The organism is Rodentibacter mrazii (genome assembly GCF_001998825.1).
In the GTDB taxonomy this organism is placed as follows: Bacteria; Pseudomonadota; Gammaproteobacteria; order Enterobacterales; family Pasteurellaceae; genus Rodentibacter; species Rodentibacter mrazii.
The window spans coordinates 1-41,772 of record NZ_MLHG01000050.1 but is presented as its reverse complement, the minus strand read 5'-3'; the positions used below and the strand labels follow the sequence as shown (position 1 = coordinate 41,772).

Below are 41,772 nucleotides of genomic sequence, written 5' to 3'. Positions count from 1 at the left end.
ATTTAATTGAATAAAATCTTCTCAAAATTCATTTCTTTTTAATATATTATTGATAAACATCGTTTTTTTCTTATTTTTTTCTACAATCACCCTTTCTTTTCATCCGGAGGATTTTATGGAACTGATTAACTATTTAGAGCAACTGTTAGTATGGATTGTTGCTCACCTTGACGGACCGATCTGGAATTTGACCATTGTGATTTTACTTGGTGTCGGTTTATTTTTCACTATTACAACGGGTTTCGTGCAGTTACGATTATTCCCGGTGAGTATTCAGGAAATGTGGTTTGGGCGGGCGGCAGAAGGCAGCTCTTTAACCCCTTTCCAAGCCTTTGCAACAGGGCTTGCCAGCCGGGTTGGGGTAGGGAATATTGGCGGCGTTGCCACAGCGATAGCGCTTGGTGGAGAAGGTGCAGTATTTTGGATGTGGATCACTGCCTTTATTGGTATGTCGAGCGCATTTGCAGAGTCCACTTTGGCACAGTTATTTAAAATTCAAGATAAAGACGGAACATATCGTGGCGGTCCGGCTTACTACATGGTGCAGGGATTGAAGTCACGTAGTATGGCGGTGGCGTTTGCGGTTGCACTGATTTTTACTTTTGGTTTTGCTTTCAATTCCGTGCAGTCAAATTCCATTGTAGAAGCCACACGTAATGCTTGGGATTGGCAAGGTGAGTATGTCGGTATTGTGTTGGTGATTTTAACCGCCGCTATTATTTTTGGTGGAATTAAACGCATTGCCGTGATTTCCAGCAGTCTTGTGCCGATGATGGCATTGTTCTATCTCATTATGGCAGTGATTATTTTGGGTATGAACATTGAATTGGTGCCAACGGTGATCAGTAACATCATCAAAAGTGCCTTTACCTTTGATGCGGCGGCAGGCGGTTTCTTCGGCGCGATGGTGTCTAAAGCTATGATGATGGGGATTAAACGTGGTTTATTTTCCAACGAAGCCGGTATGGGGTCAGCCCCTAATGCCGCAGCGGCTGCCCATGTGAAACACCCGGTTAGCCAAGGTTTAGTGCAAATGCTTGGCGTATTTGTGGATACCATGATGGTGTGTACTTGTACGGCTATCGTGATTTTGCTTTCAAATAATTATGGCGGTGAAGAGCTCAAAAGTATTTCTCTCACACAAAACGCTTTGCAATATCATGTGGGTGAATTTGGCTTGCATTTCCTTGCCTTTATTTTATTGCTTTTTGCCTACTCTTCTATTATTGGTAACTATGCTTACGCAGAAAGTAATGTCCGCTTTATTAAAAATAAACCGTGGTTTGTGTTGTTATTCCGTTTGACTGTTCTGTTTTTCGTTTACTTTGGTGCAGTACGTTCCGGCAATGTAGTGTGGAATTTCGCCGATACGGTGATGGCAGTAATGGCAATTCTTAATTTGGTGGCAATCGTGTTGCTTTCACCGATTGTGTGGAAATTATTGAAGGATTATCAACTTCAACTGAAAGCCGGGAAAATACCGGAGTTTAAAATTGAAAATTATCCTGAATTAAAAAAACGGGTGTTTGAACAAGACACTTGGAAATAGAAAAGTCAAAGTGCGGTCAAAATTGATCGCATTTTTTTACCTTTTCAAATTTCGATAAGTCAGAAAATAATAGGCTAATACCGCAATCACGACACAAGCTCCCATGGTGAATAGCATCGGAGCAGCGGTATCCATTTTCATGGTGGCAACTAAGCTTCCCATAATCGCACCGGTGGCAAAACGCACGCTGCCTACCAAGGAATTGGCAGTACCGGATATTGTGGGGAATTTTTCTAAAATGGATGCCATTGCATTAGAAGAAATCAGCGGATTTTGCCCGACAAAAAACGCTACGCCTATCGCCATTGACCAAAAGCCGAAATCAAAAAGTGCGGTCAGTATAAGCCAGACTCCCGATAAAAATTGAATCGCAATACCAATGCGTAACATGGTTTCCGCCCCGACTTTTATTACAAATCGCCCGTTTAGGAAAGAGGCGAAAGTCATAATGGCAATATTCAGCATAAAGAAGTAGCCGAATTTATCGACAGGAATACCGTAAATTCCGATGTACACAATAGAACCGGCAGTAATGAAAGCAAACAAACCGCCAAACCCGAAAGAGGCGGCAAACATATAGCCTAACACTTGTTTTTGTTTCCATAGGCTCATAAAGTTTCGGGCAATAATGTTTAAACGAAGTGGAATACGGTTTTCTTTTTTATGGGTTTCGGGAATGATAAAAAATACTAACAATGTTGATAATATGCCCATTAATGCAATGACATAAAAAATAGCGTGCCAGTGGAAATATTTTACGATGTAACCGCCGATAATTGGGGCAACCAAAGGAGCAATCATAAACACGAGCGTGATAGTGGATATCACTTTTGATAATTCATTTTTACTGAATAAATCGCGTAATAATGCACCGGAAAGCACCACAGGTGCAGCACCGAAGAATCCCTGGATAAAACGAAGTGCGGTGAAATTTCCGATAGAATTAATTCCGGTCAAAATCAATGCGGCAATAGCGCTGATAATCACGCCAAGCAAAATGATCGGTTTGCGTCCGAAACTGTCGCCGAACGGTCCCCAAAATAACTGCCCGAATGCCATGCCGTATGCAAAGGCAGTGAGTGTGTGCTGTACTTGTTCCGGACTGATATTGAAATCTTTGGCAATTTCTAAAAAAGACGGCAAATACATATCGACACCAAAAGGCGGCAACATGGATAAAATGCCAAGGGTCATAATAAAAATGAATGTAGGTTTTATTGTTTTTCTCATATTATTTTACCAAACTGTCTATTTCTAATTGTGTGAGTGGGCGGTATTCGCCTTCTTCTAGGTTTTCGTCTAATTTTACTGTACCGATTTTCCAACGGTGTAATCCGACAACTTTATTGCCGAGTGCGGCGAACATTCGTTTAACTTGGTGATAGCGCCCTTCCGAGATTGTCAGATTGACATTGTAATCATCTAAAATTTCAAGTTTTGCGGGTTTTGTGAGTGTTTTTTCCCCACGTAATAAAATTCCTTCTTCAAAGGTTTGTGTATAATGGGGTTCAACCGGATCTGCAAGGGTCACGAGATAGGTTTTATCACAATGGTGTTTCGGGGAAGTAATACGGTGCGACCATTGCCCATCATCGGTGAGTAACACAAGCCCCGTTGTGTCCACATCTAAACGTCCGGCACTATGTAATTTTCCGGCGAGCGGGTAATCAAAAAATTGATAAATAGTGGGGTAGTCGCCATCATCATTTGAACATATGTAACCTTGTGGCTTGTTCAACATAAAATATTGCCCACTTTCCAGCCAAGTGAGTAAAGTATCTTCAAAATAAATTTTATCTTCTTTTGAAATTTTACAGGCGCTATTTTTTTCAATTTCACCGTTAATTTTGACCGCACTTTGGCGAATAGCTTTAGCTGCTTGAGAGCGTGTTAAGCCGGTATTTTCGGCTACGAATTTATCTAATCGCATAAGATTCCTTTCTTAAATTTTGAGGTTGTTTTTTGAAAAAAAGGGGTAAAGAGGAAAGAGAATATCTTGGATCTATTATAGCAATCTTTATTATATGAAACGAATTTGCTCGCTCATTTGTCGCATTATACCCGATGTTTCACTAAAAAAATACCGATAAGACGGACAAAGATAATTATGGGGATAACCTTTAGGCTGGGTAACAATACGATGTTTAGGGCAACCTCCGTGACAGAGTAAGCGAAATTTACATTGTAGGCAATAGTTTGATAGGGTAGAGAGCTTATTCTGACCGAATTGCTGTTGTTCTGGTGATAGTGCAATCTTTGCCAGATTTTGTTGATTTAGATTTCCCACTTTGTATTTGGGGTAAACAAAATGATCGCAACTATATACATCGCCATTAGCTTCTACAATCATGGAGCTGCCGCAGGTTGGGCGGAAAACACAATTATTAGCGGGATAGCCTAACCACTGACCCAATAGATTATCAAACTCAATGACAAAAATAGTCCCACGATCAGGAAGCCATTCATAAAAAACATCAGTCAAAAATTTTCCGTAACCTTCGGGAGGTGTTGAAAATGATTGTATTTGACCTTGATGTTGTTCCACAATAGGAATAAATTGCATAAATCGACTTCCCAAAGATTTTAGGGCTTGATAAGTTTCTTTTCCTTTATTCCAATTTTGATTATTAACAACGGTGAGTGTATTAAATTCAACATTGGCATTGAGTAATAATTCAATGCTTTGTTTGACTTTTTCGTAAGTGGGTTTTCCATTGGTTGAGATTCTATACTGATCGTGAATATCGCTTAGCCCATCAATGGAAATCCCAATTAAAAATTGATGTTGTTTGAAAAAATCTGCCCATTGTCGATTGAGGGCGATACCATTAGTTTGTAGCGCATTGGTAATATGTTTACCTTGACTAAATTGTTGCTGATATTGTACGGCCTTTTTATAAAAATCAAGCCCCATTAAAGTGGGCTCTCCCCCTTGCCAGACAAATTCAACACGTTGTTGCTGAGTGGATTGAATGTAATGTTTTATATAATTTTTTAAGGTATGGTCATCCATAAATTGATGAGAAGAAAGCTGATTTTCCTTAGATAAGTAAAAGCAATATTCGCATTTGATATTGCAATGAAAGCTAGAAGGTTTTGCCATCAAATGAAAATTTGCTTTTTGCATAAAATAGGTTATCTCCTCAATGTAATTAGACGAACCTTATGCTCGCCTAATTACTTTCTCAATATGTTAGATTTCGTCAATGATCCGATAAAGCCAATTTTCTAACGGATCATTTAACCGTTTCATTTCCTGATGCATTTCCTGCAACATTTCTTTTTTGATTGCTTGATATTGGGAATCATAAAATAAATTGTGCATTTCTCCCGGATCTTGTTCTATATTGTAAAGCTCTCCGTAATCAGTTGCATTAAAAACTAATTTATAGTCTTTACGTCGCCACATTCGTTGTTCAAAATAAACAAAATGACCGGCAAGCTGGCATAGCAACCCCTTACGTTGATTATTTTGCTGCCGGCGTGTTATCGGTAGGATACTCTCACCTTGGAAAGTTTGAGGGATCGCTTGATTCGCCACATCATACACCGTGGAAGTTAAATCATGGAGATAAACCAGATTGTCATCTACTTCGTTGATTCGAGAAGATTTAGGATCTTTAACAATCAACGGAATATTGTAGGTGGTGTCGAACATAAACTCCCCTTTTTCAATCATTTTGTGTGCTCCCATCGCATCACCATGATCGGCCGTTGCAACTAAAAAGGTGTTGTCGTACAGCTGATGCTGCTCTAAAAACTGAAATAGTTCACCGATAGCATCATCAATCAGGGTAATATAACCCCAAAATTTAGTGATCACTTCTTTCCAACGTTCTTCGCTTGCTTCCCACATTCCCCACATTTGGGATATTGTGCGGTAGTGATTTGGTTTCCCTTCCAAAGGGGTAAAGAAACTCGGATCAAGTATGACATCTTCTGGGCTGTACATTGAATAATAAGGCTCTGGGATCACACAAGGTGTATGTGGTCCCCAGAAGTTAATCCAAGCGAAAAATGGTTTATTTTCATTAATAGATTGCAGGATATATTTTTTTGCTTCATCAATGATAAACCATTCAATGGTTTGTTCTCTTGTACCGGAGAGTAACCCACACAATTCTTGTACCCGCAAATGTGGATTATCGCCAAAATAGGCATGACTGACCTCTGGAATATCGTAGTCTTTTTCCATTAACCATTCTTTATAGCGATTAGAATGAGTAGGAGGTTGGTTAAACACCATATTTTTATAGACTTGGCTACCGGGGTAGCCATAGCCGTCAAAATTGTGGCCGGCAATACCATAATCTTCCGGGACTGATTTCGTACCGACATGCCACTTACCAATAACAAAGGAATTGTATCCTTGAACATTGGCAATATTTGGATTTTGTAGAGGGATTTCTCCTGAACCGCCTTTTTCTCCGTTTTTGATAATACCATGGCTAGAAGGCATTAATCCTGTGAATAATGAGGTTCGTGCAGGACCGCATACGGATGCCGGAGTAAAGGCATTATTAAAGCGGATACCATCACGGGCTAAACGATCAAGGTTAGGTGTTTTTACAATACTATGCCCATAAGTTCCGAGCATATCTTTACGAACTTGATCAAGTAAAATATAAATAATATTGTTCATTACATTCCTCTTTATGCTTGTTTATTCTTTTTTAATGCAAAGAAAATTAAGATGATAATTTGTAGTAAAGCATAAATACCAACTACTAATTTGGGATTGCCGTTTTCGGAAGCTAATCCAATTGGTGAAAGCAATGCATATAAGATGAATAAACCAAGGATTAATGAGCATACTGTGAGCGATGCATATTTCCAGTTGGTTAAATTTATGTCTGCATGATTGATTTTATTTTCTTCATAAGGCGTTCGTTTTAAGAAAATCCCTAAAATTAACATTAATACGACATCAAACACAAATAATGCCGCCATCACATAGACAAAGTTAATTTTGACATCAAATACCCAAACGATGCAGAAATAAAGCACAATGTGAGTGAATAAGGCAATGCGAGCGGCTAAACCGGATACTGTTTTATTAAATAAACCGATTGCAAATAAGGCTACAATTGGGATATTGACAAATCCGGCAAAGCGTTTGGTTAGTAAGAAAATGCCATCGGTTCCGAACATTAATAATGGCGCAAAAATCATCGTTACTATTGCCATGACCGTAGAAACTTTTTTGGCGTAGAGAATGAGTTCTTCATCACTAAATTTTCTTTTACTAATCGAAGGGAGCAAATCTTTACAATAAATTGTTGCAGCAGAATTTAGGAAAGAGTTAAAAGTGCTTAAAATAGCCCCAAATAGCGCAGCAATAAAGAAACCTTGTAAAACGGTAGGGAAGGTTCGATTAACTAATTCCGGATAAGACGCATCAATAGGTTTTAAACCTTCGCCTAAAATATGGAAACTCAATAATCCCGGTAAGTTTAAGATTAATGGCATTAATAAAAGGAATAGCGCGGCGACTAAAATTCCTTTTTGACCTGAAGCTAAGTCTTTTGCGCCTAATGCACGTTGTACAATAGCTTGGTTCGTTGTCCAATAAAAGAAATGAACAAGCATAATGCCGGTGAAGATGGTTGGTCAAGGGACAGCATCTGTTTCACTTCCAATTGCATTGAATTTTTCTACATGAGTTGTTGTAATAATATGTAGCCCTTCACTAAAACTCCCATTACCTAAGTGAATTAAACCAAAAATTGGTACAAGTAATGCACCGATAACTAAGATAACAGCATTCCAAGTATCAGAAACAGCGACAGCTTTTAACCCACCAAAAATAGCGTAAATTGCACCAACGATGGCAATAGCGATGACGGTATAGGTGATCGCGGCACCATAACTTAGCCCAAAAGCACTTTCTAAATTAAAAATTTTGTTAAAAGCGATTGCGCCGGTATAAAGTGCGGTCGGAATGACAATAAAAAGATAAAACACCAAAAATAAACCGGACATAATCAAACGGGTTTGGCGGTCAAAACGACTTTCAAAAAACTCGGGAATGGTTGTATAACCGTTACGAATATATTTAGGTAGTAGATATAAAGCCAAGAAGCATAGAGGGATGACTGTTGGTATGGTCCAAGCAATAATAGAAAAGTTGCCGGCGTAGCTATTCGCATTTACACCAATAAGCTGTTCAGTCGATAATGAGCTTAATACCATTGAACAACCAATAACAATTGCACTCAATCCGCGCCCTGCTAAAAAATATCCTTTTGAACTGGAGAAATCATCATTTTTGGTTTGATACCAAGAAATTAGACCAACGAATCCAGTTACAACGAGAAAACTAATTATAGTGATAGTCATATATGTTGCTCCTAGTTAACGATGGATAAAAATTAACTCTCTGAAAGAGACAGGAGTAGCATAAAACCTATTTGAACAACGCATATATGATTTCTGTCATAAATTAAATGTGATCTTAATCTAGGAATTGAAAATTGATCACTTCATTTTTATTTTTTTTAGTTCTCTCCCAATTCGAATGGCGGTTTCTGTTTCACACCCAGAGAATTCGGCGATTTCGCGATTTGTCCAATGGTAATTAGGATAATGGGAATTGAGATAATCTATACTGTGTAAGATTCTATCTTGTACTTTTTGATAGGCTGCCATTGATAAACGGCATTCTGCATCTTGTAATTCGGTAGAAAGCTGTTTGAGTAAATACAACATAAAAGAGGCATTCTGTTGCCAAAATTTATCAAAATCCAGCGGTGTAATTTTAATGATTTCAGCGGATTTCAATACCTTAGCGGAACAATGGTAATCATTTTGTGCAAAAAAAGTGCGAAAACCAAAGTAACTTTGTGCTTGGTAAATTCTTACCAGTGTTTCTTTCCCATTGTCTAATATGTGATAAAGTCCAATTAAACCGGATTTTAAATAATAAAACTCCTTGGTTTTTCGTCCTTGTAGATAAATTAATGTACCTTTTTCTTTTACGGAGAATTGAGTGATTTGGCAATTTGTTAATTGCGTATAAATAGGTACTTTGCACATAAGCTATCCTTAATTGTCGTAATATGACAATTATCATAAATGAAAGGGAGTCTCGTATTGTAGAATGCTCCTGTTTTAAATGGGAGGGAATATGTCAACTATTTCAATCTTTTTTATTTTGTTCATTTGTGGTGTTGTAGTCAATATTATGTCTGCTTTATTTGGCGTTGGTGGTGGTGTTTTATTGGTGCCGATTTTACGCACGCTTTTCCCACAGCTACCGATGCAGGTTATTGCTGCTTGTTCTCTCACCATTGTGATGTGTATTTCTATTATTAATTTAGCTTTATTTCGTCAGCAGTCAATTAAAATTAATAAGAAAAATCTTATCTTTTGGTCAATAGGCATCATTATAGGTGTACAAATTGGCTTTGAATTGAGTTTTTTCTTTTCTGATAAGTTGATCTCGGCAATTTTTGTAATTACTTTAATCTTACTCGGTTTGCGCACTCTTTTATACAGAAAAGATATTCAAGAAACGGCACAACGAAATCAATCGGAAATTTTATCAGGAATGTTGTACTGTGGATTCGGTGGATTTATTGCCGGCATTACAGGAATTGGTGGCGGTTCAATTATGGCCCCCTTAGTGGCACAATTAAAATCCGTCAGTCCAAAACAAATTGCGGTATATACCAACTATATGATGGTATTTGGTGGAGTGGGTAACCTTTATGGTTATTTATCTCGTCAGTCAAATTTAGCCACCCCTTATTTATCCGATTGGCAATTCGGTTATGTAAACTTTGCGATTGTCGGAGCTGTTGTGCTTGGCGCGTTGGCAAGCGCTTATTTTTCCATGAAATTACGCAATTTAATCAGTGATCGAGTGATCACTAAATTACTGGGATTGATTTTATTTACTATTGCCTGTTATATGGGAATTTGGCAGTATTTTTTTGCAATTTAGTAAAACACCGGTTCGCTACTATTAAATAATCTATGAATCTTGATTAAACCAAGCTACATAATCAAATTGATCATAATGTTTCTTGCCATTCCAACCGGAAAAAGCAAATAAATCACCCACTTGATTTTGTTGTTCAAAACCTTGAATGTAAAACGCAGAGCGTAAGTCTGGGTAAGGTTTATGGGTAAACACCACTTTATTTTTAAAGGGAAGCCGATCGAATTCTTCCAGCTCTTCATAAGCGATACCCTGTGCCCCGTCTTTATCTGTCATGATGATAAACAAATTATCTGGATTGATCCGAGAAGAGCGGGTTTGCCATTTTTCTCTTGCCTCTTGCTCACTATGATAATGCATGAAATGAATTTCAATATCTGCCAATTTTCCGATTGGGTAGTTTTTTTCAGAAGCAATAAACTCAAGGGATTGTTGTTGATAAAAAACAATATTCTGCAAATAACGAATAAAGTTTTTAGGGCTTAAGTAAAGATTAACAAAAGGTGAGTTAAAAGGTTCACCGAGATCGTGCAAAATAAACGCACCCACACAGTTAGCAGAGATAACCGTCATACCATGGTTTTTTAAACGCGATCTGAGCTGATGATTAATGAATTTTCTTTGCAGTTGATTTACTGCGGTTTTAATTTGTGATAGCAATAGTACCTCTCCTGAATAATTGTATGCTACCCCCTTTAATCTGTGAATTCAACCTATAATTTTTGTAAAAGATTTGTGAAAATTTGCGGTTCATCACAAATTTAGGCAAAAAAAGGGAGTATAATCAAGCCGTTTTTTCAATTTGGTTATGTGTTAACCAAGTTCCGTATCACAACAATGGAGTACTTATATGAGCGAACAACTACGCCAAGCAGCATTGGATTTTCACGAGTTTCCTATTCCCGGCAAAATTGAAGTTACCCCCACCAAATCATTGGCAACCCAGCGCGATTTAGCCCTCGCTTATTCTCCCGGCGTGGCGGAACCTTGTTTAGAAATTGAAAAAGATCCGTTGGCTTCTTATAAATATACCGCACGTGGTAATTTAGTCGCAGTTATTTCAAACGGTACGGCAGTTCTTGGATTAGGGAATATTGGCGCGCTTGCCGGTAAGCCCGTGATGGAAGGAAAGGGTGTCCTATTTAAAAAATTTGCCGGTATTAATGTATTTGATATTGAAGTGAATGAACATGATCCGGACAAATTAGTGGATATTATCGCTTCTCTTGAACCTACCTTTGGTGGCGTAAATCTTGAAGATATTAAAGCGCCGGAATGTTTTTATATTGAACAAAAATTACGTGAACGTATGAATATTCCCGTGTTCCACGATGATCAACACGGCACAGCAATTATTAGTGCGGCGGCAATTATTAATTCACTTCGCATCATAGGTAAAAAAATTGAGGAGGTGCGTCTTGTTGCATCAGGCGCTGGTGCGGCTTCAATTGCTTGTTTGAATTTATTGCTTTCCCTTGGGATGAAACGTGAAAACATCACCATTTGTGATTCAAAAGGCGTGGTCTATAAAAATCGTGGTGATCGTATGGATCAAACGAAAGAAGATTATGCGATTGAAGATAATGGTTGGCGTACATTAGCTGATGCCATTCCGAATACGGATATTTTCCTCGGTTGTTCAGCAGCCGGTGCATTGACACAAAATATGGTAAAAACCATGGCGGCACACCCGATTATTCTTGCTTTGGCAAATCCAAATCCGGAAATTACCCCACCGGAAGCGAAAGCAGTGCGCCCCGATGTGATAGTCTGTACCGGTCGTTCAGACTATCCAAACCAAGTCAATAATGTGCTTTGTTTCCCGTTCATCTTCCGTGGTGCGCTAGATGTTGGGGCAACTACGATTAATGAAGAAATGAAACGTGCGGCGGTTTATGCTATTGCCGATCTTGCCCTTGAGGAACAAAATGATGTAGTAACCTCTGCTTATGGCGGTGAAGGTGCAACATTTGGTCCTGAGTATGTGATTCCACGCCCATTCGACCCTCGTTTAATTGTACGTATCGCACCGGCAGTGGCAAAAGCAGCAATGGAATCCGGCGTAGCGACACGTCCAATTGAGAATTGGAGTGAATATACCGAAAAACTTACGCAGTTTGTTTATAAAACCAGCTTATTTATGCGTCCGATTTTTAGCCAAGCCAAATCCGCAAAACAACGTATTATTCTTGCTGAAGGTGAAGAGACAAAAGCCCTACATGCTGTACAAGAAGTCGTTTCCATGGAGCTCGCCTCGCCAATTTTAATTGGTCGTAAAGAAGTGATTGAGGAAAAAATCAAAAAGTTGGGTTTACGCTTAGAAGTGGGGGTAAACGTAGAAGTGGTGGATAATGAAAATAATCCACGCTATGAAGAATGTTGGAAATATTATTACAACCTCACAAAACGTAAAGGTATCACGCCGGCAATCGCTAAACGTGTTGTGCGTTCAAATACAACAGTGCTTGCCTCCGTCTTGGTAAATTTAGGCTATGCGGACGGATTAGTATGTGGTTTGTTTGGTTCTTATGGTAAACATTTAGACTCCATTAAAGATATTATTGGCTTGAAAAATGGTGTAAAAACCGCCGCGGCTTTAAATAGTCTTGTATTGCCAAGTGGTAATGTTTTCTTAACGGATACGCATGTCAATGATGACCCAAGTGCGGAAGAATTGGCGGAAATTACCTTAATGGCAGCGGATGAAGTACATCGTTTTGGTATTGAACCTGCAGTCGCTTTGCTTTCTCATTCCAATTTTGGTTCATCGAACACGCTAGGCGCACCGAAAGTACGTGATGCCTTGAAGATTGTACAAGAACATAACCCACAATTAATGATTGATGGCGAAATGCGGGGGGATATTGCGCTTTGTGCGGCACAACGTGCTGAAGTCATGCCGGATAGCCCATTAAAAGGCTCGGCAAATCTGCTTGTGTTCCCTAATTTAAGTGCTGCACGTATTAGTTATAGCCTATTGCGTGGTACTACCACCGCAGTCACCGTTGGTCCAATCTTGATGGGAATGAATAAATCCGCCCATATTTTAAACCCGTCAGCCTCCGTTCGTCGTATTATTAATATGATTGCTTACGCAGCGGTACAGGCACAGCAAGATTAGGTATTTTATTAATGAAAAGTGCGGTTAATTTTAACCGCACTTTTTTGTTTTATTTATTCGCCAAAATGACCGCTCTTTTAGGTGCCGGATAGCCCTCAATCGTTTTACTATGATCATTCGGATCTAAAAAATCAATGAGGCTTTCATTTTCCAGCCAATCGGTTTTACGTTGTTCTTCCAGTGTTGTAATGGCAACGTCCACACAGCGAACATTGGTAAAACCCGCTTTTTCCAACCAGTTTATTAAGGCGGGAACAGAGGGAATAAAATACACATTTTTCATTTTGGCATAGCGATCGGTCGGTACGAGAACGCTATTGACATCGCCATCAATGACTAGCGTTTCCAGTACTAATTCCCCACCTTTTTTCAGTTGGTTTTTTAGCTGGGTCAGATGATCCAAGGGGGATTTTCGATGATAAAGTACGCCCATGGAAAAAACCGTGTCAAAGGCAGCAAGGGGCTGCATTTGTTCTATGCCAAGCGGAATGAGGTTTACGCGGCGATCGTTGTTTAATAATTTACGTACGGCTTCAAATTGGCAGAGAAAAAGTTCGGTAGGATCAATGCCTACCACCATTTTGGCTCCCTCACCCAGCATACGCCACATATGATAACCGCTACCGCAGCCCACATCTAAAATAGTGCGATCTTTTAGGGGGGCGAGATGAGGAAGCACACGATCCCATTTAAAATCAGAACGCCATTCGCAATCTATATGAATACCAAATAGATGATAAGGCCCTTTTCGCCATGGCATAAGCTGTTTTAAATGATGAATAATGCGCTGTTTTTCGCCTTCCGAAAGGGGAGAAGTGCGGTCAGATTTCACCGCATTTTTTAAATCAATGGTATCTGCCGTTAAGTCAGGTAAAAAGTCGATGATTTTTGACCATTTCTCGTAATCACCATGAGTTTGTTTTTCCCACTCTTTTATTTGGAGAGGGAGGGTTTCAAGCCAATCAGAGAGAGGGCTTGTGGCGATTTGTTGATAAAAAGGGCGAAAATCGATCATTGAGTTTCCTTATAGGTTTTTCTGCTTAGTTGGCGTTACAGAGAATAATTTGTTTTACTTTGAAACTATTAAAATAGTCTTAAAGTATATTGAAGATTTGAGAAAGGGCGCATTTTACCCTATTATGCGAGTTCTTAAAATAAGATTTAGAGACAATAGAATGGATGCCGTAGAATTATTGATGAACGTTACGCCCAATGAAACCCGTATTGCATTGATGGAAATGGGCGGATTGAAAGAGGTTCATGTAGAACGCCAAGCCAAACGTGGCATTGTGGGAAATATTTATAAAGGGCGGGTAATGCGTGTATTGCCCGGTATGCAGTCCGCTTTTGTGGATATTGGCTTGGAAAAAGCGGCATTTTTACATGCTTCCGATATTGTGTCTCACACAGAATGTGTTGATGAAAATGAGCAGAAGCAATTTAAAGTAAAAAGTATTTCTGAGCTGGTTCGAGAGGGACAGGATATTGTCGTACAAGTTGTAAAAGATCCCCTAGGTACAAAAGGTGCACGTTTAACCACTGATATTACATTACCTTCCCGCTATCTTGTATTTATGCCGGAAAATAGCCATGTAGGGGTATCACAACGTATTGAAAGTGAAGAAGAACGAACCCGTTTGAAGGCATTGGTAGAACCTTTCTGTGATGAATTAGGGGGATTTATTATTCGCACGGCAACAGAGGGGGCAACTGAGGAAGAGCTTCGCCAAGATGCGGAATTTCTTAAACGTTTATGGCGAAAGGTATTAGAACGTAAAAGTAAATATCCTACCCGCTCAAAGATTTATGGTGAACCGGCACTCCCACAGCGAATTTTACGTGATTTTATTGGGACGAGATTGGAAAGAATCCGTATTGATTCAAAGCTTTGTTTCAACGAAGTGAAAGAATTTACCGATGAATTTATGCCGGAATTAAGCGATAAGTTAGTACTTTACTCCGGAAATCAACCGCTCTTTGATGTGTATGGCGTGGAAAATAGCATTCAACAGGCTTTAGATCGACGGGTGAATTTAAAATCCGGTGGTTATTTGATTATCGAACAAACAGAAGCGATGACGACTATTGACATCAACACCGGCGCATTTGTCGGGCATCGTGATTTAGCAGAAACGATTTTTAACATCAACATTGAAGCAACAAAAGCTATTGCCCAACAACTTCAGTTACGCAATCTTGGTGGAATTATCATCATTGATTTTATTGATATGCACTTGGAGGATCACCGCAACCGAGTATTGGAATCTTTACAAGAGGCTCTTTCCAAAGATCGTGTTAAAACAAATGTTAATGGTTTCACTCAACTTGGTTTAGTTGAAATGACACGTAAGCGAACCCGTGAAAGCCTTGAACATATTCTTTGTGATGAATGTCCGGTATGCCGTGGTCGTGGCCATGTGAAAACGGTGGAAACGGTATGTTATGAAATTATGCGTGAGGTAATTCGCGTGTATCATTTATTCAGCAGCGAGCAATTTGTTGTATATGCTTCCCCAGCAGTGGCGGAATATTTAATTAACGAAGAATCTCATGGGCTTTTACCCGAAGTGGAAATGTTTATTGGCAAACGTGTCCAAGTAAAAACCGAACCCTTTTATAACCAAGAGCAGTTTGATGTTGTGGTGATGTAACAAAGTGGTGGTAAAACAAAAGTGCGGTCAATTTTGACCGCGCTTTTTTATGTTTTCGATATTATGTGTCTGTTGCACAACGCTATTTTGGGGCTCGCTTGTAGGGATATATTGCAAGTGCCAAAATTTTAATATATTGAAATGATTTGTTTCTTATAAGGGACACACGCAGTATCTCCCTACGTTCGTTGGAATTTCTGTTTTGTACTTTCCACATAACATCATCACTTTTGAAATAATATCAAATCATTTCTTATTACGATTGATTATCAACTAGAGTTTAATGTTATACTGCGAAACCATAAATGGTTTTTACTTATCTACTAAGGACACGAAGTGAATTGGACGCAAGAATTGTTGAATTCTTTTTATTGGATAATCAGTGTCATGGGGATTATTTTGACGATTTCTCCCCTGGTTGCATTCCTTTTGATCAGGATGACTAAGTGGGGAAGAGAGTTTTGGCTTTTAAGTGCTGATTATTTTTCAATTAAACGCAGAATTAAACCTTTGGCTTATTTTTTCACTGTGCTATTTTTTAGCTTGGTGACAGTTCGAATTGATATTTTATTATCAGAATGGAATAAAGCCTTATACAACGCATTGCAAAAGTTGGATGCCGCTGAATTTTGGGGGCAAATTATTGTTTTTGCTGTGTTATCAAGCGTGCATATTGCCAATGCCTTGTTAATTTATTATGTACAGAAAGCCTTCACGATTCATTGGCGAAAATGGGCAAATGAAGCCATTTTAGATAAATGGTTTGTCAATCAAGCCTATTATAAAATGCTCTGTGATAGTGAAAAAACCGATAATCCGGATCAACGTATTCAACAGGATATTACCGCTTATATTACAAATTCCTTAAATTTATCCTTGGGATTAATCAAGTCCGTGACTTCAATGGTGTCATTTACGATTATTTTATGGGGGCTATCAGGTCCTATGCAGATAGGGGATTTTACGTTGCCTCATGCTATGGTGTTTTGGGTTTTTATTTATGTATTAGCCAGCACCGTATTTGCTTTTAAAATTGGTAAACCTCTAATCAGGCTTAATTTTAATAATGAGAGATTGAACGCTAATTATCGTTACTCTTTAATGCGTATGAAAGAATATGCCGAAACTATCGCCTTTTTTAAAGGTGAAAAAGTAGAAAAAAATCAGCTACTCGCTCAATTTAACAAAGTGATTGATAATGTTTGGAAAATTGTACATCGAACCCTAAAATTTAATGGATTTAATCTTGCGGTGACACAGGTGTCGACAATTTTTCCCTTTTTAATTCAGGCGACCCGCTTTTTTGAGAAGCAAATCCAATTAGGTGAATTAATGCAAACGGCCCAAGCTTTTAGAAGGGTTCAGTCCTCTCTCTCTTTTTTCCGTAATATTTATGATGATTTTGCCGGTTATCGTGCGGTGTTGGAACGTTTGAGTGGTTTTTATCAAGCTACTGGGGAAGCCCGCCATTTTGTCAATATTAAAATTGAAGAAGATAAAAATAACGTTATTTTTGAAGATCTTACTGTTAAAACCCCTGAAGGGGAGGTTTTAGTTAGGGAACTTAACATTCATTTATCTTTAGGAGATACATTATTAATTCAAGGTCTTTCAGGTTCAGGGAAGACGACCCTGTTGAGAGCGGTTGCCGGTTTGTGGCGATATGCAGAAGGAAAAATATCTTACCCACGCCATAATAGTTTATTTATTGCCCAAAAAACGTATTTACCTCAAGGTCGTTTGATTGATGCACTATATTACCCAAATACTGTGCCTACTGATGTTGATCTCAATGATGTTGCAAGCGTTTTAGATAGGGTTCAATTAGCACATCTTGTTGAAAAATTAGAGGAAGAAAATGATTGGACAAGAATTTTATCTCTTGGCGAGCAACAACGTATTTCTTTTGCCCGAATATTACTTTATCGTCCTATGATGATTTTTTTAGATGAGTCAACGGCAGCACTCGATGAGTATCTGGAAGAGCAGATGTATCTTCTTCTGAGAAAAGCATTGCCGAGAAGTATCATTATTAGTGTAGGACATCGTTCTACATTATTTCATCATCACCAGCAATGTTTACGACTTCATACCGATGGAACTTGGTGCTTAACTAACCTTTAACCATAGTTCGGATATGAATTCTTTTTTGAATTTTGGGGGAGATTTATTGAAAATATCTCCCTCATTTGTTTGAATTTGTGATCTACCTCTCATTTTTTTCATTTTATTTTTAGTACACTCTATCACTGGTAATGATAATCTTTCTTATTTGAAAAAGAATTTAGCTTATTATGATGAAAAAAACACAGGTTGCGACATTCATTTCTTCTTTATTTTTTACTTCAATAGCCTATGCTGATAGTTCGGAATCGGAAAATCAATTAGAGACGATTTCTGTGATTGCGAACTCATCATCGGGGTTTTCCGGTGCTGTAACACTTTCATCGGAGGATATAGCCCGTAAACCGGCAAGAAATGGGAATATTTCAGAATTACTTAAGAATAATCCGGCAGTACAGTTTAGCGGTACAACAAATAATTCAGCACAGGCGGGTGAAATTGCCCCTGATTTAGTCAGTTTTCATGGTGAGCCTTATTATAACAATAGCTATTTAATTGATGGTTTATCAAACAGTGATATGCTTAACCCTGGTTCATCTAATGGAGGGTATCGATCTGCTGAGGATTTTACTCAACCCACTTCTATGTATATTGCCCCCGGGTCGCCGGAATCTTTCTACATTAATAGTCGTTTATTAGGCAATGTTGCTGTTTATGATAGCAATATACCGGCAAAATATTCTCGCTTTACCGGTGGCGTTGTCGATGCACAAATTAAAGAACCTGAAGTCTCAAAATCAAGTGGTTCAATCAGCTACCGTACCACTCGTGATAGTTGGACATCGTTTCAACTTAGTGATGAAGAGCGGTTAGAATTTGATAATGCTTACGCTGAAAGCAATGTCCAACCAAAATTTACTAAACATATTTTTGATTTCACGTTAAATCAGCCTATTAATGATAAAGCCGGTATATTATTCAGCTATAACCGTACACAGTCTAAAATGCCGGAATATCATCAGGGACTAAATCGTTGGGAAAAAGAGCGGCGTTTAGCAGAAACCTTTTTGGTGAAAGGCAGCTATCAAACAAGTGATCAACATAAATTATTGGCTACATTACTATATTCTCCTCATGAAAGTGTGTATTACAACGACAATGTTAAAAATGGGCGCTATGTAAGTGATGGTGGTGGTTGGCGTGCTAACATTGAATCACAATATGCAGATGATTGGGGGATAGTGAAGAGTATTCTTGCTTATCAGTATAACCGCAATCGAATCGCTTATGATGCAGGTACAAATTATTACAATTGGGTAGGGAATACTTTGCTGAGTACAGCCGGCACAGAATGGTGTTCGTTAAAAAATAAAAAATCGGGAAAATGTGATTATAAGCGAGAAGGGGGAATCGGTGAGTTATCTTCAGAGCTTAAAACATTAACATTGAAACAAGATTATGAATTAGAGCCTCTAAATTGGGGAAAGAGCGAACATAAGCTCTCTTTGGGCTGGCAGATAGATTTTGCTTCCGCACAGTCTGAGCGTCCAAATGCTGTGCGTTATATGCAATCAGTTCTTAATTATAACGGAAAAGATGGACGGGTTGTTTTAGCGCCAAATTTTAATTCATTATTCAGAAATACGGGAAAAAATTGCCTTGATTGTATTCCAACTGAACAATTTCAAAATAGAATGACCTATTACCCGGCTTTTAATACGAAAGTCAATGTGAATAACTATAATCTCTATTTTTCTGACGAAATTTATTGGCAACGTTTTAAATTTGTACCGGGTGTCAATGTAAACTATGACAGCTTCTTAAAAAATCTCAATATTGCCCCTCGTTTTGCCTTTAATATTAATGTGTTAAATGATGACAGCTTTAATATTACAGGGGGTTATAACCGTTATTTTGCTAACAATATGTTGGCTTATGCGTTACGTTCAAATATTCCTTGTAATCGGGAAGGAGAGCGTTATGCGGATAAAAATGGTGTGGGGGAATGGAAATTGGGTGATTGTACCAACAACTCTATTTCTTGGGCGAACAGTCGGGATTTAAAAACACCTTATAGTGATGAATATAACCTTGGTTTTAACTACCGGCTAGCGGATCACACCTTGGTATTTAACTGGGTTCATCGTAAAAGTGAGCGCCAATTTACACCGGTGAAACAGGATTTGAAAAAGAACGCACCTAAAGAAATGTCAAATGAGGGTAAAGGGCAAACCAACACCTTTACACTTAGCTTCCAAAATAATAAAGCCTATCAATTGGGTAAAATATTGATGAACTATCGTGCCGGTTTACGCTATCAAAATCGACATGTGAATTATCATGGTAATTATGATGATAGCTTAGTTTTCGATCCCGCTGCATTTAATGGTCGATACTACCTTTTTGAAGGGAAACGTTATGCCACGGTAAATGAATTACCACCGTTTAACTTTAATCAACCTTGGGAAGGCTTTCTTGAACTTCAAACCGATATTCCGGCTTGGAATTTAAAGTGGACACATACTCTTAATTATAAAACGGGCTATAAAGCTTATAACCGCTATGATGTTGCTCAATGTGTGAACTCAAGCCAGCCTCAAGCCTGCGGTGATTATAGTGGGGCGGTTTATGATTACCGTCTGAAAAAATACAGTGGAAAAGCTACATTAGATTGGCATTTACTTTGGGCATTACCTATCCGTGAACAAAAAATGGAAGTGAGCCTTGATGTATTGAATGTCTTCAACAGTCGGATTGCAACCGCGAGTCCTCGTTCTGAATATTTAGGTGGAACGGAAAGCCAAAGCACAACGAGTTATGAATTAGGTCGTCAATTTTGGCTAGGCATTGCTTATCACTGGTAACCAATATATCTATTTATCAAAAAAGAGAACACGTTAGGATGATGATGTCCTAACGTGGTTTTTATTTGCAGTTTATGGAGTTGATTTTGCGTAACCTATTTTATCTTTTCTTATTTTTATTTTCGGCAAACGTTGTTGCCGTTTCCCCTATTCCTGTTCAGGGACAATTAGAAAACGGTTTACGTTACACGATTTTACCTATTCATACCCAGCCACAGCGTGTTGATGTCATTATGCGGGTTTATGCCGGTGCGATTGATGAAACGCCGGCACAAAGTGGTGTTGCTCATATGGTGGAACATATGGCGTTTCGTGCCACGGAAACTCATTCAAAAGGCGTGATGCCCTACCTTCATCAGCAAGGTTGGTTACGGGGAAAAAATTACAATGCCTTTACCAACCAAGAAAACACGACCTATATTTATATTCCACCGAAAGCATTCAGCCTAACGGAAACATTGGATGTGGTGAAACAAATGCTTTTTAAGGCTCAAATTACGGCGAGTGATTGGGAAGATGAACGTAAAATTATTTTAGAGGAGTGGCGGACAAGAGACAGCTCAAAACGACGTCTCTTTGAACAACGCCAAAGTTCTTATCGTGTTGGTTCACGTTATGAAAATCGCCCGGTGATTGGTACGGAAAAGAGTATCAACACGATGCCGGTTACTGAATTACAACGATATTACAAAACGTGGTATGTACCCAATAATATGCAGTTACTGCTTGTTGGAGATATTAAAGCAAATGAGGCTGAAAAATTAATCAAAACGTTTTTTGCCGATTTGCCTCGAAAAGTACTTCCTACTCGGGGTAACGATTATTATGAGCCTGCATTAGATGAACAAATTAAAGTTGATAGGCTTAGTGATCCCCAAAATAGCAATAGTCAAGTGAGCTATTTATGGCGGTTTGATGACAGTGCAAGCCAAGCTCAAACAGAGATGGGGTTTGAACAACGTCTTATTAATCAATTAGCCGTAAATAGTTTAAATCAGCGTTTTAGAAACGAAAAAGATCAAATACCGACAACCTTGTCTTCTCTCTCTGCCCGCCAGATCCCAGTAGGAAAAATAACATCGGCTTTAGTTCTTTCCGCTAATGTTGAGAAACAATCACATCGTGTTGGGGCAAATTATATTATTGAGCAAGCCGAGCGACTAAAACGTTATCCGATTACACAGGCAGAATTGGATAAACAGAAAGAAAAAATTTTATTTCAGCTAGAAAATGACAAGGTAACCCAACAAAATTTCACCTTTGAAGATTGGGTGCAAGCTATGATTAATACCCTACTGAATGAGAAAGCCTACTATAACCAAGTTCAAATTGAACAAATGACTAAAAATGGAATAGAAAAAATCAGTTTAGCGGAGGTTAATCAGCGTATTCAATATTGGCTTAATGCTTCCGATCAAGTTTTTCAATATATGCCGCCATTAAATGTTGAAATGTCGCCAATTAAACTGACGGAAATTCAACAATGGTGGAAAATCGCTAGACAAGCCGATTTTCGTCGTCCCACAGAAAGTGCAAATGAGAAAATGACATTTTCTCCGCTAAAACAACAAGGTCGTATTGTGAAAGAGCAACGTTTTCCAACACAAAATACAGTGCGTTGGACGCTTTCTAATGGGGATATTGTCGTTTGGTTAAAATCTCCGATTGCAAAAACAAAAAGCTATTTTGTTGCACAAAATCAGGCCGGCTCCAATGCCCCGATTATTCAAGATTGGAAAGGCAAATTGGCAATACAACTTATTGGCAATAATGCACCACTCAATTGGACACGTAATCAAATGCTGGAGTGGAAAGAAAATAATCATATTCCCCTTGTTATTCGGCAAAGTTTTGACAAGCTTAATATTCTCAGTACCGTTGAAAACAATAAATTTGCCGACTTACTTCGTTTCTACTATGCACAACAGAAAGAAACGACAATAAAAGAAGAATTTGATAAAACGAAAAGGGAAAAAATCCGCAGTGTTGAGTTACAGTCTCAGTCTGATGACTTTAAACGTAATTTAGCATGGGAAACCTTTGTTTACGGGCAGCCTATCAATCCTCAACCGAGTATTAAACAAATTGAAATGCTCACAGAGTCAGATCTGATGCAACAATGGCAGGCTCTTTCTCGTGTACCGGTTACCTACTTTATTCTGAATAATATGGAAGAAAGAAAAGTGCGGTCACTTCTGGAACAGAATTTAGCTGGGATTGAACGGGGAAAAAATATTGAGACCGAGCCCTTAAAAGTGCAGTCGGGGTCTTTAGAAGAAAAATTTGCGATGAATCCTGAATCAAAGGATAACGTGTATATCTCGTGGTTTACGCCGGATAACTGGGAAGCGAAAAAAGCCTTGATGATTGAATTTGCCGGTAACATTGCTTCGGAAAAATTAAGCCAAAAAATGCGGGATGAAACACTCGGTATTTATAGCAAACGCTTTAAAAGCCGCTTACAAGCGGAGACTAACCGAATACAAACAACATTAACTTTTTCCTCCAATCCTGAGATGACAGATAAACTGATTGAAATGGCAAAACGGGTATTAGCGGATTTACCTACCAGCATCACGGCAGAAGAATTTGATACGGCAAAACGTTATTTTTACCAAACGGAAGAAAGCCAACAGCAATCTCCTGAGGCATGGTTAGAGCGACTCATTTATAGTGAAAACCGTTTTCATACCCCTCAGTATTTAACGGAAATTAATCAGCTTGTTGAAAGCATTACCCTTGATGAAGTAAAGTCTGTTGCGAAATATCTCTATAATCCTGAAAATCAACGGATATTTATTACAACGCATAAAAAATAAATTTTCTATGGGAAGTTCATAGCAATAAACAAAAAAGTATTTCAATGAAATATAGGGGCGTTATAAAACCAAATCATTTCAAACCGTCAAAATTTTAACCTGTTGAAATAACTTGATTTTTATAACGGATACACGCAGTGTATCCCTACAATGTCGTTGAAATTTCTATTTTGTGCATTTGCTACATAATACCGAATAAAAGAAAAAGTGCGGTGAAAATTGACCGCACTTTTTCCTTTCAATTTGTGATCTACCTCACATTTTTATAAGAAAACACTGTAATCTAGGAAAAATTCTTAGGGTTTCTACGTGATATTTGCAAGGGAAATAATGGATTCCGATCTAATATGCGCAAAATTATTTTATTCGGAGTCTATATTATGCTTAATTTTTTAAACGAAGTGAGAAAACCGACACTTGACTTACCTGTTGAGGAACGTCGCAAAATGTGGTTTAAACCTTTTATGCAATCTTATTTTGTTGTATTTTTTGGTTATATGGCCATGTATTTGGTGCGTAAAAATTTCAATATTGCCCAAAATGATATGATCGATACTTATGGGCTAACCAAAACCCAATTAGGGATGATAGGGTTGGGATTCTCCATCACTTACGGTATTGGTAAAACCGTGGTGTCTTATTATGCCGACGGGAAAAATACCAAGCAATTTGTTCCGTTTATGTTAATTCTTTCTGCCCTTTGTATGTTGGGATTCAGTGCAAGTATGGGCAGCGGTAGCGTTGCAATTTTCCTGATGGTGGCATTCTATGCGTTAAGTGGTTTCTTCCAAAGTACCGGCGGATCTTCAAGTTATTCTACCATTACAAAATGGACACCACGTAAAAAACGTGGCATGTTTTTAGGTTTTTGGAATCTTTCCCATAATGTGGGTGGTGCAGCCGCAGCGGGTGTGGCATTGTTTGGTGCAAATGTATTTTTTGATGGCCATGTGCTAGGAATGTTTGTGTTCCCTTCAATTGTTGCATTAATCATCGGTTTTATTGGTTTACGTTATGGCAGTGATTCTCCTGAAGCTTATGGTTTAGGCAAAGCGGAGGAATTATTTGGGGAGGAAATTTCTGAAGAAGATAAAGATGCAGAAGAAAATCAACTCACGAAAAAGCAGATTTTTATCCAATATGTTTTGAAAAACAAAGTAATTTGGTTACTTTGCGTTGCAAATATTTTTCTTTACATTGTGCGTATTGGTATCGACCAATGGTCTCCAGTGTATGCTTACCAAGAATTAGGTTTTTCAAAAGATGCTGCAATTTCAGGTTTTGCCCTCTTTGAAATTGGAGCTCTGGTCGGGACATTTTTATGGGGATATTTATCTGATTTAGCGAATGGTCGCCGTACCCTATTGGCTTGTGTGGCATTAATCCTTATTGTGTTCTCTCTTGAGTTCTATCAATTTGCAACAAATGAGACCATGTATTTAGTCACCTTATTTATTCTTGGCTTCTTAGTTTTCGGTCCACAATTATTAATTGGTGTCGCTGCTGTCGGTTTCGTACCGAAAAAAGCGATTGCGGTCGCAGATGGTGTAAAAGGAACTTTTGCTTATTTAATTGGCGATAGTTTTGCGAAATTAGGCTTGGGAATGATTGCAGATGGTACACCTATTTTTGGTTTAACCGGTTGGGAAGGCACTTTCGCCGCCTTAGATATTTCTGCGGTAGTCTGTATGGTGTTATTGGCCTTTGTGGCGATTGCTGAAGAACGTAAAATCCGTTATTTGAAAAAACGAGAAGCGGCAAAATCTTAGAAGAAGCGTTTAATCCCATCATTCATTATGCAAAGTACGGTCAAAATAGAAAGATTTTTGGTATTTATAGCAAATACATAAGAACAGAAATTCCAACGAAATATAGGGACAGTGGTTGGCTGTCCCTACAAGTATCCCAAAATCAGTTTTGTGCGACTGCTACATCATGCCATAAAATCATCAAGAATTGACCGCACTTTTTTCAGTGCTAAAATCCGTCCCTTCTAAAAAAACAGAGGAAACCACAATGATAAAAGTTGCACTCATTGATGATCACATCATTGTGCGCTCAGGATTTGCGCAGTTACTTTCACTGGAAGAAGAGATTGTTGTCGTGGGGGAGTTTGGTTCGGCGAAAGAAACCCGCCAAAAGTTACCTCACACAAAAGCCGATGTGTGTATTATTGATATTTCAATGCCTGATGAAAGTGGATTGGAACTGCTAAAAAGTATTCCTTCCGGTATTCATTGCATTATGCTCAGTGTAAATGATAGCGAAATTGTGGTTAAAAAAGCGTTGGAACAAGGTGCAAAAGGCTACTTAAGCAAGCGTTGCAGTCCTGATGAGCTGATACAAGCTGTTCGCACCGTGTATGCCGGTGGCGTTTATTTAATGCCGGAATTGACGGTGAAATTGGTTTCAAATCGCACCGGCAACCCATTTGATCTGCTAACAAAACGTGAATTGCAAATTTGCGAATTGCTAAGTCAGGGACTTGAGGCTAAAGAGATGGGCGAAAAATTAGGCTTGAGTTTTAAAACGATTCATGCCCATCGTGCCAATATTATGAGCAAGTTAGAAGTGAAAAATAACGTAGAATTGACGAATTTATTTCACCAACATTATAAAGTATGACGTCATTGCTGACCTTTCTTTACAGTGGTTTCATTTTGTTTTGTGCCTACTTTTCTTTATGGGCGATTTCCGATTATTTACTCGAAAATACCTTAATGGCATTACTGTTTTTACCTTTTGCTTTTCGGTTAGGGGTTAATTTACATATGCCAAAAGTATTTTGGTGGGTAAGTTATGGTGCTGAATTTTCTGTCTTGGGGTTGCTAATCTATGCGTCACAGGATGAATATTATTTGTCGTCCGGCATTTTAGCTCTTATTAGTGTGCCTATTACGCTGGTGATAAAGGAATATTACCAAGGTAATGAAATCCGTAAGCTCATCGTACAGAGTGGATTAGCACTTGTGATGAGTTTCATGAATGGCTTGGTTGGGGCGATACTTTCATTTTCCTTTTTTTATACGTTTCTGGTCAGTTTTACCGGAATGTTATTGATAATGCCCGCCTGCTTTTTAGTCGATGAATATCTTTTTAAGCGTGCTTGGATTCCGCTTACCGCACGATTGGTACATAAGCCGATTTCGTTACGAGCCAAACATATTCTAATTTATATCTTATTGTTTTTATTGAATATACTTATTCAAATTTATACGCCGGAAGAGTTTCATCGGTTTACTTTATTTTTCCTCTCTGTCCCCATTATTTTGCTCGCCTATGCCTATGGTTGGCAGGGGGCATTGCTTGGTACATTGTTAAATAGTATTGCGCTCACGGCGACGATGGGGAATTTTTCGAGTGGGGCATTAACGGATTTGTTACTTTCCCTTTCTGCACAAACGATTACGGGAATTTTTCTCGGTTTAGCGATTCAGCGGCAACGGGATCTGAATCAAAGTTTGTCGACAGAACTGAATCGTAATCGCCATCTCACTCGGAAACTTATTAATACGGAAGAGGCGATTCGTCAAGACATCTCCCGTGAATTACACGATGAAATAGGACAAAACATCACGGCAATTCGTATGCAGGCTTCTATTATGAAACGTTTGGAACCTTCCCCTAAAATAACGGAAGTGGTCGGGATGATTGAGCAACTTTCTCTAAACATTTACGATACTACAAAGGGATTATTAAACCGTATTCGCCCTAAAATGTTAGATGATGTTTCACTCCAGCAGGCGATTCAGAATTTACTTTTAGAACTCGATCTCAAAACTCACGGAATTTCGACCGCACTTTTTTGGGAAGATAAAGATAATGTAAAACTTGAGCATATCCAAGAAATTACCCTTTATCGTTTATGTCAAGAAGGATTGAATAATATTGTTAAACATTCTGCTGCCACTGCGGTGAGTCTTGCCATTATTATTCGTAAAGATATTCAATTAATCATTCAGGATAACGGTAAGGGATTTGATCCGACAAAAGTCAAACAAGGTTTTGGCTTGAAGGGGATGCAAGAACGGGTTGATATTTTATGTGGGACATTTCAATTGATTTCCTGTGAACAAAGAATATCGCCAAAGCAGCACGGCACAACGATTAAAATTACTCTGCCAAGGATTTAAGATGACAATATTTTCCTCAAAAATTGACCGTACTTATAGCTATTGGCGTATGCATTTGATGATCGCCATGTATATCGGTTATGCAGGCTTTTATCTCACAAGAAAGAGTTTCAATTTTGCCGTACCGGAAATGATCACCGATCTTGGTATTGAAAAAAGTGATATTGGGTTGATGGCGACCTTATTTTATATCACCTACGGGGGATCAAAATTTTTTTCAGGGATATTTTCCGATAAATCAAATCCTCGTCATTTTATGGCAATTGGTCTGATGATGACGGGGATTCTTAATATTGTCTTTGGATTATCAAATTCTGTGTTGTTTTTTACCGCACTTTGGGTGGCTAATGCGTGGTTTCAAGGCTGGGGCTGGCCTGCCTGTTCTAAGTTATTGACGAGTTGGTATTCTCGTCATGAACGTGGGCATTGGTGGTCGATTTGGAATACAGCGCACAATGTGGGAGGCGCATTGATTCCTTTGCTTATTGGTTATGTGACGTTACATTATAGTTGGCGCCATGGTTTTGCCATTGCCGGGGGATTGGCGATTTGTATTGGTTTTTTCTTGTTATGGCGATTACGTAATACACCGGAGTCCATGGGACTACCTAGTGTCGGACATTGGCGAAATGACGAATTGGAACTCAAGCAAGAATCTCTAGCTCCCCATTTAAGTTGGCGGGAAATTTTGCGCCGTTATGTTTTTTTGAATAAATATATTTGGTTGTTAGCGTTAAGTTATACCCTCGTTTATGTGGTGCGAACAGCGATTAATGATTGGGGCAATATTTATCTTACTGAAAAATACCATTACGACTTGGTTTCAGCCAACAGTGTCTTAGCGTTATTTGAAGTAGGGGGCTTTTTAGGATCACTTGTAGCCGGTTGGGGATCGGATCGCCTGTTTTCTAGTAATCGTGGACCGATGGCATTGATTTTTGCTATTGGTATTTTCTTTTCCATTACCGCTTTATGGTTGTTACCAAAAGAAAATTATATTTTACAGACCGCACTTTTCTTTGTGGTTGGTTTTTTTATTTTTGGTCCTCAAATGTTAATCGGTATGGCTGCGGCAGAATGTTCCCATAAAAAAACACCCGGCACAGCGACCGGGTTTGTGGGATTATTTGCTTACCTTGGCGCTGCTATTGCAGGCTATCCATTGGCACTGATTATGAAATATTTCCATTGGACGGGATTTTTCATAGTTGTTACTTGTTGTGCAGCCGGTATTGCGCTTTCATTATTACCGTTTTTGAAAGCGCAAGATCCAACTAAAAACTAAACATCATAGGTTCCCATCACAACCGCTTGATCTAAAATATGCCCTTGCATGGCAAAATGAAGATCATTGAAACGAAAACCCGGTTTAACATCGAGTTTGGTATCGAGGGCATACACAATCAATTCATAACGATGTAAACAATTCGGGGGAGCCATACCGCCGTAAGCGGAGGCTTCATCAAGTTCAAATTTGCCTAACACACTCGCCCAAGAATTCGCACCTTGTACATAATCCGTTGCGGCTTGGCTTTCGTTTTCTTGCACATTTGTGCGTTCAAGATTGGCGATTAACCAGTGAATCCAAACAAATCCGCTTGCGGTAATCGCATCTTTATCTTCAAGTACCACGGCGAAAGATTTTGTACCTTCCGGCGCACCTTGAATTTCAAAGGGAATGGAATAGGTGGGCATACCGTTTGGGCTAAATTGGGTTCCACGTTTGCCGTATTTGTCTTCAAATACTCCATTTTTGATGGCAGAGCTGGTTACGATCATCATATTCTCCTTATTTTGGTTAATGAGCGATGGTTTGAAATACTAGCATATCTCACTGAGAAAACCATCGCCGATGATGTTAAGCCAACAAATAGATGCCCTGATAAGGCATTAACAGCACTTTATTTTCTTCTAATGACAGCTCATCATAATTATTCATTAATACCTCGCCTTTCACATTTAACTCAACAGATTGCGGTTGATGGCTCAAATTTGCCAATACGGTTAAAGTTTGCCCGTTAGCTTGACGTTGATATGCCCAAACGGATGGGTGATTCGGCAGTAAATCAGTGTAATTGCCCTCGGTTAAAATAGGTAATTCCTTACGGAGTTTAATTAAGCTTTGGTAGGTGTAAAACACCGAGTGCTTATCCGCTAATGCTTTTTCTACATTGATTTCAGTATAGTTGCGTGCCACATCGATCCAAGGTTGGGCGGTGGAAAAACCGGCATTTTCACTCTCGTCCCATTGTACCGGCGTGCGGGAATTATCACGGGATTTCTGTGCCAGAATTTTTATAATCAGATCGTCATTGATGCCTTTTTCTTTCAGTTCCTCATACGCATTTAAGCTTTCCACATCGCGATATTCTTCAATCGTGGTGAAATTTGGGTTCGTCATACCAATTTCTTCACCTTGATAAATATAAGGCGTACCTTGCATACCGTGAAGTAGCATCGCTAACATTTTAGCGGAAATTGCACGAAGTTCCCCCTCATCGCCAAAACGTGAAACGATACGAGGCTGATCATGGTTACACCAAAATAAGGCATTCCACGCCTTGCCGTGCATGCCTTGTTGCCAGTAGTTAAAAATTGACTTCAGTTCGACAAAATCAGGTTGGGCGTATGTCCATTTTTCACCCTTCGGGTAATCCACTTTGAGGTGATGGAAATTGAAGGTCATAGATAATTCTGTACCGTTCAAATTGGCATAGCGTTGGCAATGTTCAAGACTGGTGGAAGACATTTCACCCACACTCATCAAGCCGTAAGGCGTGAGAGCATGTTGATTGAGCATTTGCAAATATTCGTGGATCTTATGTCCATCGGTATAGAAACGGCGACCATCTCCCTCGAAATCATCTTCAAAATGCTCAGGTTTAGAAATCAAATTCACCACATCCAAACGCAATCCATCAATGCCTTTTTCTGCCCAAAAACGACAAATTTCAAACAATTCTGACCGCACTTTGGGATTTTCCCAATTTAAATCTGCTTGCTCGGGGGCGAATAAGTGCAAATAATATTTTTGTGCTTTATCCGCCCATTTCCATGCCGAACCGCCAAATTTTGATTTCCAGTTAGTCGGGTTTTCACGCCAAATATAGTAGTCGTGGTATTCGCTTTGTGGATTTTCCCCTTCTTCAAACCAACGGTGGAAAGTAGAACTATGATTAAACACCATATCCATTACAATACGAATATTGCGTTTATGGGCTTCGGTAATCAGTTGCTCGAAATCCGCCATTGTACCGTAACTCGGATCAATTTCACGATAGTTGGCAATATCGTAACCGTTGTCAATTTGTGGCGAAACATACATCGGCGTAATCCAAATGCCATCAATTCCGAGCGTTTGTAAATAGTCTAAACGTTTGATGATACCTTGAATATCGCCTGTGCCACTGCCTGTCGTATCTTGGAATGATTTTGGATAAATTTGGTAGATAACGCCGTTTTTCCACCATTGAGTCTTATTATTCATCGTTGCTTTCTCGAGTAAGTATGTGTGGATTTGAAAAATCCTCTCACGTTTAAATAGGAGGAAACTTGACCGCATGTATGATGGGGTTTTATGTCCCCTTGAAAGTGCGGTCATTTTTCCGTAAGTTTTTTATATTAAGCAAGCTCACCTGCTTTTTCTTTACGTTTATAAACGAGGGTGGTGAGTATAAATGGGATCACGATCGCAGCGAGCATTGCGAGACCGAATACTCCCCAATATTGATGTTGAACGGAAAGAATACCCGGTAAGCCGCCCACACCAATACTACCGGCTAACACGCCGGATAAACCGCAGATTAAGCCTGCTACGGCTGCACCGATCATTGCACATAACATCGGGAAGCGATATTTGAGGTTAATCCCATACATGGCGGGTTCGGTCACGCCGAGATAGGCAGAAAGAGCGGCAGGAATAGCCACTTCGCGAGATTGTGCACTTTTGTTCACATAGATAATCCCGACAACCGCAGAAGCCTGAGCAATATTGGACAACGCAATGATTGGCCATACAGGTGTTCCGCCAATACTTTGGATCATCTGCATATCAATCGCAAGTGAGGTTTGATGTACGCCCGTGACCACAAGCGGCGCATAGAGAAACCCGAATAATGCCGCACCGATTGGGGCAAAATCTCCCGTCATGGCATGTTTCACCACAAAGGCGACCCCGTTACCGATTTCGCGACCGATAGGCCCGATAATGCTATGGGCTAAGAATACGGCGAGGATAATGGATACGACCGGTACAATGATAAGATTTAAGAAATCAGGCACGATTTTTGTCATAAAACGCTCAATATAAGAGAGCGTTAAACCTGCCATAATTGCCGGGATCACTTGTGCTTGGTAGCCCACTTTTTCAATACTAAACCAACCAAAATTCCACGCTTCCGGCAGTTGTGAACCGAGTGCGTAAGAGTTCATCAGTTGCGAAGAAACAAGGGTAATCCCCAGTACAATACCTAAAATCGGTGAAGTGCCCATTTTACGGGCAATCGACCAACAAATTCCCACCGGTAGGAAATGGAAAATGGCTTCGCCAATCAACCATAAGAAACTGTGCATACTGTTCCAGAATGGGCTGATTTGTGTCAGCGTTTTGCCATCAAACATGGCAATATCGCCAATTACATTACGGAAACAGAGAATCAATCCCCCACTAATTAACGCCGGTAAAAGCGGAATAAAAATGTCCGCCATATGTGAAATCAGGCTTTCGTACCATTTTTGATTTTGACGTGCGGCTGCTTTTACCTGTTCTTTATCCACGCTTGCCAATCCTGTTTTTTCGAGCAAAATTTTGTAATAGTCGCCGACCTCTTGACCGATCACAACTTGATATTGTCCGCCGGTTGAGAAATTGGCTTTTACCATTGGCAAGGCTTCGATCGCTTTGGTATCTACCTTACTTTCATCGTTTAACACAAAGCGTAAACGAGTAATGCAATGTGTAACTGTTGCAATATTTTCACGTCCGCCAATCGCTACGATCAGCTTATCCACATTTTGCGGATCAATTTTTTGTTTCGCCATAAGAAAAACCTTCTTTTTAGTATAAAAATTAAACGGCTGAGAATTATACGCTTTAGGTTTATAAAGTAAATGGGAACGTTCCCATTTGAGTGGCATTATAACAGAAATGTGAGGAAGATCACAAAATTGAAAGATGATTGGTTGTTTAAGTGCGGTCAGATTTTACTCATTTTTGCAAAATCAGGATTGATTATTGGAGATGGTACCAATGCCCTAATAGAGTTATGAATAAATATCAGTTCTGAATGAAGAAAATAGAGCAAATTAGGTTTAAGAGCGGTTATTTTTTGCGTCATTTTCAGAAATCATGCTTTTACGACAAATGAAAGGAAACGAGTCGTTGTTTTACTGTTTTGTTTCCATAAATTTGTGCTAGCAGCAATTCCACCGCCCAATTTCCTGCTTGTTCATAGCCGAAATCAAGGCTTATCAAATTTGGTACGAAATGTTCCAACAGCGGATTTTGTCCGATATAAGCAAGCGGGCGCATTGATTGACACTCTTGTAAATACTTTACCATACCAACCGCAAGGGTTGTGGTGGCGCATAACACGGCATCAAGTGGTTGGGCTAGCTGTGCGCTATGCTGATAGCCCGCTTCAATATTAAGTTCAGTGAGGGCAAAATTGGGCTTGAGTTGGTGCTGCTGACAGAAATCCAAATAACTTTGTGTACGCAATCGCCCTGTTGTTTCGTCTTGATCATGTATGCCGAGATAGCCGATGTGGCGATATCCTTGTGTATAGAATTTATCCATAAGCGCATTAATTGCACCTTGATCATCATAGTAAACACAAGAAATATCCTTAAAATAACGGGCGATAACAACTATGTTTCCCTGCCATTGTTGCAATATGTTTTCGGAAAGAGGAGAAAATCCAAATACAATTACGCTATCCACTTGGCGTTGTTTGAATAGATTGAGATGGTGGGCAACTTGTTTTTCGTCAAACTGACTTTCAACAATGATCGGTGTAATTTTTTGGCGGTAAAGTGCGGTCAAAATTGCTCGTAATGTTTGGGATTCACCGCTTGAATTAAGTCTCGAGACAATAATACCTACAACCGGTTCTTGTGCACCACGCATAGCCTGAGCAGAACGGTTTGGACTGAAACCAATGGAGTCAATGATCGTTTGAACTTTTTGTCGTGTGGCTTCACTGACTTTGGGATCATTATTTAACACGCGGGAAACGGTAGATTTCCCCACTTGGCAAAGTTTTGCAATATCCTTAATTGTATAATTCTTTTCCATCTTGGATTAATTTTTTACAGAGTAAACTTTAAATTTTGAAGTTTGTGCCAACACCTCAAATTTCCCAAAATGTTGTTGCAATAAATCTGGATAAGGTAAGAATGCATTAGCAACAATGCGAAGTTCGCCCCTTTGATTTAAATGCCGTTTGGCTTGGTTAATAAGTGATGTTACCGCTTGATAAGCTGTATCAATACCATCATGGAACGGCGGGTTGGAAATGATTAGGTCAAATTTCCCTTCAATATTAGAGAAAACATTGCTGGCAAAAACTTCGCCTTCCAATTGATTTTCCGCAAGGGTTTTTCGGGCGGATTCCAATGCCATAGCGTGAATATCGGTCATCGTGATAGCAGCTTTAGGATTCGCTTTTTTGATTATTGAACCAATCACACCGGCACCACAACCGAGATCAAGCACCTTGCCTTTGATAGGTTGATTGAGCGTGGAAAGTAATAGTGCGGTCCCAACATCCAATTCGTTCGCACTGAACACACCGGGTAAACTATGGATTGTTAAGCCTTGTAGTTGAGGATGTTGATAGGTTTTCCAGAAAGTATCGAGTGAAAAGTGCGGTCGGTTTTTCAGAGAAAAATGATATAGCTTACAACGGCGTGCGGAATCAATTTTAGCAATATCACCAAACGGTGAGAGTATTTTTTCTGCCGAACGTACACCGCAACGGTTTTCACCGATGATGAAGATTTCTTGTCCGTCTTGCGCATTGGCAAGGAGTTGTATCAGTTGGAATTGTACTTCTTGCTTATTTTTTGTCCAATAATAAATAATGAGATCTGCTTTACCTTGAAATTCAATTGAAAAATTGACTGTACTTTGGGTGCGGGCATAATCAAAATAGCAGCTCCAAACCTGAACAGATTGGCAATGTTGTGCTAGTTTTTGTGGAAATTGATCGTTAATTCCGCCGGTAAGTAAAACAGACTTATGGTAAAAAAGGGGAAGATGGCGCTCTAAAACTTCACTTTCAAGGGAAATCACGCTTTGAATCCTGTGGGTTATTGGTTAAAATTAAGTGCTATTCTAGCAAAGATAACTCTAATAGAACATTTTTCATTGGTTTTTAACCAATTTATTACAAGGAATTCTTTTATGAAAAAAATCGTACTTGCGGCAGCAATGGTCGGCTTATTATCAGGTTGTCAACTCATTGAGCAGATACAAGGTAAAGCGCAAGCCCCTTCTAAAGTTGAAATCACACCGGAGCAGGTTGAAATGTTCAAAAAATTAGATGAACAATTTGAACGGGTAAAAAAGGTCGGTACTGAAATTGAGTTTAATGGCGAAAAATATGTGAAACAAACGAGAGCGGTAAAAGGCGATGATCCTCGTTTTATTAGCTTAGCAGTGAGTTTAGATCGTTCAAACCGTAAATCGGTTACCAGTGAAACTTTTTATTTAAAAGATCTTTCCCATGTACCGACTTTAACTAATAGATATTTGGATTCCAATAAAAAAGTATGTGATTTGCAAACTTTAAGCTATGGCAGTTCTTTTTACTATGCATGTAATGGTAAGGATTTTCAGCGTTTTATTGCTGTGGTGCATTCTGAAAAAAATATTCTGTCATTTCGTAGTCTAAAAGCCTATCAACAAAAATTAACGGAAGCGGAAGAACGTTCGATTGTAAATAGCCTTATGAGCTACCCGTTTGATTCAATTTCTCTCTAATTAATTAAAATGGAAAGACGCAATCTTCTTCTAAAAGAGATGGGGATAACTCAATGGGAGCTTTACCGTCCTGAGGTATTTCAAGGGGCGGTGGGGATTACTGTGGCGGAACATATTCGTTTTGTGGTGGTATCCGATGAAAATTTGAGTAAATCTCCTTTATTTGAGGATGTATTAATGAGCCTTCAAATAAAGCAAGAAGATTGTCTATGTTTGAATTATGAACAAATCCAACATCTTGAGTTAAAGCATTCTGTACGCTATTGGCTACTCGCTGAAAATATAGCGAAAATTGACCGCACTTTGCCTTATTGTTTGAATGCCGAAGGCATTTATCGTTCACCGAGCTATCAGGATTTTCAATCTTCACCCTCTGCCAAACGTGAACTTTGGCAGCAAATTCAACAAGTTTAACATTATGCTTCAAATTTTTACTATTGAAGAATGTGATTTTGAGCGTTTGTATGAAATTGAACAGCAAGCACATTTAATGCCTTGGTCTTTGGGGAGATTAAAAAATAATCAAGGTGATCGTTATTTGAATCTGAAGTTGGTTAAAGATAACCAAATTGTAGGATTTGCAATTTGCCAAATAGTATTGGATGAGGCAACGTTGTTTAATATTGCCATTGAACCTGTTATGCAAGGAAAAGGATTCGGCTCCTTCCTTTTGAAGGAACTCATAGAGCAGCTTAAAGAAAAGGGAATCCAAACCCTATGGCTTGAAGTGAGGGAATCCAATTCGGCTCGTTGGCTATATGAAAAGCAAGGATTTAATGAGGTGGATATCCGTAAAAATTACTATCCATTGCCTGATGGGAAAAGAGAGAATGCTGTTGTAATGGCGTGTTATTTATAAAAGAGCGGTCGTTATTGGAAAAAATAACGACCGTTTTTACTAGACTTCTTGTGCTGGGAAAAGGAACGGATTTATCCCGCTACGGGAAAAACCTTTTTCTTCCATTTCCACATCTAAGAAAATAGAGGCTAAGTCGTCGGCAACAGCTTCCACATTAGGATCTTTTTCTTGAAACATCATTTTCAAATAGCTTTCACAGCTACCGCAGGTTTCTGCACGGATCAATGCTAATTCTTCATTTAATGACCACATTTCTAATTTATCGTGAGCATTGCAATTGGTACATTGAGCGCGAACCAGATTCCATTCACTTTCACACAATGAGCAATGCAAATAACGTAAACCTTGAGATGTGCCAATGTGAACCATGCTTGATACCGGCAGAGAGTTACAGACAGGGCAGAGGTGTAAGTTTTCAGCATTTTCTAGTCGGCTATGATGGGGAATTTGTTGCGTTAATTGGAGCCAGTAGAGTGAGAGTGCCGCCCAAATAAAAACGGCCTTGTCGCTACTGACCAGATTAAACTCCTCCGCCAATAATTGATCCGCCATTTGTTCCAGTTCTGCGGTACTGGCTTTTTCCAGCGATTCAATGGTTGTCAGAACTTGTTCATTTGCTTTTAGTTTTGTCTCATGCAAGATTTCGCTGAGATATTCACGCCAAATGCGATTACGTTTGAAGGTTTTTGCATTTAGTGGCTCAACACTGTTTAGATATTCGAAGTTTTGTTTTTCGAGCGGATTTTTTTCTAATATATTTAGCTGACTTTCAACTACATCTGCAACAAAAAGCAAATAATCGGCAAATGGATGTTCTTTTGCCAATTCTCTTAAACGTTTTGCACGGCGTTGATAAAGATTTTTAGGGTTGGCAAATAGTATAGCCGGTGTTTCGTAAGAATTTGTTTTTTGTTGCTTAATTTCGGATTCTGATAGGATTTTGATGCTCATAATGCCTCTTCAATAATAAAAAGTGCGGTCATTTTTAACCGCACTTTTGGCGTTCGTTTTTGACTTAGCCCGCAATACCTTTGAATAAGGCTTTCGGTTTTTCACCTTTTGTTTCACGTTCTCCGTCTTTTTCCAGCTCCGGTAACACTTCTTCACGATACCAACGTGGGTGGTGTTTTTTTGCCCAACGAACGGTTACCCAACCTTCCACAATACCGCGAATTGATCCTTTTACCCAAAATGCCATATATATATGTACCATAATGCCGGTAAATAGCATAAAGGCACTGGCAGAGTGGAGAAGTATTGCTATTCTTAGCACCGGAATTGAGAAGTAGTGGGAGAAATACTGACGCCACATGATGATACCGGTTGCTAATAAGGTGAACATGGCAAGAATCAATGTCCAAAACAACATTTTCTGACCAAGGTTGTATTTTCCATTATATGCCACTTCGTGTTCATTGCCTTTTAGTACTTCAACGATACCTTTTAACCAGCGAATATCATTTTTCTCAGGAATGTTATGATGCCAATATAAGGAACACAAGAAAATAAAGGCAACGAACATTAAAAGCCCTGTGAAAGGATGAATTGCCCGAGCAAGTTGAGGGGTACCTAAAATTTCCGTTAACCAAGCAAAATCAGGGAAAAAGAAAGCCACACCGGTAAACATAGTCAGAAAGAATGAAATGACTAAAAACCAGTGACTTAAACGTGCAGGAATTCGATGACGAACGATACGAGTATCGTTAGTAATTTCAAATTTACTCATCTTTTTTTCCTCCGTGTTTATCTTCGTTTTCAAATTTTTCATGGTGATCTTCGACATCCGTCTCAACATTTGGACCAACGGTTAAATAATGACCAAGCTCAGCTAATGCCAAACCACCCATTGCAACAGCTGCAACCGGTTTTAACACATCTTTCCATAAAGTGATACTGAGGTCGATTTGCGGATCTTTCGGGAGACCATTGTAAAGTTCAGGTCTGTCTGCGTGATGTAGCACATACATCACGTGCGTGCCGCCAACTCCCGGTGGATCATAAAGTCCTGCCTTTTCATAGCCACGCGATTTAAGATCGGCAACGCGTTGTTCCGCATAGATTTTCATTTCTTCTTTTGAACCGAAACGAATCGCACCTGTCGGACAGGTTTTGACACAAGCCGGCTCTTGACCGACAGAAACACGATCGACACAAAGGGTGCATTTATACACACGATTGTCGTCCGGATTCATTCGAGGAATGTTAAACGGACAGCCGGCAATACAATACCCACAGCCGATACATTTATCCGATTGGAAATCCACAATACCATTTTTGTATTGGATAATTGCGCCCGGTGCAGGGCACGCTTTTAAACAACCGGGTTCCGAGCAATGCATACAACCGTCTTTACGAATTAACCATTCTAAACGATCGTTTTCTTCCACTTCATTAAAGCGCATTACAGTCCATGCTTTGGCATTGAGATCAACCGGGTTGTCATAAACACCTACGCATTGTGCATTGACATCGGAGCGGATGTCATTCCACTCCGAACAACCCACTTGACAGGCTTTACAGCCGATACAGGTGGAAACGTCAATCAGTTTTGCCACTTCAACTTTGTGATCTCGTGCCTGCGGTGCAGGTGTGAGGTCTGAGGTTGCGGAGACCTTAATAATATCTTGAGATTGTACACCCATCATTTATACCTCCGCTTTCTCAATATTCACTAGGAATGTTTTATATTCCGGTGTTTGTGTATTTGCTTCACCCCAAGACGGAGTCAGAACGTTAGTGGAGAATCCGCGATTGCCTTTACCGTTCAAGACCTTCATATTCCAGTGAATCGGAATACCCACATGGTGAACGGTTTTTCCATCAATTACCAATTCTTTCAAACGCTTGGTGACCACTGCAACTGCCTTGATATAACCACGTTTTGAGGTGATTTTCACCATATCGCCTTTTTGGATACCTTTTTCGGCCGCCAATTTTTCCCCTATTTCCACAAATTGTTGTGGTTGGGCAATAATATTCAGTGCAGATTGTGCAGTCCAACTGTGGAAATGTTCGGTTAAACGGTAAGTAGTTGCCACGAATGGGTACTCTTTGTTTGAACCGATAAATTCACGGTCTTCTTTGTAAATACGCACCGTTGGATCCGTCACCACATTTGGATGGAGTGGGTTTGTATCAATCGGGCTTTCAATCGGCTCATAATGTTCAGGGATTGGACCATTATTGATTTTATCAACAGCGAATAAACGACCTACACCTTCGGCAGACATAATAAACGGTCCCGTATCAGAACCCGGTGGTTGAGTACCATAGTCGGCAATATCAAACCAATTCCAGTTTTTACCGTTCCATTTGATTAACTGACGATGTTTATCCCATGGTTTACCATTAATATCTAAGGAGGCGCGGCTATAAAGTACACGGCGGTTTGCCGGCCAAGCAAAGCCCCAACCTATGGTACAACCTAATCCGGATGGATCTGAATTATCCCGATTGGCGGTTTGGTTACCTTTTTCCGTCCATTGACCTACGTATAGCCAGTTACCCGATGTGGTAGTTCCGTCATCACGTAGATGTGCGAACCCGTTGAGTAATTGACCTTTTTTATACATTAGGTTGCCGTTTGGATCGTAAAGATCTTCAAGGGCATAACCATTTAATTCTTTCGCTAATTCTTCCGCACTTGGTGAGTGTGATTGTGCATAATTCCATGTCATTGCTTCAAAAGATTCAATGCCACGACCGCCTTCTTTTTTATAGAGTTCGTGCATTTCTTCACGGAGCATGGAAAGAATATCCACATCCGGTAATGCTTCACCCGGTTGGTCGCAACCTTTCCAGTGCCATTGCGCCCAACGTCCGGAGTTGGAAATTGAACCGTCTTCTTCTGCGAAACAAGTGGTTGGTAAACGGAATACTTCAGTCTGAATGTCCGCAGGATTAACATTGTTTGATTCACCAAAGTTTTTCCAGAATTCAGAACTTTCCGTTTGAAGCGGATCAAGTACGATTAAGAATTTCAACTTGCTCATACCGGCAAGGGTTTTATTCTTATTCGGTAATGAGTTCAAGACGTTAAAGCCTTGTAAAATCCAACCGTGTAACTGACCGTCATTCATTAATTTCACATGAGTAATAGGGTCGTAAAAACGATCTGTTTTTGGTAAGAAATCAAAGCCCCAGCCGTTTTCTTTGGTTGCATTGTCACCATAAAAGGTTTTCATCATGCTCACAAAGAATTTTGAGGTATTACGATAATAGTTGATTTGACCCGGAACAATGTCTTTTGGCGTGATTGCATTGATATACTGCTCGTAAGACGAGTCTTTATCGTTTGGCAGACGCATATAGCCAGGTAGGGAGGTTGGTAACAATCCCATATCTGTTGTACCTTGTACGTTTGAGTGCCCACGTAATGCGTTAATACCACCACCCGGCATTCCCATATTACCTAATAACAACTGGATCATTGCCATTGAGCGAATATTTTGTGTACCGATAGTATGTTCTGTAAAACCTAACGCATATAAATGCGTCATCGTTTTGTTCGGTTCAGCAGTTTTACCAATTTCCTCGCAGATTTGTAAGAACAGTTTTTGTTTTACCCCGGTCACGCGTTCAACCATTTCCGGTGTGTAACGGGAAACATGTTCTTTCAATACATTAATCACACAACGTGGATGTTGTAATGTCATATCACGTTTAGCCTGACCATTCTCATCAAACTGGTAATTCCATGTTGATTTGTCATAGCTGCGCTTTTCAGCATCGTAGCCTGAGAACAGTCCGTCTTCAAATTTAAAGTTTTCGTTGACTAAGAAAGAGGCGTTCGTGTAGTGTTTAACATATTCATGCTGAATCTTATCATTTTCCAATAAGTAACGAATCACGCCCATTAAGAACGCAATATCAGAACCTGAACGAATTGGCGCATGAAGATCAGCGACAGAAGCTGTACGGTTAAAGCGTGGATCAATAACGATGATTTTTGCACCGTTTTTCTTCGCTTCAATTGCCCAACGGAAACCAACAGGGTGGGCTTCGGCAGGGTTACCGCCTTGAACGATAATTAAATTGGCATTTTTGATGTCAACCCAGTTATTTGTCATGGCACCGCGACCAAATGATGGAGCAAGACTTGCTACCGTTGGTCCGTGTCAAGTATTCGCTTGGTTGCATACCGGTACCATCCCGAGCATTCGAATCCATTTTTGCGTCAGTAACGCAGCTTCATTGCTCATGGCGGATGCGGTCATAATCCCTGTGGTTGCCCAACGGTTTACGGTTTTCCCGTTGGCATCGGTTTCTACAAAATTGGCATCGCGATCATCTTTCATTAAGCGGGCAATGCGTTTGATCGCATCTTGCCAAGAAATACGTTCCCATTTGTTGGAACCCGGAGCGCGATATTGAGGATATAAAGCACGGCTTTCACTGTTTATGTAATCTAGTGCGCCGGCGCCTTTTGGACAGAGTGCGCCACGGCTAATTGGATGGTCGGGATCACCCTCAAGGTGAAATAATTTTGAACGAGTATTTGTACCGGTGTAGCTACTTAAGCCCGTATGAGGTTTGCCTGTACTATAAAGCAACATACCGCAACTGACGGCACAATATGTACAAGTGTTACGGGATTCATAAGCGCGTAATAATTTATATTCACGCGGCGCCGCTAACGCATTTGCCGGAGCAAAGCCTAACATAGCGGCGGAAGTTCCCGCCATACCACCTGCACAGATCTTAAAGAATTTTCTTCTTGAGACCTGCATAATCACTCCTTTCAACAATAGGTTGTTGAGATATTATTAGATAGTAAAGAAATTCAT

30 protein-coding genes and 1 pseudogene are annotated in these 41,772 nt (G+C 39.5%); 14 read left to right on the top strand and 17 right to left on the bottom strand.

Annotation, left to right across the window (positions count from 1 at the left end; all coding sequences use genetic code 11):
• The first annotated feature begins 115 nt into the window (after positions 1-115).
• Positions 116-1,549, top strand: a complete 1,434-nt coding sequence (locus tag BKK47_RS08005) for an alanine/glycine:cation symporter family protein (protein WP_077494339.1) — start codon at positions 116-118, stop codon at positions 1,547-1,549.
• A gap of 36 nt (positions 1,550-1,585) precedes the next feature.
• Here BKK47_RS08005 and BKK47_RS08000 read toward each other — a convergent pair whose 3' ends face one another.
• The 6 genes and pseudogenes from BKK47_RS08000 to BKK47_RS07975 form a co-directional block, all read right to left on the bottom strand.
• Entirely contained in the window at positions 1,586-2,779 is a 1,194-nt protein-coding gene (locus tag BKK47_RS08000) for a Bcr/CflA family multidrug efflux MFS transporter (RefSeq protein WP_077494338.1), read from the bottom strand.
• A 1-nt stretch (position 2,780) separates the two neighbouring features.
• A complete protein-coding gene (gene rsuA, locus BKK47_RS07995) occupies positions 2,781-3,479 on the bottom strand; it encodes a 16S rRNA pseudouridine(516) synthase RsuA (protein WP_077494337.1) in 699 nt (232 codons plus the stop codon).
• 90 nt (positions 3,480-3,569) lie between these two features.
• Complete coding sequence (locus BKK47_RS07990) at positions 3,570-4,676, bottom strand: anaerobic sulfatase maturase (protein WP_077494336.1); 1,107 nt, start codon at positions 4,674-4,676, stop codon at positions 3,570-3,572.
• Between the two features lie 66 nt (positions 4,677-4,742).
• Positions 4,743-6,191: a sulfatase family protein gene (locus tag BKK47_RS07985; protein WP_077494335.1), complete on the bottom strand. Its 1,449-nt coding sequence runs from the start codon at positions 6,189-6,191 to the stop codon at positions 4,743-4,745.
• Positions 6,192-6,202: 11 nt separating this feature from the next.
• A pseudogene (locus BKK47_RS07980) lies at positions 6,203-7,888 on the bottom strand (solute:sodium symporter family transporter).
• A 138-nt stretch (positions 7,889-8,026) separates the two neighbouring features.
• Complete coding sequence (locus BKK47_RS07975) at positions 8,027-8,584, bottom strand: Crp/Fnr family transcriptional regulator (protein ID WP_077494334.1); 558 nt, start codon at positions 8,582-8,584, stop codon at positions 8,027-8,029.
• Between the two features lie 91 nt (positions 8,585-8,675).
• Here BKK47_RS07975 and BKK47_RS07970 point away from each other — a divergent pair, with 91 nt between their 5' ends.
• A complete protein-coding gene (locus tag BKK47_RS07970; RefSeq protein WP_077494333.1) occupies positions 8,676-9,494 on the top strand; it encodes a sulfite exporter TauE/SafE family protein in 819 nt (272 codons plus the stop codon).
• 30 nt (positions 9,495-9,524) lie between these two features.
• On the opposite strand, the gene BKK47_RS07965 is transcribed toward BKK47_RS07970, so the two are convergent.
• The gene (locus BKK47_RS07965; RefSeq protein ID WP_077494332.1) at positions 9,525-10,151 is read right to left on the bottom strand and encodes a DUF1919 domain-containing protein; all 627 of its coding nucleotides are present in this window, start codon (positions 10,149-10,151) and stop codon (positions 9,525-9,527) included.
• Between the two features lie 190 nt (positions 10,152-10,341).
• Here BKK47_RS07965 and BKK47_RS07960 point away from each other — a divergent pair, with 190 nt between their 5' ends.
• Positions 10,342-12,612 (top strand): NADP-dependent malic enzyme, encoded by a 2,271-nt coding sequence (locus tag BKK47_RS07960; RefSeq protein WP_077494331.1) that lies wholly within the window; start codon positions 10,342-10,344, stop codon positions 12,610-12,612.
• Positions 12,613-12,661: 49 nt separating this feature from the next.
• Here the strand turns inward: BKK47_RS07960 and cmoB are convergent, their stop codons facing one another.
• Positions 12,662-13,627, bottom strand: a complete 966-nt coding sequence (cmoB, locus tag BKK47_RS07955; protein ID WP_077494330.1) for a tRNA 5-methoxyuridine(34)/uridine 5-oxyacetic acid(34) synthase CmoB — start codon at positions 13,625-13,627, stop codon at positions 12,662-12,664.
• Between the two features lie 160 nt (positions 13,628-13,787).
• On the opposite strand from cmoB, the gene rng reads away from it, so the two are divergent.
• The 8 genes from rng to uhpC all read left to right on the top strand — a co-directional run bounded on the left by rng (position 13,788) and on the right by uhpC (position 28,428).
• Positions 13,788-15,263 carry a ribonuclease G gene (gene rng / locus BKK47_RS07950; protein WP_077494329.1) on the top strand — a complete coding sequence of 492 codons (1,476 nt, stop codon included), beginning with the start codon at positions 13,788-13,790 and terminating at the stop codon, positions 15,261-15,263.
• Between the two features lie 336 nt (positions 15,264-15,599).
• Positions 15,600-17,387, top strand: a complete 1,788-nt coding sequence (locus tag BKK47_RS07945; RefSeq protein ID WP_077494328.1) for an ABC transporter ATP-binding protein/permease — start codon at positions 15,600-15,602, stop codon at positions 17,385-17,387.
• 170 nt (positions 17,388-17,557) lie between these two features.
• The gene (locus BKK47_RS07940) at positions 17,558-20,191 is read left to right on the top strand and encodes a TonB-dependent receptor (protein WP_077494327.1); all 2,634 of its coding nucleotides are present in this window, start codon (positions 17,558-17,560) and stop codon (positions 20,189-20,191) included.
• 86 nt (positions 20,192-20,277) lie between these two features.
• On the top strand, positions 20,278-23,010 hold the full coding sequence (locus BKK47_RS07935) for a M16 family metallopeptidase (RefSeq protein ID WP_158074757.1): 2,733 nt from the start codon (positions 20,278-20,280) through the stop codon (positions 23,008-23,010).
• A 380-nt stretch (positions 23,011-23,390) separates the two neighbouring features.
• Positions 23,391-24,779, top strand: a complete 1,389-nt coding sequence (uhpT, locus tag BKK47_RS07930; RefSeq protein WP_077494340.1) for a hexose-6-phosphate:phosphate antiporter — start codon at positions 23,391-23,393, stop codon at positions 24,777-24,779.
• A gap of 247 nt (positions 24,780-25,026) precedes the next feature.
• Positions 25,027-25,635 carry a response regulator transcription factor UhpA gene (uhpA, locus tag BKK47_RS07925; RefSeq protein WP_077494325.1) on the top strand — a complete coding sequence of 203 codons (609 nt, stop codon included), beginning with the start codon at positions 25,027-25,029 and terminating at the stop codon, positions 25,633-25,635.
• Positions 25,632-27,143: a signal transduction histidine-protein kinase/phosphatase UhpB gene (uhpB, locus tag BKK47_RS07920; RefSeq protein WP_077494324.1), complete on the top strand. Its 1,512-nt coding sequence runs from the start codon at positions 25,632-25,634 to the stop codon at positions 27,141-27,143. The genes uhpA and uhpB overlap by 4 nt, the downstream gene beginning before the upstream one ends.
• Before the next feature lies 1 nt (position 27,144).
• Positions 27,145-28,428: an MFS transporter family glucose-6-phosphate receptor UhpC gene (uhpC, locus tag BKK47_RS07915; protein WP_077494323.1), complete on the top strand. Its 1,284-nt coding sequence runs from the start codon at positions 27,145-27,147 to the stop codon at positions 28,426-28,428.
• Here the strand turns inward: uhpC and BKK47_RS07910 are convergent.
• The 5 genes from BKK47_RS07910 to rsmC all read right to left on the bottom strand — a co-directional run bounded on the left by BKK47_RS07910 (position 28,425) and on the right by rsmC (position 34,437).
• On the bottom strand, positions 28,425-28,922 hold the full coding sequence (locus BKK47_RS07910; RefSeq protein ID WP_077494322.1) for a YbhB/YbcL family Raf kinase inhibitor-like protein: 498 nt from the start codon (positions 28,920-28,922) through the stop codon (positions 28,425-28,427). The genes uhpC and BKK47_RS07910 overlap by 4 nt on opposite strands.
• A 79-nt stretch (positions 28,923-29,001) precedes the next feature.
• The gene (treC, locus tag BKK47_RS07905; protein WP_077494321.1) at positions 29,002-30,630 is read right to left on the bottom strand and encodes an alpha,alpha-phosphotrehalase; all 1,629 of its coding nucleotides are present in this window, start codon (positions 30,628-30,630) and stop codon (positions 29,002-29,004) included.
• Between the two features lie 134 nt (positions 30,631-30,764).
• A complete protein-coding gene (treB, locus tag BKK47_RS07900; RefSeq protein WP_077494320.1) occupies positions 30,765-32,183 on the bottom strand; it encodes a PTS trehalose transporter subunit IIBC in 1,419 nt (472 codons plus the stop codon).
• Positions 32,184-32,496: 313 nt separating this feature from the next.
• Positions 32,497-33,438 carry a LacI family DNA-binding transcriptional regulator gene (locus BKK47_RS07895; RefSeq protein ID WP_077494319.1) on the bottom strand — a complete coding sequence of 314 codons (942 nt, stop codon included), beginning with the start codon at positions 33,436-33,438 and terminating at the stop codon, positions 32,497-32,499.
• A 6-nt stretch (positions 33,439-33,444) separates the two neighbouring features.
• Positions 33,445-34,437, bottom strand: a complete 993-nt coding sequence (gene rsmC / locus BKK47_RS07890; RefSeq protein ID WP_077494318.1) for a 16S rRNA (guanine(1207)-N(2))-methyltransferase RsmC — start codon at positions 34,435-34,437, stop codon at positions 33,445-33,447.
• A gap of 111 nt (positions 34,438-34,548) precedes the next feature.
• On the opposite strand from rsmC, the gene BKK47_RS07885 reads away from it, so the two are divergent.
• Genes BKK47_RS07885 through rimI form a run of 3 tightly spaced genes read left to right on the top strand, consistent with a single transcriptional unit; the run spans position 34,549 to position 35,986 of the window.
• Positions 34,549-35,127 carry a hypothetical protein gene (locus tag BKK47_RS07885; protein WP_077494317.1) on the top strand — a complete coding sequence of 193 codons (579 nt, stop codon included), beginning with the start codon at positions 34,549-34,551 and terminating at the stop codon, positions 35,125-35,127.
• 9 nt (positions 35,128-35,136) lie between these two features.
• Entirely contained in the window at positions 35,137-35,541 is a 405-nt protein-coding gene (holD, locus tag BKK47_RS07880; RefSeq protein WP_077494316.1) for a DNA polymerase III subunit psi, read from the top strand.
• Positions 35,542-35,545: 4 nt separating this feature from the next.
• Positions 35,546-35,986, top strand: coding sequence for a ribosomal protein S18-alanine N-acetyltransferase (rimI, locus tag BKK47_RS07875; protein ID WP_077494315.1), 441 nt, complete (start codon positions 35,546-35,548; stop codon positions 35,984-35,986).
• A gap of 39 nt (positions 35,987-36,025) precedes the next feature.
• Here the strand turns inward: rimI and fdhE are convergent, their stop codons facing one another.
• The 4 genes from fdhE to fdnG all read right to left on the bottom strand — a co-directional run bounded on the left by fdhE (position 36,026) and on the right by fdnG (position 41,715).
• Positions 36,026-36,937 carry a formate dehydrogenase accessory protein FdhE gene (gene fdhE / locus BKK47_RS07870; RefSeq protein WP_077494314.1) on the bottom strand — a complete coding sequence of 304 codons (912 nt, stop codon included), beginning with the start codon at positions 36,935-36,937 and terminating at the stop codon, positions 36,026-36,028.
• Between the two features lie 64 nt (positions 36,938-37,001).
• Complete coding sequence (locus tag BKK47_RS07865) at positions 37,002-37,712, bottom strand: formate dehydrogenase subunit gamma (protein WP_077494313.1); 711 nt, start codon at positions 37,710-37,712, stop codon at positions 37,002-37,004.
• The gene (fdxH, locus tag BKK47_RS07860; protein ID WP_143529607.1) at positions 37,705-38,628 is read right to left on the bottom strand and encodes a formate dehydrogenase subunit beta; all 924 of its coding nucleotides are present in this window, start codon (positions 38,626-38,628) and stop codon (positions 37,705-37,707) included. Before fdxH ends, BKK47_RS07865 begins: the two co-directional genes overlap by 8 nt.
• Positions 38,629-38,631: 3 nt before the next feature.
• Complete coding sequence (gene fdnG, locus BKK47_RS07855; protein ID WP_143529605.1) at positions 38,632-41,715, bottom strand: formate dehydrogenase-N subunit alpha; 3,084 nt, start codon at positions 41,713-41,715, stop codon at positions 38,632-38,634.
• Positions 41,716-41,772 lie beyond the last annotated feature (57 nt).

Coding starts and splice junctions, on each gene's coding strand:
- rimI (WP_077494315.1), top strand. CDS start 35,546: ATGCTTCAAATTTTTACTATTGAAGAATGTGATTTTGAGCGTTTGTAT.
- BKK47_RS08000 (WP_077494338.1), bottom strand. CDS start 2,779: ATGAGAAAAACAATAAAACCTACATTCATTTTTATTATGACCCTTGGC.
- holD (WP_077494316.1), top strand. CDS start 35,137: ATGGAAAGACGCAATCTTCTTCTAAAAGAGATGGGGATAACTCAATGG.
- BKK47_RS07885 (WP_077494317.1), top strand. CDS start 34,549: ATGAAAAAAATCGTACTTGCGGCAGCAATGGTCGGCTTATTATCAGGT.
- uhpA (WP_077494325.1), top strand. CDS start 25,027: ATGATAAAAGTTGCACTCATTGATGATCACATCATTGTGCGCTCAGGA.
- treB (WP_077494320.1), bottom strand. CDS start 32,183: ATGGCGAAACAAAAAATTGATCCGCAAAATGTGGATAAGCTGATCGTA.
- rng (WP_077494329.1), top strand. CDS start 13,788: ATGGATGCCGTAGAATTATTGATGAACGTTACGCCCAATGAAACCCGT.
- uhpT (WP_077494340.1), top strand. CDS start 23,391: ATGCTTAATTTTTTAAACGAAGTGAGAAAACCGACACTTGACTTACCT.
- BKK47_RS07985 (WP_077494335.1), bottom strand. CDS start 6,191: ATGAACAATATTATTTATATTTTACTTGATCAAGTTCGTAAAGATATG.
- treC (WP_077494321.1), bottom strand. CDS start 30,630: ATGAATAATAAGACTCAATGGTGGAAAAACGGCGTTATCTACCAAATT.
- BKK47_RS07940 (WP_077494327.1), top strand. CDS start 17,558: ATGATGAAAAAAACACAGGTTGCGACATTCATTTCTTCTTTATTTTTT.
- BKK47_RS07865 (WP_077494313.1), bottom strand. CDS start 37,712: ATGAGTAAATTTGAAATTACTAACGATACTCGTATCGTTCGTCATCGA.
- cmoB (WP_077494330.1), bottom strand. CDS start 13,627: ATGATCGATTTTCGCCCTTTTTATCAACAAATCGCCACAAGCCCTCTC.
- rsuA (WP_077494337.1), bottom strand. CDS start 3,479: ATGCGATTAGATAAATTCGTAGCCGAAAATACCGGCTTAACACGCTCT.
- BKK47_RS07990 (WP_077494336.1), bottom strand. CDS start 4,676: ATGCAAAAAGCAAATTTTCATTTGATGGCAAAACCTTCTAGCTTTCAT.
- BKK47_RS08005 (WP_077494339.1), top strand. CDS start 116: ATGGAACTGATTAACTATTTAGAGCAACTGTTAGTATGGATTGTTGCT.
- uhpC (WP_077494323.1), top strand. CDS start 27,145: ATGACAATATTTTCCTCAAAAATTGACCGTACTTATAGCTATTGGCGT.
- BKK47_RS07910 (WP_077494322.1), bottom strand. CDS start 28,922: ATGATCGTAACCAGCTCTGCCATCAAAAATGGAGTATTTGAAGACAAA.
- BKK47_RS07975 (WP_077494334.1), bottom strand. CDS start 8,584: ATGTGCAAAGTACCTATTTATACGCAATTAACAAATTGCCAAATCACT.
- uhpB (WP_077494324.1), top strand. CDS start 25,632: ATGACGTCATTGCTGACCTTTCTTTACAGTGGTTTCATTTTGTTTTGT.
- fdxH (WP_143529607.1), bottom strand. CDS start 38,628: ATGGGTGTACAATCTCAAGATATTATTAAGGTCTCCGCAACCTCAGAC.
- BKK47_RS07960 (WP_077494331.1), top strand. CDS start 10,342: ATGAGCGAACAACTACGCCAAGCAGCATTGGATTTTCACGAGTTTCCT.
- BKK47_RS07970 (WP_077494333.1), top strand. CDS start 8,676: ATGTCAACTATTTCAATCTTTTTTATTTTGTTCATTTGTGGTGTTGTA.
- BKK47_RS07895 (WP_077494319.1), bottom strand. CDS start 33,438: ATGGAAAAGAATTATACAATTAAGGATATTGCAAAACTTTGCCAAGTG.
- fdhE (WP_077494314.1), bottom strand. CDS start 36,937: ATGAGCATCAAAATCCTATCAGAATCCGAAATTAAGCAACAAAAAACA.